Source organism: Rhizobium sp. Root483D2, assembly GCF_001426685.1.
GTDB classification, from domain to species: domain Bacteria; phylum Pseudomonadota; class Alphaproteobacteria; order Rhizobiales; family Rhizobiaceae; genus Pararhizobium; species Pararhizobium qamdonense.
In genome coordinates this window covers 57,672-114,680 of sequence record NZ_LMFB01000037.1, presented here as the reverse complement: position 1 = coordinate 114,680, position 57,009 = coordinate 57,672, and the positions used below count along the sequence as shown (strand labels likewise).

Genomic DNA, 57,009 nt, shown 5'->3' with positions numbered 1-57,009 from the left:
GCTGTCGTCCGGTGGCGACCGGCGTGCCATCGGCGTCTATGCGCTGTTGCAGACGCTCGTTCCCTTTGCAGGATTTCTGATTGCATCGCTGGTGCCGCACTTGCTATTCCGCGACCGGCGCGCGATGAGGATTTGAATGAAACCCGATATGACAGACGGACTGCATCTGGAGGCGATTTCCATCGCCCTGAACGGCCGGATGCTGCTCTCTTTGTCGGCGCGTGTCCGGCCCGGCGAGATATTGACGGTCATGGGGCCGTCGGGTTCCGGCAAATCGGCGCTGCTTGCCGCTCTCGGCGGTTTTCTCGATCCGGCTTTTACCGCAAGCGGCCGCATCCGTATCGATACCGACGACCTGACCAGCGTTGCGGCGGAAAAGCGCCGTTTCGGCATGCTGTTTCAGGATCCGCTGCTGTTTCCGCATCTCTCGGTCGGCGGCAACCTGCTGTTCGGATTGACGCCGTCCATTGTCCGGCGCGACCAGCGGCGGCGCATGGAGCAGGCATTGGCCGATGTGGAGCTTGAAGGCTTTTTCGATCGGGATCCGGCCACGCTGTCGGGCGGCCAGAAAGCCCGCGTGGCGCTGCAGCGCGTGATGCTGTCGGCGCCTCGGCTGCTTCTGCTCGACGAGCCCTTTTCCAAACTCGACAGCGGCCTGCGGCAGCAGACGCGCAATCTGATCTTTTCCCGCGCCAAATCCGCCCGGCTGCCGGTCGTTCTGGTCACCCATGACCAGGCGGATGCCGAAGCGGCAGGCGGCGAAATTCTTGTCATCGGCGAGGAGGCCGGCCGATGAGCGTCACGGCAATGAGCATGGCGGGGATCCTGCCCGACCTGCCTGTGCGGGCGATCCTGCCGCAGCTCGGCGAGGCTTTGAAGACGGCGCCCGCCGTCGTGCTTTCGGCGCCGCCAGGAGCGGGCAAGACAACGCTGGTGCCGCTATTTCTTCTCGATCAGCCCTGGCGTGGCGAGGGCAAGATCATTCTTTTGGAGCCGCGCCGGCTGGCGGCCCGCGCCGCTGCCGGGCGCATGGCCAGCCTGCTTGGCGAGCAGGTCGGCGATACCGTCGGCTATCGCATGCGGCTCGATAGCCGGATTTCGGCAAAAACCCGCATCGAGGTGGTCACCGAAGGGGTGTTTGCGCGGATGCTGCTCGATGATCCGGAATTGCCGGATGTGGCAGCGGTGCTGTTTGACGAGTTCCACGAGCGGTCGCTGGATGCGGATTTCGGATTGGCGTTGGCGCTCGATGTGCAGCAGGCGCTGCGCGACGACCTGAAGCTGATCGTCATGTCGGCGACGCTGGATGTCGATCGGGTGGCACAGCTCTTGGGCGGGGCACCCGTCATCGAGAGCCAGGGGCGCAGTTTTCCAGTGGATGTGCGCTACCGCGAGCGGGCATCGACCGAGCGTGTCGAAGACGCCGTGACGCGGGCCATTGTCGAGGCGCATCGCGAGGAAGCGGGCTCGATCCTCGCTTTCCTGCCCGGACAGGCCGAAATCACCCGTACGGCCGAGCGGCTGGCGGGCCGGTTTGGCGTAGACACCATCATCACGCCGCTGTTCGGCAATCTCGGCCAGAAGGAGCAGGACGCGGCGATCCGCCCGGCAGCGGCGGGAACCCGCAAGATCGTGCTGGCCACTTCGATCGCCGAGACATCGATCACCATCGATGGCGTGCGCATCATCATCGATAGCGGCCTGCAGCGGCTTCCGGCCTTCGAGGCATCGACGGGGATTACCCGGCTGGAAACCGTACGGGTATCGCGCGCCTCCGCCGATCAGCGGGCGGGCCGCGCCGGGCGCACGGAACCCGGGATCGCCATCCGTCTCTGGCATCAGGGTCAGACGGCAGCCCTGTCGGCATTCACCCCACCGCAGATTCTCGCAAGCGACCTGTCGGGCCTTGTGCTTGATCTCGCCCATTGGGGGGTTACGGATCCTGTCGGCCTTGCCTTTCTCGATCCGCCGCCCGCAACCACATGGCAGGAGGCAAAGGCTCTGCTGGGTCAACTGGGCGCGCTCGATCCCAATGGTGCGCTGACCGCACGGGGAAAGCAGATCCGGCAGCTGGCTTTGCCGCCCAGGCTTGCCGCCATGGCGGTTTCGGCGGCAGAGGAGGGCCAGGCCTATGAAGCCTGCCTGCTGGCCGTGGTTTTGACCGAGCAGGGGCTGGGCGGAAACAGCATCGATTTGGAAGACCGGCTGCGCCGTTTCAAATCCGAGCGCGGCGACCGTGCAGACGCCTCGCGCGGGCTCGCCCGGCGGATGGCCAAGGGCCTGAGCGGAAATGGCCAAACCGGTGAACCGGTCCAGCCGGGCATTCTCCTGATGCAGGCCTTTCCCGACCGGATCGCCCTGCAGCGAGGCGGGCGCGGGCGCTTCGTCATGGCCAATGGCCGGGGAGCGGAACTGCCGGAAACCGAGCGGCTGGCGGGTGCTGCCATGCTTGTGATCGCCGACCTTACGGGCCGCGCCGGCGGGCAGCGTATTCTGGCTGCGGCGGAGATTTCCCGTGCCAATGTCGAAGCGCATATGCCGCAGGCGATCGTCCAGGAGGACCAGATTTTTTTCGACCGGCCGAGCCGGCAGGTCCGGGCGCGGCGGGTGACGCGGCTGGGCGCCATCATTTTCGACGAGACGCCGCTCAGCAAGCCGAAGGGCGAGGCGGCGGCCCGGGCGCTTGCCGATGGCGTTCGCCAGCTGGGGCTTGCGGTCCTGCCCTTTTCCAGGGAAGCTGCGCAATTGCGCGACCGCATCGGCTTTCTGCATCGCACACTCGGCGAGCCCTGGCCTGATATGGCGGATGACAGCCTGCTGAAGCGGCTTGACGATTGGTTCGTGCCATTCCAGCGGGATACGCGCGGTATCGACGATATCAATGCAGGCAGCCTGTCGGAAGGGCTGCAATCGCTGGTGCCGCATGATGCCGCCCGTGATCTTGCAAAGCTGGCGCCGACGCATTTCGAGGCGCCGACCGGGCAGCGCCACCCAATCCGCTACGACGGCGACCAGCCGGTCCTGTCGATCCGGGTGCAGGAGCTGTTCGGGCTGAAGACGCATCCGGCAATCGGCGGCGGCCGCTTGCCGCTGCTCCTGGAACTGATCTCGCCCGGTCACAAGCCGATGCAGACGACGCGTGACCTGCCGGGCTTCTGGGCCGGGTCCTGGAGGAATGTCCGCGCCGATATGCGCGGCCGGTATCCGAAACATCCTTGGCCGGAAGACCCGGCAAACGCCATGCCGACGACACGGGCGAAACCGCGTGGTACATGAGGCTGGAGCCTCACAAAGAGTGAGGCCGGCATGGCATTGACGACAGGATACCGGATGACAACCGCCGCACTCGACGGGGAAGACGCCACCACAAGCCGGGTTTTGCGCCTGCAGACGATCGTGCGGCTGCGCTGGCTGGCCGTCGGCGGACAATCGATCGCGGTGATGATCACCGCCTTCTGGCTGCAATTTCCGCTGCCGCTAATTGCCTGCTGCTCGTTGATTGCGCTGCTTGCCTGGGTGAATGCCTATCTCACCATCCGCTACCCGCCGACACACCGGCTGCAGCCGCCGGCGGCCTTTGCATTGCTCGGCCTCGACCTTGCCCAGCTGACGGCGCTTTTGTTCATTACTGGCGGGCTTGCCAATCCGTTTGCGCCGCTGGTCTGCGTTCCCGTCATCATCTCGTCTGCCTCGCAGCCGAAATGGCATAGTATCGCGCTGGCACTCCTTGCCATTCTCGGCATTACCGGGCTCGCCTTCTCGCCCTTCCCCCTGCCCTGGTATCCCGGCGTCGTGCTTCTGGTGCCGACGGTTCTCACGGCCGGTATCTGGTTTGCCATCGTTTCGACCACCGCTTTTGCCGCCTTCTACACCTACCGTGTCTCGCTGGAGGCAAGCGAACTTTCCGAAGCTCTGACGGCGACGGAGCTGGTTCTGCAGCGGGAAAAGCATCTCTCGCAGCTCGACGGTCTTGCGGCTGCGGCCGCCCACGAGCTTGGCACGCCACTTGCCACGATCAGTGTCGTCGCCAAGGAAATGGAACGCGAACTCGGCAATGATCCGCGCTTTGGCGAAGACGTGCATCTGTTGCGCTCCCAGAGTGAGCGCTGCCGGGACATCCTGCGGCGGTTGACGACGCTGTCGTCGGAGAACGAAGCGCATATGCGCCACCTGCCGCTGTCGTCGCTGATCGAGGAGGTGATGGCGCCGCATCGCGAGTTCGGCATCCAGATCAATCTTGTCGAACGCGGCGACCGCGCCAAGGAGCCGGTCGGCAACCGCAATGCCGGCATTCTCTACGGGCTCGGCAATCTTTTGGAGAACGCGGTCGATTATGCGAAGAAGGAAGTGACCGTGACGGTCACCCACACGCCGGCGATCGTTTCGGTTGTCATAGAGGACGACGGCGACGGCTATGCGCCGGATATTCTGAGCCGCATCGGCGAGCCCTACGTGACGAAGCGCCAGAAGGATGACAGTGCCGGGGGTCTGGGCCTTGGATTGTTCATCGCCAAGACGCTGCTGGAGCGTTCGGGCGCCAAGTTGAGCTTCGAAAACGGTGGCCCGGACAAGCCCGGTGCCCGCGTCAGCGTCGAATGGCCGCGCATCCTGATGGACGCAAATCTGTCGAAATGACTTTACGGCGTTTTGAACCGGGAATATGCGAACTTACGTAGAGTGCATGAACCAAGAGACGGCACCGAGGATTGCGACATGACGGAAAAACTCCCCGAACAGGCCGGCGAAACGCCGACGGACGCCTCGCTGATCGGCACTGACACGTCCCTGTTGATCGTCGATGACGACGCGCCTTTCCTGCGCCGCCTGGCGCGCGCCATGGAAACCCGCGGCTTTGCCGTCGATATCGCCGAATCCGTTGCCGAAGGCATTGCCAAGGCGAAGACGCGACCGCCGAAATATGCGGTGGTGGACCTGAGGCTTGGCGACGGCAGCGGTCTCGACGTGATCGAGGCGATCCGCACGCGCCGCGACGACACACGCATCATCATGCTGACCGGTTATGGCAATATCGCCACCGCCGTCAACGCGGTGAAACTGGGCGCGGTCGATTACCTCGCCAAGCCTGCCGATGCCGACGATATCTTTGCCGCCCTCGTACAAAGGGCCGGCGAGCGCGCCGAACCGCCGGAAAACCCGATGTCGGCCGACCGGGTTCGCTGGGAACATATCCAGCGCGTCTACGAAATGTGCGAGCGCAATGTGTCGGAGACCGCCCGGCGGCTCAACATGCATCGCCGAACGCTGCAACGCATCCTGGCCAAGCGCGCGCCGAAGTAACGGTTACGCTCCGCTGTCGCCGTCCAGCGAGCCGGAAACGATATCGCGCATGTTCGGGCTGGTATCGCCGGCCCTGTCGGCCGACCATTCCGCCAGCATCAGGCGCTGGGCCGCGACCCGGGCAAAGTTCAGCGTGACGGATTTGCGAGTCGGCGCTGCAAGCCTGTGGTCCGGCGCATCGCGGATCATCTCCGCGTCATAGCCATCCGACAGAAGCAGCCCGCATTCCTGCGGAAAAATATCGAGCGGCACGCCACTATGCGTGGCGAAATAGAGCCGGTCGGAATGCATCCGGTAGTCCGGCCATTTGCGGTCAACCCTGAAATCCTCGATCGAGGTCTTGATTTCGACAATCCAGATATCGCCCTTTGGCGAAATGGAGATCAGATCGGCACGCCTGCCGCTGGCAAGCGTCAGCTCCGGCAAGACGGCGTGACGCATTTCATGCAGGTACCGCTGCACGCCACGGCGAACCATGAGGGCGCGCTGCGACTGCCGGCCGTCGATCAAAGGACTATCGTTGTGGATAGAGAGAATCGCCATGCATTAAACTCTGGCACAAGGCGGCTTTTGTTGCAAAAAAACACTCCGTGGAGTTTTCGGATCACCCAACCGCAATGTTGCCCCGCATTCACTTGCTTTCGGGATGTTAATCGAAAATAAACCATAATCGCTGATGGTCAAAACGACCCAGATATTCTTAACTTCATTTTAAGAGACACCCATGCGCTTCCGCAATGCAGTTCTGCTGTGCAGCCTCGCGGCTACACTCGCCTTGGCCAGTTGCTCCACGGCGCCGATCTCTCCCATCGGCGAAAAAGTAGCGACAAATCAAATCTTCTCCGATGGATACGGCCCGGTCGAAGATCACGGCTACGCCCTTCCGGCGATCCCGATCAACAAGGTAAACGAGCGTTTTCACCGCCAGATCGTCGATTACGCCACAGCTGAAAAGCCCGGCACGATCATCGTGAACACGCCGAATCGCTTCCTCTATTTCGTGCTGCCCGGTGGCAAGGCCGTGCGTTATGGCATCGGCGTCGGCAAGGCCGGCTTCGCATGGGAAGGCCGCGCCTATGTTGCCTGGAAGCAGGAATGGCCGACATGGCATCCGCCGAAGGAAATGGCCGTGCGCAAGCCGGACGTTGCCCAATATGTCGAGAACGGCATGGGCCCTGGCCTGCGCAACCCGCTCGGCGCGCGCGCCATGTACCTGTTCAACGATGAAGGCAAGGACACGCTGTTCCGGATCCACGGTTCGCCGGAATGGGCCTCTATCGGCACTGCGGCCTCGTCCGGCTGCATCCGTATGATCAACCAGGATATCATCGACCTTTATGCCCGCGTCCGTCCGGGCAAGAACACCCACGTCATCGTGCAGCAGTAATAGCTGATTTAAACGCCAGACATCGTCAAATCCCCGGCTTGTCCGGGGATTTTTGTTATGTGGACCAGGATCACACCTCCACGACACCATCTACATTAGTAATTACTGTATTTCTTGCCGGATGGTCACGTTAGACATCGATAGACATAATCTTTAGTTTCTCAAATTTAATATCCATAAAATTTATAGAATTTATTTTTTTGGCCGTCGTCGCGATGCCGGGCATGTTGCCTTGCATTGCACTTTAAGCTGAGGAGAGAATGACATGACGGCAATTAAAGGCATGACTGTACTTGCGGCCGCCGCGCTTACGTCCGCAATGTTTGCGGGCTCGGTGCTTGCATCGGATGCACTGGTCGATTCCAAATGGGTTGAGGATAACCTGGAAAACCCGAAGGTGCGGATATTCGAGGTCAGCGTCGATACCGGTGTCTATGAACGTGGTCACATTCCCGGCGCTGCACATCTCAATTGGCACACGGATCTCGTCGATCCGCAAAAGCGCGACATTGCCAGCCGCGAGGCTTTCGAGAAAACCCTCCGGGATGCGGGGGTCGATCAGGACACGACGATCGTTCTCTATGGTGACAATAACAACTGGTTTGCCGCCTGGGGCGCATGGGTCTTTGAGGTCTACGGTCTCGGCAATCAGGTAAAATTGCTCGACGGTGGCCGCAAGCTCTGGGAGGCACAAGGCCTGCCGCTGGATACAGCCTTGCCGGATCATGCCGATTCGACGCTGACGCTTGCCGACCGGGACAACTCGGTGCGGGCGCGTTTCGTTGACGTGGTCGCCGTTGCGGAAGGCAGGAACGACGCCAAGCTCATCGATATTCGCTCAGCGGATGAATATGCCGGCAAGATATTTGCGCCTGAAGGCGTCAAGGAGCTTTCGGTCCGCGCGGGCCATATTCCAAGCGCCGTCAATGTTCCCTGGGGCAGGATCGTCAAGGAAGACGGCACCTTTAAATCCGAAGACGAGATCAAGGCGATCTATGCGGAAAAAGGCATTGATGGCTCAAAGCCCGTCATCACCTATTGCCGGATCGGCGAACGGTCGAGCCACACCTGGTTCGCGCTGAAGAAAATCCTCGGCTATGACGTGCGAAATTACGATGGGTCGTGGACGGAATATGGGAATGCTGTCGGCGTTCCGGTGACCAATATTGCCGGAACGGTCTGGACCGGAAAATAGTGCTGTCTTCCAACATCAAGGAGCGGGTGGACGCGGTACAGGTCCGCCCGCACCTCGATGTCTGACCATCGGATCATCATGCCAATCCTTGCTTCCCGTAGCCTGTCGCTCCTGATCGTGGCGGCCCTCATCGCCTGGGGCGTCTGGCTGGCGCAGGACGCCGCTGGGCGCGTCCTGTCGTTTTCGCTGCTCACCGGCAGTGCCTTCGGCATCGTGTTGCAGCGGGGCCGGTTCTGCTTTCTCTGCAACCTGCGCGACTTCGTGGAAAGGCGCGACGCGGCGGGGCTTGTCGCCATTCTGTCGGCGCTGGCAGCAGGCATCGTGCTCTATCAGGTCATATTGGGCGCCTGGGTCCCTGTACCGCAACCCGACCGCCTGCCACCGGGCGCCCATATCGGGCCGGTCGGGCTGGTTCTGGCAGCGGCGGCTTTTGCGTTCGGGCTTGGAATGGCCATCTCCGGCTCCTGCCTGTCGGCCCATCTCTACCGGCTGGGCGAAGGCGCTTTCGGGTCGATCGCCGCACTTGCCGGTGCGGGTCTCGGATTTTTGCTTGGCTTTGCCACCTGGAATTTCCTCTACACTTCTACAGTCTTTAATGACCCGCCGCTCTGGCTTCCCGGCATTTTCGGCTACGCGGCCGCCTCGGGGATCAGCTTGTCAGCTCTGGGGCTCATTGCCTTTCTGGTGCTTCGCCGTGCGCAGCGCCCGGAAAACGGCCTATCCCCTCCCCAGCCTTTCGAGGCCATCTTCATCCGGCGCTGGCCACCCGTCATCACGGGCCTGCTTGTCGCCGTGATCGGCGCTATCGCCTATCTTCGCGTTGCCCCTCTCGGCGTGACCGCCGAACTCGGCAGCCTGGCGCGGACAGCCGGTCTTTCCGCAGGACTTGTTCCGGAGACACTTGTGGGTCTGGATACGGTGCGCGGTTGTCTCAGCGCGGTGAAGACGGCTGTGCTGTCACCAAACGGGGTTTTCGTCATCGGTCTCGTCCTGGCGAGCCTCAGTTCTGCGCTTGTCAGCGGCCAGTTCAGACCATCCTGGCCAAACGCCGGTGGACTCTTTGCGCGCTTTGCCGGAGGTGTTTTGATGGGATGGGGAGCGATGACCGGGCTCGGCTGCACGGTCGGCGTCCTTTTATCCGGCATCCAGGCGGGCGCCGTTTCAGGATGGGTCTTTCTGATTTTTGCCACCGCCGGGGCGCTTGCAGGCCTCACTGGCCTGCGCCGTCTCGGCGCCTGACAGAGACGGCATGTCCGGACGCGCAAGCTCCGTCCGGACATCATCAGAGTACGCCTTTGCGCGGCAGGTCAGGCCGCCTCGCTCGCCTTCAGCTCCAGGCGGCGGCGGTGGAGGACCGGTTCGGTATAGCCGTTTGGCTGCTCGCGGCCTTTCAGCACCAGTTCGAGCGCTGCCTGGAAGGCGATAGAGCCGTCGAAATTACCCGCCATCGGCGTATAGGCCGCGTCGCCGGCATTCTGACCATCGACGACTGCTGCCATGCGCTGCATCGTTTCAACGATCTGTGCTTGTGTGACAACCCCATGATGCAGCCAATTGGCCATATGCTGGGCGGAGATGCGCAGCGTGGCGCGGTCTTCCATCAGGCCGACATTGTTGATGTCGGGTACCTTGGAGCAGCCGACGCCCTGGTCGATCCAGCGGACGACATAGCCGAGTATCCCTTGCGCATTGTTATCCAGCTCGCGCTGGATTTCCTCTGCCGTCCAGTTCGGGCGCGAAGCGACCGGGACGGAAAGGATATCGCTGAGTTTTGCCCGCGCCCGGCTTTTCAGGTCCTTTTGAACGGCTGAGACATCGACCTTGTGATAGTGGGTCGCGTGCAGCGTCGCCGCCGTTGGCGAGGGAACCCAGGCGGTGTTGGCGCCGGCCTTTGGGTGGGCGATCTTCTGTTCCAGCATCGCCGCCATCAGGTCGGGCATGGCCCACATGCCCTTGCCGATCTGGGCATGGCCGGACAGGCCGCATTCCAGGCCGATATCGACATTCCAGTTTTCATAGGCCGCAATCCAGGCGGCCTGTTTCATGTCGCCCTTGCGGATCATCGGACCCGCCTCCATCGACGTGTGCATCTCGTCACCGGTACGATCGAGGAAACCCGTATTGATGAAGACGACCCGTTCCTTGGCGGCGCGGATACATTCCTTGAGGTTGACCGTCGTGCGGCGCTCCTCGTCCATGATGCCCATCTTTATCGTATTGTCAGCAATGCCGAGCGCCTGCTCGACGCGGCCGAAGATTTCCGAGGCGAAGGCAACCTCTTCCGGACCATGCATCTTCGGCTTGACGACATACATCGAACCTTCGCGCGAATTCATCCGGCGGCCGTTCGGACCGATGTCATAAAGCGCGATCAGGCCGGTGATCATAGCATCCATGATGCCTTCCGGGACCTCGTTGCCGTCGCGGTCGAGGATAGCCGGATTGGTCATCAGGTGACCGACATTGCGCACCAGCATCAGCGCGCGGCCCTTCAGCGAGATTTCGCCGCCTTCAGGCGCTTCAAAGTCCAGATCCGGATTAAGCTTGCGGGTAAAAGTCTTGCCGCTTTTGGAGACCTCTTCCTGCAAGTCGCCCCGCATCAGGCCAAGCCAGTTGCGATAGACGACGATCTTGTCTTCGGCATCGACGGCGGCAACGGAATCCTCGCAATCCATGATCGCTGTGATGGCCGATTCGAGAATGACATCGGAAATATGCGCGCCGTCATCCTTGCCCGTTGCCGTCGAGGCGTCGATGACAACATCGATATGCAGGTTGTTCTTCTTCAACAGGAGATGTGACGGCGCAGTCTTGTCACCCCGATAGCCGGCGAACTGGTTGGGATCGGCGAGCATCACCGTGCCGGATGCGGTCGAGATCGACAGGGATGCGCCCTCAACGGCAAAGGCCGTGACATCGCTCCAGCTGCCGGCCGACAGCGGCGCGCTCGCATCGAGAAACCCGCGCGCCCAGGCAATGACCTTCTGGCCGCGAACCGGATTGTAGCCCCTGCCCTTTTCGGCGCCGCCATCCTCGGCGATCGCGTCCGTGCCGTAGAGCGCATCATAAAGCGAACCCCAGCGGGCATTGGCGGCATTGAGCGCATACCGCGCGTTCATGACGGGAACGACGAGCTGGGGGCCGGCAATGGTAGCGATCTCGGGATCGACATTGTTGGTGGACACCGTGAAATCCGGGCCTTCCGGCAGGAGATAACCGATTTCCTTCAGGAAGTCCTCATAGGCAGCCATATCGACCGGAGCGCCATTCTTGCGATACCAGCCGTCGAGCTTTTCCTGCAGCGCATCGCGCCTGGCCAGCAAGTCGCGGTTCCTTGGAGCGAGGTCATGAACGATCTGCGAGAAGGCCGCAAAGAACTGGTCCACATCAACACCGGTGCCGGGCAATGCCTCTTCAACGAGGAATGCGTGCAGATCCGCATCGATTCCCAACCCATTCCTGTCTATCCGGCCCATCGGCAACTCCATGATTTAATGCTCTAATATGAGATGGCGCAGTCTCTCATGCTTTCATTCCCTGTCAATCCAGCAAGAATGCGAAGAATTATTTCCAAAACAGAACAAATTAACCATGCGCTATGCGTGGACGGCCGATGGCGATGGCGGTGAACCTCGCTTCGACCAGCTTGCGGCTGCCTTCGATTTCCGGCGCGTCGATCTCTTCGCGCATCACCAGTACCGGCTCGTCGGCGCCGTTGGCACGCGCCGAGGCGAGTGCTGCAACCTGCGCCCGCTCGCGCGCGGCTGCGAAAGCCTGATCCTGATCGAGGAACCGGCTGCTCGGGCCGGCACCGTTGACGATGAAGATACCCTCATCCGGCGCCGTGACGAAGACCGTGACGGAGGCGCGCACCTGGCCGACGATGGCGCCGACGGCATTGGCCACGCCCGCTTCGGCCGGGATCTGCGATTGCGCACCCAGCATCTCTGCGATTGCCGGATAGTAAACCGGCGCGGACGCACCGAGACCGACCAGCGGCCGATCGAGCGACAGCGAAAAGGCGACGATGCCGGGTTCGCGCTTCAGCGCCCGGTCCACGGCCAGCGACACGGCCGGATCGATGGCTGCACCGTCTTCCGCAAGGCAGGAGGCGAGAATGACTTCTGCGGACTGGCGGGTGAGCCGGGCGACGATCATGTCCGAAAGCGCCTCGGCGGAGGCTGCAATCGGCTTGCCGGAACCGTCCTTGACCCGTGCGGCCAGCTCGGCGCCCAGCCTCGCGGCCGTAGCGTTCCACTGGTCCTGGCGTCCGAGCACATGCATGGCATCCGACGGCGTGAGGCCGCAGATATGGACGAGACCGCGCGCCACCAGCCTGTCCAGGGTCGCCTTCTGCAAGGTGCTGGTCAAAAGGCTTTCCAGCGCCACCGGCACGGCACCGATCCGCTCATACAGCGCCGTTTCCTGTGGCTGGAGGCCGCTTGCCAGATGATCGGGAAGTCCGGTTCGCACGGCCAGGCGGCCATCATGGCGGCCGGCATGGGCGGTGCGCAACTGCCGCTCCAGCACGGAAATGACCGCTTCCTCATGCGCGACAGCGGCAAGGCTGAGCGGCAGGAACCGGCGCGGACCGAGATCGATCTTTGCCTGCAGCCCGCGATCGTTGATGCGGACTTCCGAATCGCCGCCGAGACCGAAGGTGCGCATCGCCACGGCCTCGACCATGGTTCGGAACCCGCCGACCACAGCGCCTTCGCCATCCAGACGCGGACGGCCCTGGTCGAGCACCGCCACATCCGTGGTGGTGCCGCCAATATCGGAGACGACGGCATTGTCGAGACCTGTCAGATGCCGCGCGCCGACCAGGCTTGCCGCTGGGCCGGACAGAATGGTTTCGATCGGCCGGAGCCGGGCTTCCGCCGCCGAGATCAGCGCGCCATCGCCGCGCACCACCATCATCGGCACATCAATGCCGCGCGCCTTTAGAAAACCCTCGCAGGCGCCGATCAAGCGGTCGATCATCGAGACCAGGCGGGCATTGAGAAGCGTCGTCAACGCCCGGCGCGGACCGCCAAGCTTGGAAGACAGCTCGTGGCTGCAGGTGACCGGCAGATGCGAGACTTCGCGGATGCGGTCGCGCACCCGCTGTTCGTGAGCCGGATTCCGCACGGCAAAATAGCCGGCGACGGCAAAGGACGCGACCTGCGTTGCAAGCTGCGGCAAGGCTTCGTCGAGCAGCGTCATATCCAGAAGCGTCTCTCCGCCATGGACATTATGTCCGCCAGGCAAGAAGATCACAGGATCGGTTCCCAGTGCCTCCTGCAGACCGTCACGCTTCAGATCATCCGGGCCAAAGCCAATCATCACCAGGCCTGCGCGACCGCCCTGGCCTTCGACAAGCGCATTGGTGGCGAGCGTCGTCGACAGTGACACCAGGCCGATGGCCGAGGCTGATACTTTGGCCTGTTCCAGCACGGCTTCGACCGCGCCGGCAATGCCGACCGAGAGATCGTTACGCGTGGTCAGCGCCTTTGCCTTGGCCACGACGCCATGGGTCTCGCTGAAAAGCACCGCGTCGGTATAGGTTCCACCGGTATCGATACCGAGGAGAAGATGGTCAGTCACGAGAGCGTCCATTCGGGCAGGACCGGAAACCCGGCTTCAAAGGATGTCAACGAGGTGATATGACATCTTGCAGCGAAAGGCTATCGCTTCGCCGACAGGGACGGCGAGGCTGCGCGACAGAGCGGAAATAAGGATGATGGCATGACCGGCTTCTCACGCATGCTCTTCCCCGTCCTCGCGATTGCAGGTGTTGCATGCCTCTCACTGCCCGTCCTTGCGCAAGATACCGATGACGAGGACTACAAGCCGGTGCTTCCGGATGTCGGCATCTACAAGGCGATGCTCGATGCCAACAAGCAGACCGGTTGGATCCAATTCCGCAATTACGACGACAAGCAGCTGATCTATTTCACAGCGCTGCAGACCATGCATTGCCGCCTCTCGGAAATCCGCTATTCCATCAATTCCGACGCGCTCGACAAGCGCTTTCCGCTGGGCACATGCAATCCGCAGATCCCCTTCAACCTGCCGGACAGCGACACCAACGAATATATCTATATTTCACTGCCGGCCGGCGAGGCAAAGACGCTCGCCATCCAGGCCGTCTGGGACGATGGCGCCGGCAGCGAGATCGTCGTCTACAAGCCCTGCGAGGGCGTTGGGGACGCGACCTGCGCGGCGATCAAGACGATCAAGCGGCCGAAGAAACAGATGCAGGAACCGGTGGCGTCTGATTCGCCGATCCGCGCCGTGCAATCGGAAACACCGGGAAAAACGTTCGTGGCGCCGCCAGCCTCATCGGCAGCCCGCCCCTAGATAGCAAGGCGGCCGCTCGTAGCGGCGGCGCATTCAGCAAGTCGCTAAAGGAGAGCCTTGAGTTCTGCGAGCTTGTCGTTGACCAGCCAGCCGTAATAATTTTCCTCCGGCCAATGCACATCGCCACCCTTGTTTCTCGCGGCCAAGGCGGCGGCGCGCTGATCGGGGTTGCCGACATTGTAAAGCGTCGAGGTAACGCCGGGATTATCGGAAATATCCATACCGGCGATCGACTTGTAGGCGTCGATCGAGTGGCGGATCGAGGCGGCCATATAGGCGAGCGACTGGTCGGGATCCATGATGGCCTTGTAGACGCCAGCGGCATCGTTTTCGTCCAGCCGTTCAAAACCGGAGACACGCGACACCATGTCGGTCAGCATCAGGGCCGTCAGCGGGTTGATCTGGCCAAGGCCAAAAGTCTGGCCAGCAAAGAAGGGCTGAAAGAACACCGCGCTGAAGCGATTGTTCGGATAGGCGGTGCCGCCGACCCTATTGCCGCGAAACTGGTTGTCCCAGACACTCTCGCGGCAGCTCCACAGCGCATAGGAGCTCTTCTTGCTCTGGCATTTGGAAAATTCTGGACGCGCCACGAACTGCGCCACCGTTTCGCCCTCATAACCGAAGCGGAAACTGTCGCCGGCATAGGCGGCTGCCTTGACGTAATAGGACTGCAGCCGGTCATAGGCATCAACGTTATACGTATGCTCGCCGACAATGGCGCCGATCATGTGGATCGGATCGATACCATAGGCGCGCGCTGTCGATTTGATCTTGCTCATCAGCTTGCCGTCATTGGCTAGCAGATTGTGGACCTTCTCGTATTTGGCGTCAAACGAGGTTCTGCCGGCCTTGGTGCGGCGCACGGATGCGCCGGGAACACTCGGCTGCTCCTGATACCGGTTGCCTTCCGGTACCACACGAATGCCGTCCGCAAGGGCCGGGCCGGTAACGGCCATGATGGCCGCGACGAGAAGCATCTGAAGAATAGGGCGCACGCTGTGTTTCCTGTGAACCTGTCTGAACGTTCCTGACGTGCCGGGACGCATGCGGCAAAATCGTGTCGGAATCATGCCCGGCACGGACAAGGCTTATCGCGTGCGGGGAATGCAAACAAGCCGGGCATCGGTTTGCGGGTGCGTCAACCCCATCCTCCGTCATCCCCGGGCTTGACGCGAGGACCTCTTTCCGCAGCCCATTTGATGGGATTTCATGTTTCGACAACGGGCCATTCGGCTTTATCGCAGATCCTCGGGTCAAGCCCGAGGATGACGGAGGGTGGGATAGAGCCAAGCAACCGCTTTTTGCGCTTCCCGGTAGCCTGACAGCAGCGTCAGTAGACATGTCCACAAGTTTGCGCGCGCCTTATAGAATGTAACGCGACAAATCCGTATTGGCGGCGAGATCGCCGACATGCTTCTGCACATAATCCGCATCGATCGTCAGTGCCTCGCCGGACTTGTCCGGAGCCGCATAGGAGATCTCGTCGAGGACCCGTTCCATCACCGTCTGCAGGCGGCGCGCGCCGATATTTTCGACGCTGGTGTTGAGCTTGACCGCGACATCGGCCAGCGCATCCAGTGCGTCCTCGGTGAAATCGAGATTGACGCCTTCGGTTTCCAGAAGCGCCTTGTACTGGCGGATCAGGCTGACTTCGGTTTCCGTCAGGATGCGGCGGAAGTCTTCCTTGGTCAGCGCCTTCAGCTCGACACGGATCGGCAGGCGGCCCTGCAGTTCCGGCAGGAGATCAGACGGCTTAGAGACATGGAAGGCGCCGGATGCGATGAACAGAATATGGTCGGTCTTCACAGGCCCATATTTGGTCGCAACCGTCGTACCTTCGACGAGCGGCAGAAGATCGCGCTGCACGCCTTCACGGGAAACACCGGCACCCATGCCGCCATCGCGAGCGGCGATCTTGTCAATCTCGTCGAGGAAGACGATGCCGTCATTTTCCGCCGAACGCACCGCTTCGCGCTGGATCTCCTCATTGTCGAGCAGCTTGTCGGATTCGTCGTTGATCAGGATGCCATAGCTCTCCTTGACCGTGGTGCGGACCTTCTTGGTGCGCTGGCCCATGGCCTTGCCGAACATTTCCGACAGGTTCAAAACGCCGATATTGGCACCCGGCATGCCGGGGATTTCGAAGCCGCCGCCGGGCGTTGCCGTATCGGCGATCTCGATGTCGATTTCCTTGTCATCGAGTTCGTTGGCACGCAGCTTCTTGCGGAAACTGTCGCGGGTGGCGGGCGAGGAGGTCGCACCGACCAAGGCATCGAGCACCCGCTCTTCGGCGTTCAGATGCGCCTTGGCCTTAACGTCGGCGCGCTTCTTTTCGCGCACCAGGCCGATCCCGACCTCGACGAGATCGCGGATGATCTGCTCGACATCGCGGCCGACATAGCCAACCTCGGTGAATTTCGTCGCTTCGACCTTGATGAAAGGGGCTCCGGCAAGTTTGGCCAGACGGCGGGAAATCTCCGTCTTGCCGACGCCGGTCGGCCCGATCATCAGGATGTTCTTCGGCATCACTTCGTCGCGCAGCTCATCGGAGAGCTGCTGGCGGCGCCAGCGGTTGCGCAAGGCGATGGCAACGGCGCGCTTGGCGTCGTGCTGGCCAATGATGAACCGGTCGAGCTCCGACACGATTTCGCGGGGTGAAAATGTGGTCATGGCAAATCCGTTTCTTCAGATTTTGTCCAGCACCATGAAATGGGCAGGACCGTAAATGGAATGGCGTGTCTCAAGGAAACGGAAGCCCGCTTTCCCATAGGCACGAATGGCTTGCGCATTCTGCGGATCGGGATCGATCACGATGCGCGATGCGCCGGCCGCAAACAGATCGGCGCAGAACTGGCGGATGATCGCGCTGCCATGACCCTTTCCGGTCAGATCAGGCTCGCCGATCGAAATATCGATGCCGAGCGTGCCCGGCGGCTGATCCTGATAGGGAAGCTCAGGCTCCAGATGCGGATCATAGCTCTGCAGATAGGCGACCGGCACACCGTCCAGCTCGACGATCAACGGGCGCGTCTCCGCGCTGGTCATTGCAGCTTCGATGCCTTGAAGCTCTTCGTCCGGATCGCCCCACCATTTCGCGACATGCGGCTCTGCGAGCCAGCGGCGAAGCAGCGGGAAATCCTCCCGGCGCACGTCGCGGAAATGATAGCGCGGATCAGGCGGCATCGAGCTTTTCGACCACGACATTGCCGTTGGTATAGACGCAGATATCGCTGGCGATCTCCATTGCCCGGCGGGCGATCTCTTCGGCCGACTTGTCGGTGTCCATCAATGCCCGCGCGGCGGCAAAGGCGTAATTACCGCCCGAGCCGATCGCGATCGTGCCGTGTTCCGGTTCAAGCACATCGCCATTGCCGGTAATGGCCAGCGTGATCGACTTGTCGGCCACCAGCATCATCGCTTCCAGATTGCGCAGATATTTGTTGGTGCGCCAATCCTTGGCCAGCTCGACGGCGGCGCGCATCAGCTGGTCGGGATATTGTTCGAGCTTGGATTCGAGCCGCTCCAGAAGCGTGAAGGCATCGGCGGTCGCGCCGGCAAAACCGGCGATGACGTCGCCCTTGCCAAGGCGGCGGACCTTGCGCGCATTGCCCTTCATCACGGTCTGGCCGAGGCTCACCTGGCCATCACCGGCCATCACCACCTGTCCGCCCTTCCGGACGGTAATAATCGTTGTCATGAAACCACCCTGCCCGGTTTCCGGGCCTTTCGAAGAGCCGCACACCGGCCCTGTTGAAACCTATGTAAGAGCGCTTTTGCCGATTGCAAATAGCCCGCCATCGCATGCTCCGGCGTTTGGAACTGCGGCCTGTTTCGCGCCTGCGAGAATCATGGCGGCAGTTCTGGATATTTCGCCCACCGCCTGATAAGGAGCGGCTCTATTACATTCGGGAGAACCTGATGGCCGACAAGCAAGTGAGCCGCACCGGAAGCGTTTCGCGCAAGACCAACGAAACCTCGGTGACCGTGTCCGTCAATATCGACGGCACCGGCACGTCGCGGATTGCGACCGGCGTCGGCTTTTTCGACCATATGCTGGAGCAGCTTTCGCGCCATTCGCTGATCGACATGGACATCGTGGCAGACGGCGACCGCCATGTGGACGATCATCACACCGTCGAGGATACCGGCATCGCCATCGGCCAGGCGCTTTCCAAGGCGCTCGGCGACCGGCGCGGCATCACCCGCTACGCCTCGCTCGACCTTGCCATGGACGAAACGATGACCCGCGCTGCCGTCGATGTTTCCGGCCGGCCGTTCCTCGTCTGGAACGTCGATTTCTCCGCCCCGAAGATCGGCACGTTCGACACCGAGCTGGTGCGCGAGTTCTTCCAGGCCTTGGCCCAGCATGGCGGCATCACGCTGCATGTGCAGAATATCTACGGCGCCAACAACCATCATATCTCCGAAACCTGCTTCAAGGCCGTTGCCCGCGTGCTGCGCACGGCAACAGAGATCGATCCGCGCCAGGCAGGCCGTGTTCCCTCCACCAAGGGAACGCTGGTCTGATCCGGCCCATAGTGAAAGTTGGCTGATATGGCCTCCTATCTGGTTCTGACGTCTCCCGGCGCTCCAAAGAGCGACGACAAGGCACGCTTCATCGCCGACAGGTTTTCCTGGATCGCCTTCGTCTTTCCGGCATTCTGGCTGCTGTTCCAGCGCCAATGGGTGGCTGGTATCGCTGTTGCCCTCCTGCAGGGGTTCATAGCCTTTGCGACACCCGAGCCAAGCGCGGCAGGGTTCCTGATCGAGCTGGCTTTGCGCCTGCTCATAGCTCTTGAAGGCCCAGCCTTTGTCGCCAGCCGCCTGCAGGCAAGGGGCTGGACGATGCAGGCGATCATCACCGCCGACGATCTGGTAACAGCCGAAATGATCTACGATCACGAGGCGGCTGAAACCACGTCTGTCGCAGCTGAAACGGCCTGGCAACCGCCGGTGCTGCCGGTGGCCGTTGCAAAGCCTGCCGATGGCCGGGCCGCTGTCGGCCTGTTTGAAAATTATGGAGAACGCTGATGCGCGTTGCGATCATCGATTACGGATCCGGCAATCTGCGCTCGGCCACCAAGGCGTTTGAGCGGGCAGTCCGCGAAGCCGGGATCACGGCTGATATCGAACTCACAGACAAGGCGGACCGCGTTGCCAGCGCCGACCGGATCGTGCTTCCGGGCGTCGGCGCCTATGCCGATTGCCGCCGCGGGCTTGATGCCGTCGATGGCATGCGCGAGGCGCTGAACGAGGCGGTCGAGATTTCCGGCCGCCCGTTTCTCGGCATCTGTGTCGGCATGCAGCTGATGTCATCGCGCGGGCTTGAAAAGACCACGACGGACGGATTTGGCTGGATCAAGGGCAACGTCGTCAAGATGGAGCCTTCCGATCCCACACTGAAGATCCCGCAGATCGGCTGGAACACGCTGACGCTGAACAAGCCGCATCCGCTGTTTGAGGGGATCAGGACGGGCAGCGACGGGTTGCATGCCTATTTCGTCCATTCCTACCATCTCGCCGTCGAAAATCCGGACGACCTGATTGCCACCACCGCCTATGGCGGCCCGTTGACGGCATTTGTTGCACGCGGCAACAAGGCCGGCGCTCAGTTCCATCCGGAAAAAAGCCAGACGCTCGGCCTCGCCCTCATCTCGAATTTTCTGCGCTGGAAACCCTGACATGATCCTTTTTCCCGCCATCGACCTCAAAGACGGCCAGTGTGTTCGCCTCAAGCTCGGCGACATGGAACAGGCAACCGTCTACAATCCAGATCCCGGCGCGCAGGCCAAGGCCTTCGAGGACCAAGGGTTCGAATGGCTTCATGTGGTCGACCTCAACGGCGCCTTTGCCGGCGAAACCGTCAACGGGGCTGCGGTCGATGCGATCCTGCAATCGACGAAGAACCCGGTGCAGCTGGGCGGCGGCATCCGCACGCTCGATCATATTGAAAACTGGCTGTCGCGCGGCCTTGCCCGCGTCATTCTCGGCACCGTCGCCGTGCGCGATCCGGCGCTGGTGATCGAGGCCTGCAAAACGTTTCCCGGCAAGGTCGCCGTCGGCATCGATGCCAAGGGAGGCAAAGTCGCCGTCGAGGGCTGGGCGGAAGCTTCCGAACTCGGCGTCATCGAACTGGCACGCAAATTCGAAGGCGCCGGCGTCTCCGCGATCATCTATACCGATATCGACCGCGACGGCATCTTGACCGGCATCAATTGGGATTCGACGCTGGAACTGGCCGATGCCGTTTCCATCCCCGTAATCGCCTCGGGCGGCCTCGCCTCGATGGACGACATCCGCCGCATGGTGCAACCGGACGCCGCCAAGCTCGAAGGCGCAATTTCCGGCCGTGCGCTTTATGACGGCCGCATCGATCCGGCGGAAGCGCTGGCTTTAATTAAATCGGTTAACTGATTCGAAGGACTCGATTTTCTGAGTTTGTCAATTCAGCCACTTGACGTTCCTTCTATGTTCTCCTACATTTACGTTTAAGTGGACAGGGGGATGTTCCCAGTCGGCGTCTGGCCTCGGTGTAACCGGGGCTTTTCGCTTTTTAGAGCTACGGGAATATTTTCAATCCATAGCCATTTGCTCTTCCGTTTGCACCTCGTCTGAATTTTTGCTCTATAATTTTAAGTGCGCGATTTCGCTGGTGCGGACGTATTTCGGCGAGGCCTATCGGACGAGCAATGAGATCGGAAATTTGAAGGCCGCAGGAATTGGCTGACTTTTCAAGAAACTGGATATCCAGACAATTCATGTGAACTCTCCCGAAATTGCCCCAATCACAAATTCTTCTGAATTCGAGTTCGATGGAAGCATCCTCTTTCTTGCCCCGCCGTTCCAGAATGCAATGCGTTGTTCTATCGGTTTGACCGTTCTCGCTCAAAAAGCGATAGAGGCGTTCCATACAGAATTGGAGAGCGATTTCGTATGGATTGCCCGGATCCGCGTAACGCCCTTTCAGCCGGTCCTTATTGATTACGGCTGCAATGACTGTGAATTCAGCGTCCTGAATTAATGCATTCATCTCTCCGATAAATTGCGCCCGCTTTTCCTGGTTTTGCAGAAACTTAAATGGCGCAAGTTGTTTTCGGATTTCGCGCTCATGGAAAACGACCGTATCGTGACCGAACCAGCGAAATTTTAGCCGCTGAAAATTTGGCACAGTGCGTGTGACATATGCTTCTTTTTCAAATATGCAGAATGCCAGAACGAATACCGGATAATTTGGAGAAATGTTGACTAGGTCATGGTCTCCACTCTCATCCACGTAAACTATGTAGTCGCTGAACAACCATGTCACCTTTCGAAAAGCACGTAAAAGTAGCAAAAGCGCCATGACTTTAAAAGCCCGCGTTATCCCCTGCCTCGACGTCAAGGACGGCCGTGTCGTCAAGGGTGTCAGTTTCCTCGATCTGATCGATGCTGGTGACCCCGTCGAATCGGCCAAGGCCTATGATGCGGCCGGTGCCGATGAACTCTGTTTCCTCGACATCACCGCGTCTTCGGACAATCGCGACACGATCTTCGACGTTGTTGCCCGCACGGCCGATCATTGCTTCATGCCGCTGACCGTTGGCGGCGGCGTGCGCAGTGTGGCCGATATCCGCAAGCTTCTACTGGCTGGTGCCGACAAGGTGTCGATCAATTCGGCTGCCGTCAGCAATCCGGATTTCGTTGCCGAAGCGGCCGACAAGTTCGGCAACCAGTGCATCGTCGTCTCGATCGATTCCAAGAAAGTGTCGCAACCCGGCGAGGACGACCGCTGGGAAATCTTCACCCATGGCGGCCGCCAGGCGACCGGTATCGATGCCGTCACCTTTGCTGAAAAGATGGTGAAGCTCGGCGCCGGTGAGCTGCTGCTCACCTCGATGGACCGCGACGGCTCGAAGGCTGGCTACGATATCGCGCTCACACGCACGATTGCCGACCGTGTGTCCGTCCCGGTCATCGCGTCCGGCGGCGTCGGCACGCTCGATCATATGGTCGAGGGCATTCGCGACGGCCATGCGACGGCGGTGCTGGCGGCCTCGATCTTCCATTTCGGCACCTATAGTATCGGCGAAACCAAGCGCTATATGGCAGAGCATGGCATTGCCATGCGGCTCGATTGAGCCTCAGGATAGAAGACAGATGAGCAATTTCAGCCTTTCCGATCTCGAAGCGATCGTTGCCTTGCGGGCCAAGGCTTCGCCGGACGAATCCTGGACCGCCAAACTGGTAGCCCATGGACAGGCAAAGGCGGCCAAGAAGCTGGGCGAAGAAGCGGTGGAAACCGTGATCGCCGCCATCAGCAACGACCCCGCCAACCTGGTCGCGGAGAGCGCCGATCTGATTTATCATCTTATGGTCGTATTGAAAATTGCTGACATTCCATTGCAGGATGTGATGAACGAACTTGAGCGGCGGACAAGCCAGTCCGGGCTCCAGGAAAAGGCAAGCCGGTAGACACGTCATGACAATCGTCGCCAAAGAGATCGCGCCGGCCGATATTCCGGATCATTTCGACAATAAGGACTATTCGCCCTACCGGTTCTTTTCCGCCGAGGAATGGTCACATTTCCGGGCCGATACGCCACTGACCTTGTCGGCCGATGAGGTCCAGCGGCTGCGGTCGCTGAACGACCCGATCGATCTGAGCGAGGTCCGGCGCATCTATCTGTCGCTGTCGCGTCTCCTGTCCACCCATGTGGAATCCTCGCAACGGCTGTTTGCCCAGCGCCAGCAGTTTCTCAGCATGTCGAACGATGCCAAGACCCCGTTCGTCATCGGCATTGCCGGTTCCGTCGCCGTCGGCAAATCCACCACGGCGCGTATTCTGGCCGAGCTCCTGTCGCGCTGGCCATCGAGCCCGAAGGTCGATCTGGTGACCACAGACGGCTTCCTCTATCCCAACGCGACATTGCTGCGGGACAATATGATGGACCGCAAGGGCTTTCCGGAAAGCTACGATATCGGCGCTCTCCTGCGCTTCCTGTCGGCGATCAAGGCTGGGCAGCCGAATGTCCAGGCGCCAACCTATTCGCACCTGACCTATGACGTGCTGCCCGACCAGTTCCAGGTCGTGGACCGGCCGGACATTCTGATTTTCGAGGGCATCAACGTCCTGCAGTCGCGCCATTTGCCGGCCGATGGCAAGATCGTGCCGATGGTCTCGGATTTCTTCGATTTCTCGATCTACATTGATGCCGAGGAAAGCCTGATCCACACCTGGTATGTCAACCGCTTCATGCGCCTGCGCCAGACGGCCTTCCGCAATCCGGAATCCTTCTTCAAGCGCTATGCGCAGGTGAGCGAGGACGAAGCGCTGGCGATCGCCGAAGGGCTTTGGCAGAACATCAACCTGAAGAACCTGCGCCAGAACATCCTGCCGACGCGGCCGCGCGCCGACCTGATCCTGCAGAAAGGCCCCAACCACCTCACCGAGACGGTGGCGCTGCGCAAGCTCTAACGCTTTAAAGGGTGACGCGGCGGAGCGTCAGGTTGATCCGGCCGCCCTTCTTCAACAGCGTCGATGTGTTCGGGTAGATCTTGTCGACGCCATGAAAGGCGAGCCGCCCCTCGCCGCCGAGAACGACAATATCGCCGCTCGACAGCTTGAACGACAGCGTTCCGCCGCTGCGCTCGGTATTGCCGACGCGAAACAGGCAGCTATCCCCAAGCGAAATCGATACGACGGGCGTTTCCAGGTCTTTTTCGTCACGATCCTGGTGCAGGCCCATACGGGCGTCGTCGGCATAGAAATTGACGAGGCAGGCCTCGGGTTCCTTGGAGGTTCCAGAGACGGTGCGCCAGATGTCCAGAAGCGCATCGGGTATTGCCGGCCAGGGCTTGCCGGTGACGGGATGCAGCGGCTGATAGCGATAGCCGCGCTCTTTGTCCGTTACCCAGCCGAGAGACCCGCAATTGGTCATCCGCACGGACATCGGCTTGCCGGTGCGCGGCATCACCGGCACGTAGAGCGGGGCATCGGCCACGATCGCGCGGATGCTTTCGACGAGGGCCTCCTGGCGCGGCCGGTCGAGAAAACCGGGAATATGCCGGATGCCCTTTGGCAGAACCTGCATCGGAAAGCCTATTCCAGCCCGAGCAGGGCAGCCGGGACGCCATAGCGTTGCTGCCAATCGGCATAGCCGACATCCGTCGGCCCGACCATATGATCGATCAGGTTCCACCGGCCGGCCTGAAAGCCCATCAGGCCATAGACCGTCAGACCATCCATCATATCGCTCTCCCCGGCAAAGCCGGTCTCCTCCGGATCGATCGCGCCGCCACCCGGCCGTTGCGGCTCGACCTGCACGAAGGCCCAGTTGGGCGTCACCCGGATGGTGGTGACGACGAATTCGACGGGTCCGCGCATCTCCGCCTCGACGGCGGGGCGCAAGGTATCCATGATGGCCGCCCGCTCCACCGAGCCCTTGGCGGGCTCGCGGAACGTCATAGCCAGCGCAGGCCCGCTGATTGCCATCATCATGACGGCAACGGCAATCGACAAAACTGCGCCGGCGGTTTTCATGATCAGGCCTGATCGAGAGCCGGAATACGCAGGACCTGGCCCGGATAGATCTTGTCCGGATGGGTCAGCATCGGCTTGTTGGCTTCGAAGATGACGGTGTTCTTCGCACCCTTGCCCTTGCCATACTGCGCTTCGGCGATCTTCCAGAGATTGTCGCCCTTCTTCACCGTGTAAAAGACCGGGTCCTTGGCTGCTGCGGGCGTGGCTGCGCCATCGGCCACCTTCAGGTCGGCCGCTTCTACCTTTGAAATCCCGAGCGTATTGCCCACCGCAACGACGGCCTTTTCAAAGGCGGACTGGTCCTTCACCACGCCCTTGAGCACGATCTTGTCGCCCTCGACCGCCACATCGACCTTGTCGGTACCGAGATCGTGGGACGCCAGTTCCTTCTTCACCGCTTCGACATCCGGCGCATCGTCATCGCCGCCGATGCCGAGCTTCTTGCCGGCATTCTTGATAAAGCTGAACAGACCCATGGCGCATCTCCTTTTGCGGGTTTCTTCAACCCTAACAGAGTGCAGTGATGCGGAAAAAACAAGGCCCGGATGAAAATTGCAGCGATCAATCGTTTTCCGGACGGCCGCGCATCTTCTTGACTTCGCCGCGTCCGGTCTTTTCCTTCAGGCGGCGTTCGATCGATCCCTTGGTCGGCTTGGTCTTGCGGCGCGGCGGCGGCGGCGGTTCGGCGGCCTTGAGTATCAGCTCCTTCAGCCGCTCGCGCGCATCCTCGCGATTACGCTCCTGGCTGCGAAAACGGCTTGCCTCGATCATCAGCACGCCGTCCTTGGAGACCTTGCGGCCGGCCAGCTTGATGGCATTGTCGCGCACCCGCTCCGGCAGGGCCGGCGAGGCGGCGATGCCATAGAACAGCTGTACCGCCGTCGAGACCTTGTTGACATTCTGGCCGCCGGGACCGCCGGCCAGCACGAATTGCTCCGTCAGCTCCCAGCCGGCGATGACAATGCGGTCGTTGATGTAGAGCGGATCGCTGGCCATGGTGTTTCATCCTTCCATCGCTCTATCTCACAGGATGGCGGACTTGAAAACGCGCGAACAGGACAGCCACGCAAAAACCCGGCACTTTCGCGCCGGGTTTCACGTGAATCATGGTCTGCAACCCTCTGCGAGGGCTTGCTTATTCGGCTGCGAGCTTCACGCCCGGCGCCGCATCGAGCACGCTGCCATCGACATGGCTCTCGAACTTGGCGAAGTTCGCAACGAACATATCAACGAGCTTGCGGGCCTGCGCGTCATAGGCGACGGCGTCGCTCCAGGTCGAGCGCGGATCGAGGATGCTGCTATCGACACCCGGGACCGCAACCGGCACGGCAAAGCCGAAATTGCTGTCGGTGCGGAAATCGGCCGAGGCAAGCGACCCGTCGAGGGCCGCCGCAAGCAGCGCACGCGTCGCCTTGATCGGCATGCGGCTTCCAATACCGAAGGCACCGCCGGTCCAGCCGGTATTGACCAGCCAGCAATTGGCGCCGTGTTCGGCGATCAGCGCCTTCAACAGATTGCCGTATTCCGATGGATGACGCGGCATGAAGGGGGCGCCAAAGCAGGTCGAGAAGGTTGCTTCCGGCTCGGTCACGCCCTTTTCAGTGCCAGCGACCTTGGCGGTGTAGCCGGAAAGGAAGTGGTACATGGCCTGATCGGGTGTCAGGCGGGCGATCGGCGGCATGACGCCGAAGGCATCGGCGGTCAGCATGATGATCGTGCCTGGATGTCCGGCCGTTCCCGATTTGCTGGCATTCGGGATGAAATCCAGCGGATAGGCGCAACGGGTATTCTCAGTCAGCGAGCCGTCGTTGAAATCCGGCTTGCGGTTTTCATCGAGCACCACATTTTCGAGCACGGTGCCGAAGCGGCGGGTGGTCGCGAAGATTTCCGGTTCGGCTTCCGCCGACAGCCGGATGGTCTTGGCATAGCAGCCGCCTTCGAAATTGAAGATGCCATGTTCGCCCCAGCCATGCTCGTCGTCGCCGATCAGCGTGCGCTTGGGATCGGCCGACAGCGTCGTCTTGCCGGTGCCGGACAGGCCGAAGAAGACGGCTGCGTCACCGTCGGGGCCAACATTGGCGGAGCAATGCATCGGCATGACGCGCTTGGCCGGCAGAAGGTAGTTAAGCATGGTGAAGACGGCCTTCTTCATCTCGCCGGCATAGGACGTGCCACCGATCAGAATGATGCCCTTGGAGAAGTTGCAGGCGATCACCGTTTCGGTGCGCGAGCCGTGGCGGGCCGGATCGGCCTTGAAGTCCGGCAGATCGATGATCGTCAGCTTCGGCGTGAAGGCGGCGAGCTCTGCTTTTTCCGGGCGGATCAGGAGATTGCGGATGAACAGGGAGTGCCAGGCAAATTCCGTGATGACGCGGGTCGCAAGCGCGTTTTCCGCATCGGCGCCGCCGATCAGGTCCTGCGCATAGAGCGACTTACCCTTGGCATGGTCGAGCATGTCCTGATGCAGCACGGCAAAATGCTCCGGCGACATCGCATTGTTATTGTCCCACCAGATTTCATCGGCGGTCGTGTCATCGCGAACGACGAACTTGTCCTTCGGCGAGCGGCCCGTGTGCTGGCCGGTCAAGGCGCGCACAGCACCGTCGGCGGTCAGCTGCGCTTCGCCGCGGCGCAGGATTTCCTCGTAGAGTTCAGCGGTGCCAAAGTTGTACCGAACCATGTCCAGGTTGGTGAAACCGATTGATTCCAGCCCAAGGGATGGGTTGCGAATGCCGAGTTCCTGCATGGTCCAGCTTTCCTCCGTGGTTTGCCGACAGAACGTTTGAGATGCGGGACCATAGAAGGAGAACGGAGAAAAGACAAGATTGCTGTCGTAAAAAATACAATGATATCAGTATATTAATCGATTTAAAAGAAAATATCGCTTTTTTAATCGGTTGAAATTAAGCTTTTCAAGTGCCGATTTTTGGCCGGAAACACCCGCTTGGCGTCATGCCCGTTGCTTTTGCATTTTACTTCGCCACAATTTGTTCCACCTTTATACTCATGAAACGCCTCTGACCGCAGCAGAGCCCCGGAAAACCGGGCCGGCCTCGGAGGCGCAGCGAAATGGTGGAGCCCTATACGATGCAGACGATCGCACTTGTCGATGACGACCGGAATATCCTGACTTCAGTGTCGATCGCACTGGAGGCGGAAGGCTACAAGGTCGAAACCTATACCGACGGTGCCTCGGCTCTCGACGGTCTTTTGGCGCGGCCGCCGCAGCTCGCAATCTTCGATATCAAGATGCCGCGCATGGACGGCATGGAGCTTCTGCGCCGCCTGCGGCAGAAATCCGATATTCCGGTGATCTTCCTTACCTCCAAGGATGAGGAGATCGACGAACTGTTCGGCCTGAAGATGGGTGCCGACGATTTCATCACAAAGCCTTTCTCGCAGCGCCTTCTGGTGGAGCGCGTCAAGGCGATCCTGCGCCGCTCGGCCAACCGGGAGGCAGCCGCCGCTGCAAGCACCGGTGCCGGCGCCGCCAGAAGTGCCGCCGACATCCAGGCCCGCTCGCTGGAGCGCGGCCAGCTGTCGATGGACCAGGAGCGCCACACCTGCACCTGGAAGAACGAGCCGGTGACGCTGACTGTCACCGAATTCCTGATTCTGCATTCCCTGGCGCAGCGCCCCGGCGTGGTGAAGAGCCGCGATTCCCTGATGGACGCCGCCTATGACGAACAGGTCTATGTCGATGACCGCACCATCGACAGCCACATCAAGCGGCTGCGCAAGAAGTTCAAGATGGTCGATAACGACTTCGACATGATCGAAACGCTGTACGGCGTCGGCTACCGCTTCCGCGAATCCGCCTGAGGCTGACTTTGGTCTGCCCGCCACGCCGGGCATTGCCCTTCGTGCAATCTGGCGTGGCCTTGGGTTGAGCTGTATGGTACGGCTCCGCGCCAGGAGAGACGCAAGCGTGATCTCCATTCCGCCCTCCGGCGGACGGCAGGCAAATCTGCCATTGCACGGCAGTTGCTGCCATTGAACGGCAGTTGTTGCCATTGACATACAGGGGCCGCGAAAGCGGGAGTTGAAGGCTTGGTCGAAGTCTTGCGCAATATCGATTTGGATGAGGGCGAAACACGGGCGGCTTCCGGCCGCAAGTGGGCGCATCCGTTCACGCTGATTCGCCGCATCTTCGGCAATGCCGTGTTTTCCAGCCTGACGCGCCGGATCCTGTTTTTCAATCTCGTCGCGCTCGTCGTCCTCGTCGGCGGCATCATGTATCTCAATCAGTTTCGCGAAGGGCTGATCGATGCGCGCGTCGAAAGCCTGTTGACGCAGGGCGAAATCATCGCCGGCGCGATCGCGGCATCTGCCTCCGTCGATACCAATTCGATCACCATCGATCCCGAAAAGCTTCTTGAACTGCAGGCGGGCCAAAGCATCACGCCGTTGCCGAGCGACGAGGATCTGGAATTCCCGATCAACCAGGAACGTGTGGCGCCGGTGCTGCGGCGGCTGATATCGCCGACCCGCACCCGTGCCCGCCTGTTTGACGCCGATGCCGACCTCCTGCTGGATTCGCGTCATCTCTATACCGGCGGCCAGGTATTGCGCTTCGACCTGCCGCCGATCGAGCCGGAGGCCGTGACGTGGTCGGAACGGCTGAACTCCTGGTTTAACCGGGTGCTGCAGCCGGGCAACCTGCCGCTCTACAAGGAGCCGCCGGGTGGCAACGGCGCGATCTATCCCGAAGTCATGAATGCGCTGACCGGCGTTCGCGGCGCCGTCGTGCGGGTCACTGAAAAGGGCGAGCTGATCGTCTCCGTCGCCGTACCCGTCCAGCGTTTCCGCGCGGTTCTCGGCGTGCTGCTTTTGTCGACGCAGGCCGGCGATATCGACAAGATCGTTCATGCCGAGCGGCTGGCCATCATCCGGGTGTTCGGGGTGGCCGCCCTCGTCAACGTCATCCTGTCGCTGCTGCTTTCCAGCACGATCGCCAACCCGCTGCGGCGCCTGTCGGCCGCCGCCATCCGGGTGCGGCGGGGCGGCGCCAAGGAGCGCGAGGAAATTCCGGATTTTTCGTCGCGCCAGGATGAAATCGGCAACCTGTCCGTTGCGCTGCGCGAAATGACCACGGCGCTTTATGACCGTATTGCCGCCATCGAGAATTTTGCCGCCGATGTCAGCCACGAACTGAAGAACCCGCTGACCTCGCTGCGCAGTGCCGTGGAGACGCTGCCGCTGGCGCGCACCGACGATTCCAAGAAGCGGCTGATGGACGTAATCCAGCATGATGTGCGCCGTCTCGACCGCTTGATCAGCGATATCTCCGATGCTTCCCGGCTCGATGCGGAGCTTGCCCGCAGCGATGCGAAGGCAGTGGACCTGGAAAAACTGCTCGGCGGCCTTGTCGATCTGTCGCGCCAGATCCGCAGCGGCAAGAAGATCGTCGAGATGAGTTTCGCCGTCGAGCGCAAGGACAATCCGAAGGCGCGCTTTGATGTCGGCGGCTATGAATTGCGCATCGGCCAGATCATCACGAACCTGATCGAGAATGCCCGTTCCTTCGTTCCGGACCAAGGCGGGCGCATCATGCTACGGCTGACCCGAACCCGAAGCCGCTGCATCATCTATGTCGAGGATAACGGGCCCGGTATCCAGGCCGAAGACATCGACCGGATTTTCGAACGCTTCTACACCGACCGTCCCGATGGTGAGGATTTTGGCCAGAACTCGGGTCTCGGTCTCTCCATCTCCCGCCAGATCGCCGAGGCCCATGGCGGTTCGCTGAAGGCCGAGAACATGATGGATGCGAGTGGCAAGATCACCGGCGCCCGCTTCATCCTGTCGCTTCCGATCGAGAACCACGCGTGACGAACCCGGCGGTCAATGTTCACGCGACCGCCGCCGTGATCGGAACCAGCGGCTTTCTGTTTGTCGGACCGTCCGGTTCGGGCAAGACGATGCTGGCGCTCTCCTGCATAGCGGCGGCACGTCATTGCGGATTGTTTGCAGCCCTCGTCTCGGACGACCAGGTGCTGATGTCCAGGCACAATGGACGCGCTATCGCCCGTCGCCCGGCCTCGATTGCCGGCCTTGCCGAAATCCGCGGTTCACGCATCATTGCTGTCGAGACCATCCCGGCGGCTGTCATCGATTTCGCCATTTTGCCGGTCAAATCGCCGTTTGAACCGCGTCTGGCGCCGGAAAACGAGCAGTTTTCTTTGCCCTCCGGCGATTTTTTACCGCTGTACCGGCTTCCCTTTGGCGAAGGCTTGAATTCCTTTGAAATTCTGCGGCTTATTTTGCCTCAAAATGCCAATTTTCAAGGACAATGATGCTTCTTAAGGCAGTAATTGCGGATTTTTAACTTGCCATTCGCCTTTTCCTTGCCAAGATGGCCGCCCTAAAGGTGGACGGAATTGCTGCATTGCGATATCTGACCATCCTTAGATTTGCAGATGCAGTTGGAGCGAAGACACCATGATCGGACTTGTGCTTGTCACACACGGCAAGCTGGCTGAAGAGTTTCGTCATGCGCTGGAGCATGTCGTTGGTCCGCAAAAGTCAATCGAGACTGTCTGCATCGGCCCCGAGGATGATATGGATCAGCGCCGGCAGGACATCCTGCATGCGGTTCTCGCCGCCGACGAAGGCAATGGCGTGATCATCCTGACCGACATGTTCGGCGGCACGCCGTCCAATCTGGCGATCTCGGTCATGCAAAGCGGCACCGTCGAAGTCATTGCCGGCGTCAATCTTCCCATGCTGATCAAACTGGCCGGCGTCCGTGGCGAAAGCGATATGGACAAGGCCCTCGTCGAAGCGTCCGAAGCAGGCAGGAAATACATCAATGTCGCAAGCCGTGTTCTCAGTGGCAAGTAACGGGACTGAGGCCATGACGCTCTCCCGCGACCTTCTGATCGTCAACAAGCGTGGCCTGCATGCCCGCGCCTCCGCCAAGTTCGTACAGACGGTCGAGGGCTATGATGCCGAAATCCATGTCTCGAAGGATGGCATGACGGTCGGCGGCACCTCTATCATGGGCCTGATGATGCTGGCCGCCAGCACCGGCTCCTCGGTTTCCGTCACCTCCAGCGGCCGCCAGGCGCAAGAAGCGCTTGATGCCCTCGACGCTCTGGTTGCCGACAAGTTCGGCGAAGAAATCTGACCTTGGCTGGGCAAGAGACATAAAGATATAAAGACTTCTTTATGTCCTGTTGCTCCTTTTCGCATTTCCTGATAATTGAGGAACAAACTTCCTGCTGACGGTGGGAAGCGCGAATTCTAAGTGCGCCCTGCCCGGCCCTGCCAAAATGTCAGGACGCCGTTCACGGCACCAGCCCGGAGTATCTCATGAGCACGACAAACGACTATCTGGTTGCGGATATCGGCCTTGCCGATTTTGGCCGCAAGGAAATCACCATCGCCGAAACCGAAATGCCGGGCCTGATCGCCTGCCGCGAGGAATTCGGCACTGCAAAGCCGCTGAAGGGCGCCCGCATCACCGGCTCGCTGCACATGACCATCCAAACGGCCGTCTTGATCGAAACGCTGACTGCACTCGGCGCCGATGTGCGCTGGGCATCCTGCAACATCTTCTCGACGCAGGACCACGCTGCAGCCGCGATCGCTGCCACCGGCGTTCCGGTCTTTGCGGTCAAGGGTGAAAGCCTGGAAGAATACTGGACCTACACGGACCAGATCTTTCAATGGGCCGATGGCGGCGTTTCCAACATGATCCTCGATGACGGTGGCGACGCCACCATGTACATCCTGCTCGGCGCCCGCGCCGAAGCCGGTGAAGATGTGCTGTCGAAGCCGGAATCGGAAGAAGAGGAAATCCTCGTCGCCCAGATCAAGAAGCGCCTGGCCGCTTCGCCGGGCTGGTTCACCAAACAGCGCGATGCCATCAAGGGCGTGACGGAAGAAACCACCACCGGCGTCAACCGTCTCTACCAGCTGCATGCCAAGGGCCTTCTGCCCTTCCCGGCCATCAACGTTAACGATTCGGTGACCAAGTCGAAGTTCGACAACAAGTATGGCTGCAAGGAATCGCTGGTTGACGGTATCCGCCGCGGCACCGACGTGATGATGGCCGGCAAGGTTGCCGTCGTCTGCGGTTACGGCGATGTCGGCAAGGGTTCTGCCGCTTCGCTTTCCGGCGCCGGCGCCCGCGTCAAGGTGACGGAAGTCGATCCGATCTGCGCCCTGCAGGCTGCCATGGACGGCTTTGAAGTCGTACAGCTCGAAGACGTCGTATCCTCCGCCGATATCTTCATCACGACGACCGGCAATAAAGACGTCATCCGCATGGACCACATGCGCGAGATGAAAGACATGGCCATCGTCGGCAATATCGGCCATTTCGACAATGAAATTCAGGTTTCCGCACTGCGCAACCTGAAATGGACCAACATCAAGCCGCAGGTCGATCTGATCGAGTTCCCCAAGGGCAACCGCATGATCCTTCTGTCGGAAGGCCGCCTGCTCAATCTCGGCAACGCAACCGGCCATCCGTCCTTCGTGATGTCGGCATCGTTCTCCAACCAGGTTCTGGCCCAGATTGAGCTGTTCACCAAGGGCGAGCAATATGACAAGGGCGTTCACATCCTGCCTAAGCATCTCGACGAGAAGGTCGCCCGTCTGCATCTGGCCAAGCTCGGCGCCAGGCTGACCGAACTTTCGGAAGAACAGGCCGGCTATATCGGTGTGACGCCGCAGGGCCCGTTCAAGTCGGAACACTACCGCTACTAGTCCTTACCCGGATAATCCACAACATATAGAGGCCGCGATCTTGACAGGAGATCGCGGCCTCTTTTTTTGCTCCGCCCTTCCCGAGGATTCCCCGAAGGCGTATGTTTTTGGCACAATGATTCGTGACGAAGATGCGGAACAGACGCGTCGCGGATGGGATGTCTTGTCGTTGAGGCGGCAAACAGACGAAGACATGCCGGACTGCAATCGGAATTGAACGAGGCCCGCGTCAGTGGGATTTCGATTTAGCACTGCGTGGCGATTTGCAACCGGACGAATGACCCTGAACGCACCCAGCCGAAAGGCCGGGGCACGCTTCAAGGTATTGAATACACATATGATCATGTGATTCGGGTTTCCCGGCACACCGGTCATGTGTGGTGCAAACGGGGAAGCACGCCATGGAAACAGGTTCTTTGAAACGCGCCGGCGGCCGGATTCCGTCTCTGCTGCGACGGTTCATGGCAAGCTCGACGCTGGTGGCTTTTGCCGGCCCTGCCTGTGCAGCGGTCGAGGGTGCGGCGACCGCCAACCTGTTCGGCTCCTCGGAAGTCGTTACCTTTTCCCTCCTCATCGGCGTAATTTCGGCAGCCATGCTGTCGGCCATCTGGCTGATCCGCCAGCGCGGCAATATGGAGGCCGACAATCGCGAGCTGAACACGGCGCTCGCCGATGCCAACCACCGGATTTCACGTTTCCAGGCCCTGATTGCCGACAAGAACCGCCGTATCGTCGTTTGGGAAGGCCAGTCGAACAAGCCGGAATTTCTAGGCCAACTGCCTGCCGAGACCGGTGCGCCGCAGGACGACCGCGACTTCCTGGCGTTTGGCCGCTGGATCAAGTCGCAATCGGCATCCGAGCTGGAAAAAGCCATCGAGTTGCTGCGCTCGCATGCCGAAAGCTTTGACCTCGTCGTCGAAACCAGCCGCAGCGAAATCATCGAAGCCCAGGGCCGCGTTTCCGGCGGACGCGCTTTCGTCCGGTTCGTGGCGCTGAACAATCTGCGCGCCGAGCTTGCGGAAGTGAAGATGGAGCGCGACCGGCTGCACGGATCGCTGTCCAATCTGCATACGCTGCTTGATGCGATCGACCTGCCTGTCTGGCAGCGCGGGCCGGATGGCGCGCTCCTCTGGGTCAACGACGCCTATGCCGAGGCGGTTGAGGCAAACGACCCCTCCGGCGCCGTCAAGGAGGCCCGCGAACTTCTAGCGACAGTGGCACGCGAAAAAATTCGGGTCATCAGCACCTATGATTCGCCGTATCGCGAAAAGGTTTCCACCGTGGTGCGCGGCAACCGGACATTCTACGATGTGGTGGATACCAAGAGCACCAGCGGAACGGCGGGCATGGCGATCAACGTTTCCGACGTCGAGGCCGTTCGCGAGGAGCTGAACCGGACGCTGAAGAGCCACGCCGAAACGCTCGATCATCTGGCAACGCCGGTGGCGATCTTCGATGGCAGCCAGCAGCTGCAATTCTACAACCAGGCGTTCCAGCGGCTATGGGACCTCGACATGGGTTTCCTCGAGCGCAAGCCGGGCAATGGCGAGATCCTCGACCGGCTGCGCGCCGCCGGCAAGCTGCCGGAGCAGCTGAACTGGAAGCAGTGGAAGGATTCAGCGCTCGCCGTCTATCAGGCGATCGAGACGCAATCCGACCTCTGGCACCTGCCCAACGGCCAGACCTTGCGCGTTTTCGCCACCGCCCGCCCGCAGGGCGGAGCAACCTGGGTGTTCGAGAACCTGACAGAAAAGGTGGATCTGGAAACCCGCTACAACACGCTGGTTCAGGTCCAGGGCGAGACGATCGACCACCTTTCGGAAGGCGTCGCCGTGTTCGGCCCCGACGGCCGCATCAAGCTGTCCAACCCGGCCTTTCGCGCATTGTGGGGCGTTACGGAGACCGAGGCCAAGCCCGGAACGCATATCCGCGCCATCGAGCAGGCCTGCGCGCCATCCTACGATCAGCCGGATGGCTGGAAACAGTTTTCGCATCTCATCACCAGCTTCGACGACGAACGGCCGTCCTGCCAGGGCATTCTGGAGCTGCGCACCGGGCTGATTCTCGATTTCGCCGTCATTCCGCTGCCCAACGCCCAGACAATGCTGACCTTCGTCAACATTACCGACAGCGCGCGGGTCGAGCGCGCATTGACGGAAAAAAACGATGCCTTGCGGATGGCCGACCATCTGAAGAATGATTTCGTTCAGCACGTCTCCTACGAGCTGCGTTCGCCGCTCACCAATATCATCGGATTTGCCGATCTCCTGAAAACGCCGGCTTTCGGATCCTTGACCGAACGGCAGGCGGAATATGTCGAGCATATCTCGACCTCGTCCTCGCTGCTTTTGACGATCGTCAACGACATCCTCGATCTGGCTACCGTCGATGCCGGGATCGTCGAGCTTGATCTGTCGGAAATCAACCTGACGGATTTCCTTGATGAAGTATCGTTGCAAATGGCCGACAGGCTTCAGGAAAGCGCCGTCACCTTGCAGATCGATACGCCGGATATGCTGGGCCTGTTCGTTGCCGATCACCAGCGGCTGAAACAGATCCTCATCAAGCTTTTGACCAATGCCGCCAATTTTGCCCCGGATGGCAGCATGGTCAGCCTGAAATGCCGCCGCGAAGGCAGCGATTTTGTTTTCAGCGTTACCGATAATGGCGCCGGTATTCCGCAGGATGTGCTCGATACCGTGTTTAAGCGCTTCGAAAGCCATGGCCAGCACGGCGGCGCGGGTCTTGGCCTGTCGATCGTTGAAAGTTTTGTCAGCCTGCATCACGGCACAGTCTCAATCCGCAGCCGCGAAGGCGAAGGTACGGAAGTGACCTGCCGCATCCCAACCGGCGACCTGCCGAAAATCGCTGCGGCGGAATAATGCAAGGGATCGAGCTCACGCTCCAGGATGAGGCAGCCACGATCGAGCTTGGCGAAGATCTGGCGCTGGCCCTGAAAGCAGGGGATTGCCTGGCGCTCTCGGGTGATCTTGGCGCCGGCAAATCCACCTTGGCCCGCGCCTTTCTGCGTGCCATGGCCGACGATGAGGCGCTGGAGGTTCCAAGCCCCACCTTCACGCTGGTGCAGACCTATGATCTGCGCATTCCGGTTTCGCATTTCGATCTCTATCGCCTCGCCGATGTTTCGGAGCTCGATGAGCTGGGGTTTGATGAGGCCCTGTCGGACGGTATCTGCCTTGTGGAATGGCCCGAAAATGCGCTGGCGGCATTGCCGAAATCACGGCTAACCGCCACGTTTTCGCATCTCGGTGATGGGCGTACCGTCACGATCGCCGGCGAAGCCGCCGCCCTTAGCCGGATCGAACGCAGCCTTGCCATCCGCGCCTTTCTCAGGGAGCGCGGATATGGCCATGCCAAACGTCGGCATCTGAGCGGAGACGCGTCGGCGCGCGCCTATGAACGCATTCTCGTTGCGGGCGAGCCGGTCCGCATCCTGATGGACTCGGCACGTCATACGCCGGGGCCCATTCTTCAGGACGGCAAATATTACCAGCAGCTGGCGCATTTGGCCGAGGACGTCATCCCCTTCGTCGCCATCGACAGCGATATCCGGACTAAGGGATTTTGCGCACCGGAGATCTATGAAAGCGATCTTGATGCCGGCATCCTGCTGATCGAAGACCTCGGCAGCGACGGTATTCTGGATGCGGACGGGCGGCCGATCGCTGAGCGCTACCTGGAAAGCGTGCGTGTCCTTGCCCATCTGCATGCGCAGCCGGTGACGCGGGACATATCGCTCGGAACCATCACCCACCACATCCCTGATTTCGACCGCAGGGCGATGAAGATCGAGACCAGCCTGCTGCTCGACTGGTATCTGCCCTGGAAGCGCGGCGAAAAAGCATCTGACACCGAGCGCACCGGCTATTTCGCCGTCTGGGACCAGCTGATCGATCTCATGGCGTCCTCGGAAAAGAAGCTGCTGCTCCGGGACTTCCATTCACCCAATATCATCTGGCGCGGCGAGCGTTCCGGCTTCGAGCGCATCGGCATTATCGATTTCCAGGATTCGATGATCGGGCCGACCGCCTATGACGTCGCCTCGATCACGCAGGATGCCCGCGTCACGATCGAACCGGACCTGCGCGACATAATGCTGTCGCTCTACTGCGCGGAACGCAATGCGCTCGGCGCGTTTGACGAGACGCTGTTCCGGCGCGACTGGCACCTGATGTCGGCACAGCGCAATTGCAAGCTTGTTGGCATTTGGGTGCGGCTGATGCAGCGCGACGGAAAGCCCTTCTATATGAAGCATATGCCGCGCACATTTTCCTATCTTGAGGTGGCGCTTCAACACGAAGCGCTCGCACCCTTGCGCGATTGGTGCATAAAGGCTGGAATCCTTTAGGCCGAATCAGCGGCCAAGGCTTCAGTGGAATCCGTGCTGCTATGCCCATCATCAAAAATGCCATGGTGCTCGCTGCGGGACTTGGAACCCGCTTGCGCCCCATCACCGACACCATGCCGAAACCGCTGGTTCCGATCGCGGGAAAGCCGATGATCGACTATGTGCTCGATCTCCTTGAGGCTGCAGGGGTGACCACCGCTGCGGTCAACGTCCATCATTTCGCCGATCAGATGGAAGCGCATCTGGCCGATCGAAGCCGGCCAAGCATCGTGATTTCCGACGAACGCGCTGCGCTGATGAATTCCGGTGGTGGCCTGGTCAAGGGATTGAAACTGTTACCGAAGGGACCGGTCCTCGTCATGAATGCCGATCTGTTCTGGGTTGGCGAAAAGCCGGGTTCTCCGTCCAATCTCGACAGGCTCGCATCCTTCTTCGACCCCGGCACCATGGACATGGCGCTCTTGTGCGTGCGCAACGAAGACACGACCGGCCATAATGGCAAGCTGGATTTCTCGCTTGATCCGCAAGGACGCCTGTCGCGCTACAAGGACGGCATGGACAATCCCGTCGTCTATGCCGGCGCCATCGCCCTCCACAGCCGCCTTTTTGCGGACGCGCCGGAGGGTGCCTTCAACCTGAACATCTATTTCGATCGGGCAATCGCAAGGAACAGGCTTTTCGGCATCATTCTCGAAGGCCACTGGCTGACGGTTGGAACGCCGGAAGCAATTGGCCAGGCCGAAGACGCCATCCAGCAGTTTTCAACAGGAGCCGGATGACGTGACGGACCCTGTCTCCAACGTCTTCACCATTCCACCCGGCCTTCCCTTCCTGAAGACGCTGGTGGAAAAGCTGTGTTCCGGCGATCTGGTCCCGGGTTTTCGCTATGACACGGCCGATCCACTATCGCTGGCCAGCGTGACCATTTTCGTGCCGACGCGGCGCTCGGCCCGCGTGCTGCGCTCCGAACTGGTCGATTGCCTGGGCGGCCGCTCGGCGATCCTGCCGATGATCCGGGCACTGGGCGAAACCGATGATGACAGCGGCTTTTTTGACGCCGAAATCCCGGCGATCCTCGATCTCGCGCCGCCCTTGCCCAACATCGCCCGGCTGATCGAGCTTGGCTGCCTTATCCTGGCCTGGCGAAACCAGCTGCCGAAGGCTGTGCTCGATGTGCATGCGGAAAGCCCGCTGATTGCTCCAGCAAGCCCCGCCGATGCCATCTGGCTGGCGCGCAATCTTTCCGAGATCATCGACGCGATGGAAACGGAAGAGCTGGACTGGGACGCGCTCGACAAGCTCGATGATGCCGACCATGCGCTCTGGTGGCAGCTGACGCTGGCCTTCCTGAAAATTGCCAGCACCTATTGGCCGGCGCGGCTGGAGGAGCTGAAGCAATCCTCGCCCGCCCGCCACCGCAACGCCATTCTGGAAGCCGAGGCCCAACGCATTGCCAGCGGCAAGGTGACCGGCCCGATCATCATTGCCGGCTCCACCGGTTCCATTCCGGCAACCGCCAAGCTGATCGCCACAGTCCAGAAACTGCCAAACGGCACGATCGTCCTGCCCGGTCTCGACCAGACGATGAGCGATGCCGAATGGATGATGATCGCCCCGGAAACGGCAATGCTGAGCGGCCGGCCGGACGCGGCAAGCCGCAGCCATCCGCAATACGGGTTCTTCCGCTTGCTGAAGCGCATGGACGTTTCCCGCCAGGATGTTGCGGTGCTCGGCGCCTCGCAGCCCGATCTCGATTACCGGGCAGAGCTGATGTCACACGCTCTTTTGCCGGTGCAGGCGACCAGCAGCTGGACGGCCCTGCGCGGCGACGTCGATCCAATCCGCCTGACCGCCGCCTTTGCCGATGCGGCCCTGATCGAAACGGCCAACGAGCGTGAGGAGGCTACGGCCATCGCGATCGCGCTTCGCCTCGCGCTGCATGATAACGACGAAAGCCAGGCGGCGCTGATCACGCCCGATCGCGACCTTGCCCGCCGGGTGGCGGCGGAACTGATGCGCTTCGGCATCGAGGCCGACGATTCCGCCGGAACGCCGCTTTCGTCCACCGGACCGGGCAGCCTGACGCGCCTGCTGCTTGAGGCTTCGTTGCGGCCGGGCGATCCCGTGTCGATCGTGGCGCTGCTCAAACATCCGCTCGCCCGTTTCGGCCTGTCCTCCGAGGCGATGGGTGCGGCGGCCACGACGCTGGAGCTGATGGCGCTGCGCGGCGGCACCGGCAGCGCCGATATTTCCGAGCTTGAAGCTCTTCTCGACCAGACGCTGCAGCATGAAATCGGCAAGAAACACCTGCCGGAATGGCGCGGCCAGATCGACGATGGTGCGATCGAGCAGGCCCGCGATCTCGCCCGGCGTATTGCTGCGGCAGCCGAGCCTCTGGCGGGCACGCTGGTGCGCCACCACCGAAGCGGACGGGGGCTGACCGCAGCCCTGCCGCTGTCGCAATGGGCAGAGAAGACCGGAACTGCGCTGGAGGCGGTTGCTATCGACGAGCATGGCAGCCTCGCCGGTCTGTGGTCTGATGAAGCCGGCGAAGCATTGGCGACGCAGCTGCGCTCGGTTATCGATACAGAAGGCCAGCTGACGGCGGACGGGCCGCAATGGAGCGATATTGTCGAAGCCTTGTCCGCGAGCGAATCGATCAAGCCGCGCTCGATGCGTCATCCGCGCGTGTTCATTTTCGGCGCGCTCGAATCGCGCCTGCAAAGCGTCGATCTCGTCGTTCTCGGCGGTATGAACGAGGGTACCTGGCCTGGCCAGACCGCCAACGATCCCTTCCTGTCGCGAACCATGAAGACGACGATGGGGCTTGAACCGCCGGAGCGGCGCATCGGCCAGCTCGCCCATGATTTTCAAATGGCGTGCGGCACGCGCAAACTCATCTTGACCCGCGCCATGCGCAAGGGCGCAACCCCAACGGTTGCTTCCCGCTGGCTACAGCGGCTTCTGGCCGTCGGCGGCAAGCCCTTTGCGGCGGCTTTGCGGGATAACGGGCGCGATTATCAGCAATGGGCGGGTATGCTGGATCAGGGCGTCACCCAGCCGCTGGCCAAGAGGCCGGAACCGAAGCCATCGGCGGAACATCAGCCGCGCAGCTATTCGTTTAGCGAAGTGAGCCGGCTACGGCGGGACCCCTATGCCGTCTACGCGCGGCGTATCCTGCGCCTGCAGCCGATCGATCCCTTCAACCGCGATCCCGGCGCTGCCGAGCGCGGCACGCTGTATCACAAGATTGTCGAGCGTTTTGTGCGCGCCGGGCTGGACGCGGCCTCGCCACAGGCACAGACGGAAATGAGCCGGATTCTCAACGAAGCTTTCGACGAACAGGCGCTGCCTGCCCATATCGATATCGTTTGGCGACCGCGCTTTGCTGCAGTCGGCAAGGCCTTTATCAATTGGGAAATCAGCCGAAAGGGCGATATCCGCCAGAGCTTTACCGAACTCTACGCATCCATGGAGCTCGGGGTTTCCGGCATCAAGCTGACCGGCATCGCCGACCGGATCGATATTCTCGGCAACGGAAGCGCCGTGATCGTCGATTACAAGACGGGATCAAACCCTTCGATCAACGAGGCTCGCGCGCTGCTCGATCCGCAGCTGGCATTGGAGGCGGCAGCACTCAAGGCCGGGGCTTTTCAGAAAGCGGGGACAAGACAGCCGCAGTCGCTCGTCTATGTGCGGTTGAAACCCGGCGAACGCTTTGCCGTGCAGGAGGTCAACAATGAGCTGGCCAAGGCGCGCGCCAATGTCGAGACCAAGTCGGCTGAACAATTAGCCGAGGATTCGTTGAAAGAGCTGACGGGACTTCTCGCTGCCCTGATGAGCGGCAAATACGGTTTTGCCTCGCGGCTGATCGTGCAGAAGGAACGCGATTACGGCGGCGAATATGACCATCTGGCCCGCGTTGCGGAATGGGCGACGGCCGAAGCCGAGGATGATGTCCATGAAGGATGACGATTTCGGCCCACTGGAGCCGACGCCGCAGGCTTGGCTGGACTGGACTTCGGCCAAACAGGCGCTCGCCTCCGACCCCGCCCGCTCCGCCTGGGTTTCTGCCAATGCTGGCTCCGGCAAGACGCATGTGCTGACACAGCGCGTTATCCGGCTTCTGCTGTCCGGTTGCCGGCCCTCGGCGATCCTGTGCCTCACATATACGAAGGCGGCTGCATCAGAAATGTCCAACCGCGTGTTCGAGCGGCTGGCCGAATGGGTAACGCTGGACGACGACGCCCTGGATGCCCGGATCGCCGCGATCGAGGGCGAGAGACCTGATCTGTTGAAACGTCAGGAGGCCCGCCGGCTGTTTGCGCGCGCGCTGGAAACACCCGGCGGCTTGAAGATCCAGACGATCCACGCCTTCTGCGAGGCGCTCCTGCATCAGTTTCCGCTGGAGGCCAATGTTGCCGGCCACTTCTCGGTGCTGGACGACCGGGCCTCGGCCACGCTTCTGGCCGATGCCCGGCGCGCATTGCTGACGGCCACCGCAAGCGAGGATGACCGCGAACTGACCGAGGCCTTTGCGACGGTGCTCGACCTTGCCGACGATACCGGCCTTGAAAAACTGCTCTCGGCCATTGTTGCGCAGCGCACGCCGATCCAGGTATTTCTCGATGACGCTGCCAACAAGAGGGGCATCGATCCAACGCTTCGCCTGGCCCTGAGCCTCGGGCCAGATGAGACCGCACACACTGCGTTAGCCGGATTCTGGCCTTTGAAGGGTTTGAACGGAGCAGCACTCGAACGCTATATCAGCATGGCGCTTTCAGCCGGAGGGGCCAAGGTTACGGATTTTGCCGATGGCCTGCGCGCAGTGTCCAAGCTCACAGACCCGCTGCAGCGCTACACAGCACTGAACGGATTGTTTTTCACCCAAGCGGGCAAGCCGAAAGCCGATTCGGCCTTTCTGTCCAAGGGCATGCGCGACAAGGCGCCGGATCTGGAAGATATGGTCAACGCGGCCCGCGATCATATTACCACCGCCACCGACCGGCTCAACTTGATATCGATGTTCGAGGCCACCAAGGCAGCCCTGGTGCTCGCCGACCGGTTGAATAGCGACTATGAGGATATCAAGAAAAGCCGCAGCCAGCTGGATTTCGACGACCTGATCAACCGCACCGCAACGCTCCTTTCACGGGGCGATGTCAGCCGCTGGGTTCACTACAAGCTCGACCAGGGCATCGATCATATTCTCGTCGATGAGGCGCAGGACACGAGCCCGGTGCAATGGACGATCATCCAGTCGCTGGCCGAGGATTTCTTCTCCGGCGAAACGGCGCGCGGCGGCAACCGGACGATGTTTGCCGTCGGCGACGAGAAACAGTCGATTTATTCGTTTCAGGGCGCCCGGCCCGAGCGCTTTTCCAACGAGAGCATCGAGACCGAGAGGCGGGTTCGCGATGGCGGCAAGGCCTTCAGCCCGATCCGGCTGCAGCTCTCCTTCCGCTCCACCGAGGATGTGCTTTCGGCCGTCGACACCGTGTTCGAAAATCCGCTTCATGCGCGTGGCCTTAGCGCCCGCAATGACGCCGTGGTGCACGCATCCAACCGCATCGGCCATCCCGGTGTCGTCGAGGTCTGGGATGCGATTGCGCCAGCCGACAGCATCCAGGAAGACGACTGGACGGCAGCCTTTGACGCAACGCGGGAAGACGCACCCGCCAATATCCTGGCGCAGCGCATTGCCGCCACGCTCGCCCATTGGATCGGCCACGAAACGGTAATCGAAAAGGGCGTCAAGCGGCCCATGCAGCCGGGCGACGTCATCGTGCTCGTGCGCAAACGCGACGCTTTCGTCAACGCGCTGACCCGGGCCCTGAAGACACGGCAGAACATCCCCGTTGCCGGTGCCGACCGGCTGGTTTTGACCAACCATATCGCCGTGCAGGACCTGATGGCGCTTGGCCGCTTCGTGCTGTTGCCACCGGACGACCTGTCGCTGGCTGCGGTATTGAAGAGCCCGCTGTTCAATCTGGGCGAAGACGATATCGCCGCATTGGCGGTGGGCCGGCCGCCCGCCGTCAGCGTCTGGAAAAATCTTCTGAATTCCGGCGCGGACGAGACGAGCCGTTATCATCCCGTCCTGCGCAAGCTGCAGCGCTACAAATCGCTGTCGCGCACCCTGCCCGTGCATGATTTTTACGCGCAGATTCTTGGCCAAGATGGTGGACGCGCCGCCTATCTTGGACGGCTCGGCACCGAGGTCAGCGATATCCTCGACGAATTCCTGACCTTTGCGCTCGACCATGAAAAGAACGGTCTGCCCGGCCTGCAGGCCTTTATTTCCGGGCTGGAAATGGAAGCGCCGACGGTCAAGCGCGAACAGGACAAGGAACGCAACGAGGTCCGCATCATGACGGTCCATGCCGCCAAGGGACTGGAAGCGCCCGTGGTCTTCCTTGTCGATGGCGGTGGCAAGGCGTTCAATTCCCAGCATGTGTCAGGCCTGCGCATGATCAAGCAGGATGACCACCAGGGCGCCATGGCCCTGCCTGTCTGGCGTCCGCCGGGCGCTGCATCGAACCTGCTGGTGGATGGGGATACGGACCGCTTGAAGACGGCGGCCGAGGAAGAATACCGGCGGCTGCTCTATGTCGGGATGACGCGAGCCGCCGACCGGCTGATCGTCTGCGGCTATCAGGGCAAACGCGCCAATCCGGAAAGCTGGCATGCCATGGTCACGGCCAGCCTTTCGGCCGATGAACGCGGCCGCAGTGCGCCGATGACGTTTTCAGCCGGCGGCCAGGAATGGACCGGCTATCGCTGGCAGGTGTCCACGTCCGGCCGCGAGCTTCAGACGCTCGAACAGGACATGCAGCCTTCCGAGCTTCAACGCGGCGGCCTGCCACCGGCGCTCCTGCAACCCCTGCCGCCGCAAAAGCATCTGCCACGGCCGCTCAGCCCTTCCGGCGCGGGCGCTGTGATCGATGAGGACGAGAACGGAGCCATGACAGGTTCCGCCCTGTTCTCGCAAAAGCCCAGCGCCGACACATCCCTGCTGCGCGGCGCGATCCTGCATCGCTTCCTGCAGGTACTGCCATCGATCGCACTGGGCGAACGCCAGGCTGCGGCCGAGCGTTATCTGCTTCGTTCCGTTCCACGCTGGCCGATCGCCCAACGGCAGGCGTTGACCGAATCGGTCCTGAAGGTGATCGAGCATCCCGAACTTTCAACGCTGTTTTCCGAAGGCAGCCGCGCTGAAGTGTCCGTCATGGGGACGCTCAAGCTGGGGCCCAAGGACTTTGCGGTCTCCGGCCGGATCGACCGGCTGGCCGTCTCGGAAAAAACCGTCCTTATTGCCGATTTCAAGACCAACCGCGAAATCCCTCCCTCTGCAGAGGCGGTTCCCTTTGTCTACAGGGCGCAGCTCGCCATCTACCGCGCGCTGCTGCAGCCGCTTTATCCGGATCACACCATCCAATGTGTCCTGATCTACACCGGCGGCCCTACCGTGCTCACCCTGCCGGCGGCGATGCTGGATGCAAGCCTTGTGGAGCTCGCGACAAAGTGAGATAGGAATGGGATTGAAAAGCTGACGCTCAACCATCACATGATGGACAACCGTTCGAAGAACGCCGATTTCGAAACCAAGGAGCAGCCTATGGCTACCGTAAAAGTCGATACTTCCAATTTTCAGGACGAAGTCCTGAACTCCGTCGAGCCTGTCATCGTGGATTTCTGGGCCGAATGGTGTGGCCCGTGCAAGATGATCGCTCCGAGCCTGGAAGAAATTTCCGTTGAAATGGCCGGCAAGGTCAAGGTTGCCAAGGTCAACATCGACGAGAACCCGGAAATCGCCGCCCAGTATGGCGTGCGTTCCATTCCGACCCTCGCCATGTTCAAGGCCGGCGAAGTTGCCGATATCAAGGTCGGTGCTGCACCAAAGACAGCCCTGACCTCCTGGATTTCCAACGCCGCTGCGTAAATGAATTCCGGATGGAATCAAAAAGCCCGGGAGACCGGGCTTTTTTCGTTTCTGCAGGCTCATTTCCCGCTTTGGGCTTTCTCCAGCAAGGGCACATGCGGAGCGGCGGTTTGCGGCAAAAGGCCGATCAGACGCGGATCGTCATGGATCTCGACCATGAGCTTGTAGGGCTTGAAGCCCAGGTGCCGATAAAAGCCGAGCGCTGAGGGATGATCGAAGGTGCAGGTGTGCAGCCAGAACCGCTCGATCGGATGGGCGAAGGCTTTGGTGATCGCCTGGTTCATCAGGAAACGGCCCGTGCCCTTGCCGATCGCACCCTTGACGATGCCGAAATAGACGACCTCGCATTCGCCGGCGGTGCGAAAATCCAGTTCGAGCAGGCCGATATCACGGTCACCATCGCCCAGCGTGTAAGTTTCCATCAGCGGATTGGCGAGAATGCCGCGCACCTCGTCATCGCCGACGCCCAGCATCGATCCCCATAGCCAGTCCTCGCCGACATCGCGAAACAGGCGCCGGTAGATATCGAGGTTCTGCGGACCGAGCCGCACCAGCGTCAGGGGCAATTCAGGTGCGTTGGCCGCGCCTGTTGGCCGTTCCCGCATTTCCAGGAACGTCACCACATTGGCGACCTTGCCAGCCGGGACAGGGGAATAGCCATCTGGCAGTTCGGGATGATCGTCTTGCATTGATTTTCTCTGTTCAGACATATGAATGGGGCGCTGCAGCGCCGTTATTTCGGCGGCGTGCCGTTATCGGAAAGAACATCGCCGACCAGATAGAGCGAACCGCCGATCAGGATACGCGGGGCGACGGGATCGTCGTCGAACATGGCCGTGATGGCGGCAAGAGCTTCGGCCACCGTAGACATCGCGCCGGCCTCGAAACCTGCCGAAGCGGCATCGTCGGCCAGCGCGACCGCATCTATTCCAGCGTCGGAGCCGCGAATCGGCACGGTAAACACCTGTTCGGCCAGGCCCTTGAACGCCTGAAAATAGCCGACGGGGTCTTTTGTGTTGATCATGCCGATGATCATGAACAGCGGCCGCGGGTCACGCTCTTCGAGATTGGCCATGGTTTCGGCGATGACCTGGCCGGCGCCTGGATTATGCCCGCCATCGACCCAGATTTCCGATCCCACTGGTGCCAGACGTGCCAGATTGCCTTCCGTCAGCCGCTGCAGGCGTCCCGGCCATTCGACGGTAACCAGCCCCTTGTCTATGACGGCATCGGATATATCGAACCCGGCAGCCTTGACGGCGCGGATCGCGGCGGCAGCATTGGCATATTGATGGCGGCCAGGCAGGCGCGGCACCGGCAGATCGGCAAGGCCGAACTCATCCTGATAGACCAGACGGCCGAACTCCTCATAGGCCATGAAATCCTGGCCATAGACCGAGAGTGGGCATTTCAGCCGTTCGGCAATGGAGATCAGCACGTCGCGTGCGGTATCTTCTTCCTGGTGACCGATGACCACCGGGCAGCCGCGCTTCATGATCCCGGCCTTTTCGGCGGCAATCAGTTCGACGCGATCGCCAAGATAGGCCTGGTGATCGAGCGAGATCGGCATGATGACCGAAACGGCAGGGTTCTTGATGACATTCGTCGCATCGAAGCGTCCACCAAGACCGACTTCAATGATGACGGCATCGGCGGGATGCTCGGCAAACAGCACGAAAGTGACGGCTGTCAGGATTTCAAACACCGTGATCATCTGCCCGGCATTGGCTTCGCCCACGCGGCGCACAGCGTCCGCCAGAACAGCATCGCCGACCAGCGCGCCGCGCCCGCCCTTTTGACCGATGCGGTAACGTTCGTGCCAATTGACCAGATGCGGCGATGTGTGGACGTGAACGCTGAGACCCGCAGCCTCCAGGATGGCGCGGGAAAAGGCGGTGACCGAGCCCTTGCCGTTGGTGCCCGCCACATGAATGACCGGCGGCAGCCTGTCCTGCGGATTGCCGAGGACATCGAGAAGCCGGGTAATCCGGTCAAGCGAGAGGTCGAAGCCCTTCGGGTGAAGCGCCAGCAGCTTGTCGATTTCCTGCCCGGCCTCGGACACGTGCACCTGCGTCATCACCGCTCCTCCAACTGCCGCTGGAGCTCCGGGCGCTCATGCAAGCGCGCTCAAGACGCGCCAACGGACGTGATTTCATTGCGAACGGGCGACCGGACGGTTCCGGCCACCCCTCATCTTGTTAATGTTCAGGCGCTGGCAGCCATCGGAACAGCGGCGATGGCCGTCGAGCCATTCAGCTTGGCGGCATCGACCGGCTTCTTCATCAGGATCTTCAGGACGCGGGCCAGCGTATCGGGAATATCATGACGCTTGATGACCATGTCGATCATGCCGTGTTCCATCAGGTATTCCGAGGTCTGGAACCCTTCCGGCAGCTTTTCGCGAATGGTCTGCTCGATGACGCGCTTGCCGGCAAAGCAGATTTCCGCGCCAGGTTCAGCCAGATGCAGGTCGCCCAGCATGGCATAGGACGCGGTGACGCCGCCGGTCGTCGGGTTTGTCAGCACGACGATATAGGGAAGGCCGGCTTCTTTGAGCATCTGAACCGCAACTGTGGTGCGCGGCAGCTGCATCAACGACAGGATGCCTTCCTGCATGCGTGCGCCGCCTGACGCGGGGAAGATCACCAGCGGGCATTTTTCAGCAATCGCTTTTTCAAACGCCTTGATGATGGCCTCACCGGCAGCGATGCCAAGCGAGCCGCCCATGAAGTTGAATTCATGCACGACGCCGACCAGCTTGACGCCACGGCAGCGGCCGACACCGGCAACGATCGTGTCTTCGAGATCGGTCTTGATGCGGCTGTCGCGCAGGCGATCGACATATTTCTTCGAATCACGGAATTTCAACGGGTCCTGCGCCACCTTCGGCTGCGGCAGGGCCTCGTAGACGCCGTCATCGAACAGGTCCTTCAACCGCGCCTTGGCCGGCATTTTCATGTGGAAGCCGGAGGCGGGGATGACCCATTTGTTTTCCTCGAGATCGCGGTGAAACACCATCTCGCCGGTTTCCGGGCATTTGATCCAGAGATTTTCCGGAACTTCGCGGCGGCCCAGCATCGAATTGATCTTCGGCCGAACGTAATTTGTGATCCAGTTCAAATCCAAACTCCTGAAGTGTCAAAACCGGTCGTGCCCCACAATGTGGGCATTTATTCGGCCGCGGCAAGCTTTGCGGAACGAACGCCGGCTGCAAGGCCACGAACCAGCGTTTCCACGCCCGGTACCGTCGCCCCTGTTGATTTTCCGTCCTCTGTCAGGCTGGACGCCACCTGGTTGACGATGGCTGTGCCAACAACGACGCCGTCCGCCGATGCGCCGATGGCGCGGGCATGTTCGGCCGTCTTGACACCGAAGCCGACGCAGACCGGAAGTTTCGTATGGCCCTTGATCCGCTGCACGGCGCCGCCGATGATAGCGGGATCGGGCAGAGCCGAGCCGGTAATACCGTTCATCGACACATAATAGACGAAACCGGAGGTGTTTTCGAGAACCTTCGGCAAACGCTTGTCGTCCGTGGTCGGCGTCGCCAGGCGAATGAAGTTGATATCCTTCTTCAACGCCGGAATGCACAGCTCGTCATCCATTTCCGGCGGCAGATCGACGACGATCAGGCCATCGATACCGGCTGCGAGGGCATCATCGAGGAATTGCTCGACGCCATGGATATAGATCGGGTTGTAGTAACCCATCAAAACGATCGGCGTGTCCTGGTCTTCCTCGCGGAAGCGTCGGGCGATTTCGAGCGTCTTGATCAGCGTCTGGCCGCCTTTCAGTGCGCGCTGTCCTGCAAGCTGGATCGCCAGGCCATCGGCCATCGGATCGGAAAAGGGCATTCCCAGCTCGATAATATCGGACCCTGCCGATGGCAGTGCCTTCATGATCGCCAGCGAGGTTTCGAAATCCGGATCGCCTGCCATGAAATAGGTGACCATTGCCGGCCGGCCCTCAGTGGCCAGATCGGCAAATCGTTTGTCCATGCGTGCAGTCATGCTGTTACAGCCCCATTCCAAGCAGTTTGCCGACGGTGAAGATATCCTTGTCGCCACGGCCCGACAGGTTCATCAGGATGATTTCATCCTTGCCCATCGTCGGCGCCCGCTTGATCACCTCGGCGATCGCATGGCTCGGCTCCAGCGCCGGAATGATGCCCTCGAGGCGCGTCAAAAGCTGGAAGGCCTCCAGCGCCTCATGGTCCATGATCGGCACGTAGTCCACACGGCCGATATCGGCGAGCCAGGAATGTTCGGGGCCGATGCCGGGATAATCGAGACCGGCCGAAATCGAATGACCCTCCTTGATCTGGCCGTCGCCGTCCTGCAGCAGATAGGTCCGGTTTCCATGAAGCACGCCCGGCGAGCCCGCTGTGATCGACGCGCAATGCTCGTCGCCTTCCAGCCCCTTGCCGCCAGCTTCAACGCCGACGATCTTGACGGTGTCGTCGTCCAGGAACGGGTGGAAGATGCCGATCGCATTCGATCCGCCACCGACGGCAGCAATGACCAGATCCGGCAGGCGGCCTTCGGCCTCCAGCATCTGCTGCTTGGCTTCGATGCCGATCACAGACTGGAAGTCGCGGACCATCTCAGGATAGGGATGCGGACCGGCAGCGGTGCCGATCAGGTAATAGGTGTCATCGACATTGGTGACCCAGTCGCGCAGGGCTTCGTTCATCGCGTCCTTCAGCGTACCCGAACCCGCGGTGACCGGCTTGACCTCGGCACCGAGCAGCTTCATGCGGAACACGTTCGGCGCCTGACGCTCGACATCGGTTGCGCCCATATAGACGACGCAGGGAAGACCGAAGCGGGCGGCAACAGTGGCGGAGGCCACGCCATGCTGGCCGGCACCGGTTTCGGCGATGATGCGGGTCTTGCCCATGCGCTTGGCGAGCAGGATCTGGCCAATGCAATTGTTGATCTTGTGCGAGCCGGTATGGTTCAGCTCTTCGCGCTTGAAATAGATCTTGGCGCCGCCCAGATGCTCGGTCAGGCGTTCGGCGAAATAAAGCGGGCTCGGGCGGCCGATATAATGGGCGCCGAGATGCTTCAGTTCCGCCTGGAATTCCGGATCGGTCTTGGCCTTATCCCACTCGGCCTGCAGGTCGAGGATAAGCGGCATCAGGGTTTCGGCGACGAAACGGCCGCCGAAAATGCCGAAGCGGCCATCCTCATCAGGTCCGGTCTTGAACGAATTCAGGTTTGGTGTCTCGTTCACTTGCTTCTCCCTGCCAATGCTTTGGCTCCGGCCGCGTCCGCGCGGGTGACGGCATCGAAAAACTCTTCCATGCGGCCCAGATCCTTGATCCCCGGCGCGCTTTCGACGCCGGAGGACGTGTCGATCGCCTTGGCGCCCGTCAGCGCCAGGGCTTCACCGATATTCTGCGCATTCAAACCTCCGGAAAGCATGTAATCCACGCTTTCGTCAAGCGTATCCAGAAGCGTCCAGTCGAAAGACACGCCGTTGCCTCCCGGCAGATCCGAGCCTTTTGGCGGCTTGGCATCAAACAGGAAGCGGTCGGCTATTCCTATATAGGGTTCGATCCGCCTGAGATCATCAGCATCGCGAATGGACAATGCCTTGATGACGGGCAATCCATAGACGGCCTTGACGTTCAAGACCCGCTCTGGGCTCTCGTTCCCATGAAGCTGGAGAATATCCGGCGACAGTGCAGAGACGATCTCGTCGAGATCATCATTGCCGGCATCGACGGTAACGGCGACGATCTTGGCCTTGCCGCGAATGCGCTCCGCCAGCCGGCCCGCATCGTCGGGCTCGATATTGCGGGGGCTCTTGGGAAAGAAGATGAAACCCGTATAGCCAGCGCCCAGCGCCACGGCCCGATCCACGGCCTCGGCAGTCTTCAGCCCGCAAATTTTAACTTCCGTTTTCATGCACAGCGCACTGACATGAAATGGGCCCGGAGTCGAGCTTAAAACCAACATATCCGGGCTTGCAGAACACTCCGATGACAGGTGCGCCAATCTGATATCCTATATCGATACACAGGATACCGCCCATGAGAACCTCGATCGACATTACCGAGCTTCAAGTTCAGGCACTGGACGACATTGCCAAGGCGGAGAAATTATCGCGCGCAGATGTGATCCGGGCGGCAATCGATGACTGCGTCAAACGCAGGCAGCGCGTCGATATCAACGGCGCCTTCGGGCTTTGGGGCGAAAGCGGCGTGGACAGCCTATTCTATCAGGAGAACGTGCGCGGCGAATGGTGAAGACGCTGTTCGATATATCCACCCCCAATAGCACTGTGCGGACACGCGGCGGCTAGCTTTCGCTCTATAAGAGTGCCGTCAGCAATATGAGGGTTTTGCAGCCGGTTCGCCCTTCGTGCGCGTGCCCTATGCGTTATAGACCCGTTGCAAGGCTCCTAAGGCTTCCTATATCCCAAGCAGACATAACGGAGAATACTATGCGCCTTCTGCTTGCCATCATCCTGCCCTGGCTTCAGTTTTTCACCATCGGCCGGCCCATTGCGGGCATTATCTGCCTTATTCTGCAGGTGACACTGGTCGGCTGGATTCCGGCTGCGATCTGGTCGGTCTATGCACTGAGCCAGTACAAGACCGACGAGAAGATCAGGCATGCGCTGGGCAATCAGTACCGGCGTTGAGCCGTTTAACCTCGATGGGCCTTAATAAGCCCAGCGGGCTCAATCGAAGTCGATTGCGTGCAGCATGGTGCCATTGCGCTTGAGCCAGCGCTTGGCATCGTCCATTGCAGGGCAAAGCTCTTCGCACAGGTCCCAGAAATCCGGCCCGTGGTTCATTTCGCGTAAGTGCGAAACCTCATGGGCGGCAAGATAATCGATCACCTTTGGCGGCGCCATGACGATGCGCCAGGAAAAGCTCAAGGCGCCATCGGCAGCACAGGATCCCCAGCGGCTTCGCGTATCCTTGAAACTCAGCGACTTCACCTTGCGGCCGACCATGCGCGCATAGATCGATACCAGCTGTTCCAGGTCCTTGCGCGCCTCCTTCTTCAGGAAATCCGCAATCCGCCGGCGCAGATGCTCCTCGGCGCCGCTCACCCGCAAGACCGGTTCGTCATCGATAACAACCGCTTCCGTCAGGCCGCGCAGCTTGCCCGTGCGTTCGATCCGGTGCGCGACACCGCGCAAAAGAATGGTGCCGCCCTCCTCCAACACGCTCTCGCCGGAAAACCGGGCTAGCTTGGTCATCAGCCATCCCTGGTGACGATCGAGAAAGGCGTTGATCTCGCGTTCGGGCAATCCGGCCGGAATGGTCATCTTCAAGGCACGGCCACCGGGCTCGATGCGGAGCGTCATCCGCGTTGCCCGCGCATTCTGGCGAATGGTCAACGGCATGACCTTGCCCGCAACGTCGATCGTCCGCTTCACCGGAGGCGGCGGAGATTTGGGCTGACGCGGCTTTCGAAGCAGGGAGAACATGACTGTCTTGATAACCGATTCGTTTGACGGGTGCATGATCCCGATCAGATGAGACCACATCAAAAAGAAAAACCGGCACCTTTTGGGATGCCGGTTTTGGATGTGTTACCGATGGCAAGATCAGTTGGCCGGGAAGCCCGGGACCGAGCCGGAACCGCCGGAATTGCGATCGCGCATGAAGCGGTCGAAATCTTCCTGGTCCTTGGCGCGGCGAAGTTCGCGGACATATTCGTCGAAATGTTCACGCATCTCGTCGAGCTTGCGGCGTTCTTCGTCGAGGCGGGACAGTTCGGCATCACGCCAGTCGTCGAAGGCAACATTGCCGGTGCCGAAGTTTGGGCGGCCATAACGCTGGCCCTTGCGCTTGAAGGACGAGAAGAAACCGTCAACGGTGCTGTTGGCGTCCTTCTTGAAGCTCTTCAGCCGTTCGCCGAAAATAATATAGGCAAGCATGGCGAGCCCAAGCGGCCAGAAAATCACGAAACCGAGCACCATCATGGCAATGGTCGCTGGCGTCCAGTCCGGACGGATCAATGCAGATTGGTTCATGTTTAGAAGTCCTCGCTAAAAGTGGGCCTCTCCTTCGGGCCCGCTTATTACGAGATGGGAATACGCCTGCCGGTCTGCAAGACAATTGTCCGCAAAATCCGGCAAGCCTCTGATATCGATCGATGAAATCGATATATTTTCCGGTCAGCCCGTCTTGCCGCCCTTGATCACCTGACGCACCGGCTTGGCGTTGCGGGCATGTTCGCGGTGGAAAGCGGCGATGCGCGGCGCGATTTCGCGGCGAAAACGAGAGCCGTTGAAAACACCGTAATGGCCGACATCCGGCTGCATATAGTGCAGGCGCATGTTCTCCGGGATATTGGTGCAGATCGTCTGTGCGGCTTGCGTCTGGCCGACGCCGGAAATATCGTCGTTCTCGCCTTCCACCGTCAACAGCGCCACCTTGCGGATCGCCGTCGTATCCACCCGCTGGCCGCGATGCATCATCTCGCCCTTCGGAAGAGCATGCTGCATGAAGACGACCTCGACGGTCTGCAGATAGAATTCCGCCGTCAGATCCATCACCGCCATATATTCATCATAGAAATCGCGGTGCTTTTCGGCGGCGTCGCCATCATTCTTGACGAGATGCTCGAAGAAATCCTTGGTCGCCGTCAGATGGCGGTCAAGGTTCATCGACATGAAGCCTGAGAGCTGCAGGAAGCCTGGATAGACCGGGCGCATGAAGCCGGCTTGCGGAAAGGGCACCGGCATCACGACATTATCGCGGAACCAGCTGAGCGGCTTTTCCTTGGCAAGCTGGTTGACCGCTGTTGGGTTAATGCGCGTGTCGATCGGACCACCCATCAGCGTCATCGACGACGGCGACAGCGTATCGTCATTGGCTTCCATCAGCGCGACGGCGGCCAGAACCGGCACTGCCGGCTGACAGACGGCGATGACATGCGTGTCGGGGCCGAGGAAATGCAGCATCTGGATGACGTAATCAATGTAGTCATCGAGGTCGAACGTGCCTTCGGTCAAGGGAACCGTGCGGGCATCGATCCAATCGGTGATGTAGATATCGGACTGCGGCAGCAGCGCTTCGACGGTGCCGCGCAACAGCGTTGCGTAGTGACCGGACATCGGGGCAACGATCAGCACTTTCGGATCGGAAGCCCTGCCCTTCGGAACAGCGCGTTCGAAATGAATGAGATTGCAAAAGGGCTGACGCCAGACGGTCCGTTCGCGCACCTTGACTGCGTCGCCATCGATCACCGTTTCGGGCAGTCCGAATTCCGGTTTGCCGTAGCGGCGGGTCGTGCGCTCGAAAACTTCGAGGCCGGCAGCGGCGGCCCTGCCCATATAGGTGTGCGAAATCGGGTTCAGCGGATTGGCATAGGCGAGCCGCATGGCGTCTGCCGCCGCGCGCCAGGGCGCCATCATCGCGTGGTTGAGTTCGTAAAGCTGGTAGAACATCGGCAGCGTTCTCCTTGTTACCGTAAACGACAACGCCGCTCCATCAGGATGCAACTTTGCATTTTGTTTTTCGTGTCCGCAAGCAACGCCGACACTAGCACCTTTTTTGTGCGACGCAATAAATATGCCGCAAAGCTTCTCTGACAAGGCCTGACAAGCCTGCCACAGAGGCCTTGACAGTCGGTAAAGGGTTTCGATGCCGCCGATGTTAAGCGGAAATCTTGACCACAGCCTTGATCAGCCCGGTCTTTTCATGCGCCCAGCGCGGCAGGTCGCTGATCACCGCATCCAGCGTGGTGCGGTGCGTGATCAGCGACGAGACCGGCACATGGCCTGCGCGAATGGAGGCTGCCACATGCTCGAAATCCTGCCGTGTCGCATTGCGGCTGCCGACCAGCATCATTTCGCGCTTGTGGAATTCGGGATCGGCGAAGCGGATGTCGTCCTTCACGACGCTGACGAAGACCAGGCAACCCCCATGCGCGACGAAGGAAAAGGATTTCTCCATCGAGCCGCCGAAGCCGGTGGCATCGAAGACCACGTCGAACCCGTCGCCGCCCGTAGCAGATAGCACAGCATCGAAGGCGCCATCCCCTGCCAGAATTCCATCGGCAAAACCAAGCCGTTCGGCCGCCATCTGCAAACGTTCGGCACTGGCATCGAGCAGCGTTACCTGATGGCCGGCAATGCGCGAGAACAGCGCCGTGCCAAGTCCGATCGGTCCGGCGCCGATGACGAGCGCCCGTGAGCCGGCCGGCGCCAGCGAGCGGCGAACCGCATGGGCGCCAATCGCCAGGAACTCCACCGTTGCAGCAGCCTCCAGCGAAAGATCGCCGGCTGGATAGAGATTTGTCTCAGGCACGAGGATTTCCTCGCAGAGCGCGCCGTCCGTGTGCACGCCCAGAACCTTGATTGCCGTGCAGCAGTTCGGCTTGCCCTTCAGGCAGGCGACGCAGGTGCCGCAGGACAGATAGGGATTGACGATGACGGGCGTGCCCGGCGTCAGGGATACACCTTCACCGGGCTCAATCACCGTCGCCGAGATTTCGTGGCCCATGACGCGGGGATATTCGAGATAGGGATGCTTGCCCTCGAAGATATGATAGTCGGTGCCGCAGATGCCGACATGGCTGACCGCAAGGCGCGCCCAGCCTTTTGGCGGCGAACCCGGCGCCGGTCTGTCGATCATATCCAGGCGCCCGGGCTCCGGGCAGATGGCCGCTTTCATGGCAGGCATTCCTTGCAGTCTCAGGTCAGATGGATGGTAACGGCAACCGCCTGGAATCGAACCGCTGGTTGCCGCAGGGATCAGCGCGAGCCGCGGCGGCGCAGCTGGTCGAAATAGACGATGACGATGATCAGCACGCCGGTGATGATGCGCTGCACGAACGCGTTGACGTTCAGCAGATTGGCGCCGTTGTTGATGGTTGCGAGGATGAAGGCGCCGAGCAGCGGCCCATGCACTGACCCCACCGCGCCAAACAGGCTGGTGCCGCCGATCACCGATGAGGCGATTGCCTGCAACTCCCAGCCCTCGGCCTGCGTGGCATTGCCGATGCCGATGCGCGAGGCGAGAAGCAGGCCGACAAAAGCAGCACAGGTGGAAGACAGGATATAGGCGAGATAGATCGTGCGATTGACATTGACGCCGGAGAGACGCGCGGCCTCGCTGTTGGAGCCGACTGCAAAGAGATAGCGGCCCCAGCGGCTGAGGTGCAGGAAGATATAGGCCGGGATCGCGACGACGATCACCATCCAGAACAGGCTGGGAATGCCTAGGAAATCGGCGCGCGAGAAATTGGTGAAGGACTCGTCGCTGATCGAT

Annotated in this window: 54 protein-coding genes (2 of these 54 running past the window's edge); 30 read left to right on the top strand and 24 right to left on the bottom strand. The window is 60.8% G+C overall.

Annotated features, from left to right (window positions below):
• From ASD32_RS22995 to ASD32_RS22975, 5 genes are all read left to right on the top strand, one after another.
• Positions 1 to 136, top strand: the 3' portion of a protein-coding gene (locus ASD32_RS22995; RefSeq protein WP_060640353.1) for a hypothetical protein. It extends 1,592 nt beyond the left edge of the window; 136 of the gene's 1,728 nt are visible here — the last part of the coding sequence; its start codon lies beyond the left edge, outside the window; the stop codon is at positions 134 to 136.
• A gap of 12 nt (positions 137 to 148) precedes the next feature.
• Complete coding sequence (locus ASD32_RS22990) at positions 149 to 796, top strand: ATP-binding cassette domain-containing protein (RefSeq protein ID WP_082546896.1); 648 nt, start codon at positions 149 to 151, stop codon at positions 794 to 796.
• 11 nt (positions 797 to 807) lie between these two features.
• Positions 808 to 3,276, top strand: coding sequence for an ATP-dependent helicase HrpB (hrpB, locus tag ASD32_RS22985; RefSeq protein ID WP_060640371.1), 2,469 nt, complete (start codon positions 808 to 810; stop codon positions 3,274 to 3,276).
• 54 nt (positions 3,277 to 3,330) lie between these two features.
• Positions 3,331 to 4,635: an ActS/PrrB/RegB family redox-sensitive histidine kinase gene (locus ASD32_RS22980; RefSeq protein WP_060640351.1), complete on the top strand. Its 1,305-nt coding sequence runs from the start codon at positions 3,331 to 3,333 to the stop codon at positions 4,633 to 4,635.
• A gap of 78 nt (positions 4,636 to 4,713) precedes the next feature.
• A complete protein-coding gene (locus ASD32_RS22975; RefSeq protein WP_060640350.1) occupies positions 4,714 to 5,298 on the top strand; it encodes an ActR/PrrA/RegA family redox response regulator transcription factor in 585 nt (194 codons plus the stop codon).
• Between the two features lie 3 nt (positions 5,299 to 5,301).
• On the opposite strand, the gene ASD32_RS22970 is transcribed toward ASD32_RS22975, so the two are convergent.
• Positions 5,302 to 5,841: an MmcB family DNA repair protein gene (locus tag ASD32_RS22970; RefSeq protein ID WP_060640349.1), complete on the bottom strand. Its 540-nt coding sequence runs from the start codon at positions 5,839 to 5,841 to the stop codon at positions 5,302 to 5,304.
• Positions 5,842 to 6,022: 181 nt separating this feature from the next.
• On the opposite strand from ASD32_RS22970, the gene ASD32_RS22965 reads away from it, so the two are divergent.
• From ASD32_RS22965 to ASD32_RS22955, 3 genes are all read left to right on the top strand, one after another.
• On the top strand, positions 6,023 to 6,685 hold the full coding sequence (locus ASD32_RS22965) for a L,D-transpeptidase (RefSeq protein ID WP_060640348.1): 663 nt from the start codon (positions 6,023 to 6,025) through the stop codon (positions 6,683 to 6,685).
• 319 nt (positions 6,686 to 7,004) lie between these two features.
• Positions 7,005 to 7,880, top strand: a complete 876-nt coding sequence (locus tag ASD32_RS22960; RefSeq protein WP_060640370.1) for a sulfurtransferase — start codon at positions 7,005 to 7,007, stop codon at positions 7,878 to 7,880.
• 78 nt (positions 7,881 to 7,958) lie between these two features.
• On the top strand, positions 7,959 to 9,119 hold the full coding sequence (locus ASD32_RS22955) for a YeeE/YedE family protein (RefSeq protein WP_060640369.1): 1,161 nt from the start codon (positions 7,959 to 7,961) through the stop codon (positions 9,117 to 9,119).
• A 68-nt stretch (positions 9,120 to 9,187) separates the two neighbouring features.
• Here ASD32_RS22955 and ASD32_RS22950 read toward each other — a convergent pair whose 3' ends face one another.
• Positions 9,188 to 11,356: a malate synthase G gene (locus ASD32_RS22950; protein ID WP_060640368.1), complete on the bottom strand. Its 2,169-nt coding sequence runs from the start codon at positions 11,354 to 11,356 to the stop codon at positions 9,188 to 9,190.
• 109 nt (positions 11,357 to 11,465) lie between these two features.
• The gene (locus ASD32_RS22945) at positions 11,466 to 13,466 is read right to left on the bottom strand and encodes a hydantoinase/oxoprolinase family protein (RefSeq protein ID WP_060640367.1); all 2,001 of its coding nucleotides are present in this window, start codon (positions 13,464 to 13,466) and stop codon (positions 11,466 to 11,468) included.
• Positions 13,467 to 13,607: 141 nt separating this feature from the next.
• On the opposite strand from ASD32_RS22945, the gene ASD32_RS22940 reads away from it, so the two are divergent.
• Positions 13,608 to 14,222 (top strand): hypothetical protein, encoded by a 615-nt coding sequence (locus tag ASD32_RS22940; protein ID WP_060640347.1) that lies wholly within the window; start codon positions 13,608 to 13,610, stop codon positions 14,220 to 14,222.
• A 44-nt stretch (positions 14,223 to 14,266) separates the two neighbouring features.
• Here ASD32_RS22940 and ASD32_RS22935 read toward each other — a convergent pair whose 3' ends face one another.
• From ASD32_RS22935 to hslV, 4 genes are all read right to left on the bottom strand, one after another.
• Positions 14,267 to 15,178 (bottom strand): DUF1402 family protein, encoded by a 912-nt coding sequence (locus tag ASD32_RS22935; RefSeq protein WP_244490244.1) that lies wholly within the window; start codon positions 15,176 to 15,178, stop codon positions 14,267 to 14,269.
• 406 nt (positions 15,179 to 15,584) lie between these two features.
• A complete protein-coding gene (gene hslU / locus ASD32_RS22930) occupies positions 15,585 to 16,892 on the bottom strand; it encodes an ATP-dependent protease ATPase subunit HslU (RefSeq protein ID WP_060640345.1) in 1,308 nt (435 codons plus the stop codon).
• Between the two features lie 15 nt (positions 16,893 to 16,907).
• The gene (locus ASD32_RS22925; protein WP_060640344.1) at positions 16,908 to 17,405 is read right to left on the bottom strand and encodes a GNAT family N-acetyltransferase; all 498 of its coding nucleotides are present in this window, start codon (positions 17,403 to 17,405) and stop codon (positions 16,908 to 16,910) included.
• Positions 17,395 to 17,919, bottom strand: coding sequence for an ATP-dependent protease subunit HslV (gene hslV / locus ASD32_RS22920; RefSeq protein WP_060640343.1), 525 nt, complete (start codon positions 17,917 to 17,919; stop codon positions 17,395 to 17,397). The genes ASD32_RS22925 and hslV overlap by 11 nt, the downstream gene beginning before the upstream one ends.
• A gap of 221 nt (positions 17,920 to 18,140) precedes the next feature.
• Between hslV and hisB the strand changes: the two genes are divergently transcribed.
• From hisB to hisA, 4 genes are read left to right on the top strand one after another with little or no spacing between them, the layout of a single operon-like run.
• A complete protein-coding gene (gene hisB, locus ASD32_RS22915) occupies positions 18,141 to 18,749 on the top strand; it encodes an imidazoleglycerol-phosphate dehydratase HisB (RefSeq protein WP_060640342.1) in 609 nt (202 codons plus the stop codon).
• A gap of 27 nt (positions 18,750 to 18,776) precedes the next feature.
• Positions 18,777 to 19,253: a DUF2628 domain-containing protein gene (locus ASD32_RS22910; protein WP_060640341.1), complete on the top strand. Its 477-nt coding sequence runs from the start codon at positions 18,777 to 18,779 to the stop codon at positions 19,251 to 19,253.
• Entirely contained in the window at positions 19,253 to 19,903 is a 651-nt protein-coding gene (gene hisH / locus ASD32_RS22905; protein WP_060640340.1) for an imidazole glycerol phosphate synthase subunit HisH, read from the top strand. The genes ASD32_RS22910 and hisH overlap by 1 nt, the downstream gene beginning before the upstream one ends.
• 1 nt (position 19,904) lies before the next feature.
• Positions 19,905 to 20,636 carry a 1-(5-phosphoribosyl)-5-[(5-phosphoribosylamino)methylideneamino]imidazole-4-carboxamide isomerase gene (gene hisA / locus ASD32_RS22900; protein WP_060640339.1) on the top strand — a complete coding sequence of 244 codons (732 nt, stop codon included), beginning with the start codon at positions 19,905 to 19,907 and terminating at the stop codon, positions 20,634 to 20,636.
• Between the two features lie 145 nt (positions 20,637 to 20,781).
• Here hisA and ASD32_RS22895 read toward each other — a convergent pair whose 3' ends face one another.
• Positions 20,782 to 21,519, bottom strand: a complete 738-nt coding sequence (locus tag ASD32_RS22895) for a DUF3800 domain-containing protein (RefSeq protein WP_244490240.1) — start codon at positions 21,517 to 21,519, stop codon at positions 20,782 to 20,784.
• A 43-nt stretch (positions 21,520 to 21,562) separates the two neighbouring features.
• Here ASD32_RS22895 and hisF point away from each other — a divergent pair, with 43 nt between their 5' ends.
• Genes hisF through coaA form a run of 3 tightly spaced genes read left to right on the top strand, consistent with a single transcriptional unit; the run spans position 21,563 to position 23,676 of the window.
• Positions 21,563 to 22,339, top strand: coding sequence for an imidazole glycerol phosphate synthase subunit HisF (gene hisF / locus ASD32_RS22890; RefSeq protein WP_060640337.1), 777 nt, complete (start codon positions 21,563 to 21,565; stop codon positions 22,337 to 22,339).
• Between the two features lie 19 nt (positions 22,340 to 22,358).
• Complete coding sequence (locus ASD32_RS22885; protein ID WP_060640336.1) at positions 22,359 to 22,673, top strand: phosphoribosyl-ATP diphosphatase; 315 nt, start codon at positions 22,359 to 22,361, stop codon at positions 22,671 to 22,673.
• A gap of 7 nt (positions 22,674 to 22,680) precedes the next feature.
• Positions 22,681 to 23,676 (top strand): type I pantothenate kinase, encoded by a 996-nt coding sequence (gene coaA / locus ASD32_RS22880; protein ID WP_060640335.1) that lies wholly within the window; start codon positions 22,681 to 22,683, stop codon positions 23,674 to 23,676.
• A gap of 4 nt (positions 23,677 to 23,680) precedes the next feature.
• Here the strand turns inward: coaA and ASD32_RS22875 are convergent, their stop codons facing one another.
• The 5 genes from ASD32_RS22875 to ASD32_RS22855 all read right to left on the bottom strand — a co-directional run bounded on the left by ASD32_RS22875 (position 23,681) and on the right by ASD32_RS22855 (position 27,487).
• Entirely contained in the window at positions 23,681 to 24,292 is a 612-nt protein-coding gene (locus ASD32_RS22875; RefSeq protein WP_060640334.1) for an alpha-ketoglutarate-dependent dioxygenase AlkB, read from the bottom strand.
• Positions 24,293 to 24,300: 8 nt separating this feature from the next.
• Positions 24,301 to 24,741, bottom strand: a complete 441-nt coding sequence (locus ASD32_RS22870) for a hypothetical protein (RefSeq protein WP_060640333.1) — start codon at positions 24,739 to 24,741, stop codon at positions 24,301 to 24,303.
• A gap of 2 nt (positions 24,742 to 24,743) precedes the next feature.
• On the bottom strand, positions 24,744 to 25,217 hold the full coding sequence (lysM, locus tag ASD32_RS22865) for a peptidoglycan-binding protein LysM (RefSeq protein WP_060640332.1): 474 nt from the start codon (positions 25,215 to 25,217) through the stop codon (positions 24,744 to 24,746).
• Between the two features lie 85 nt (positions 25,218 to 25,302).
• Entirely contained in the window at positions 25,303 to 25,737 is a 435-nt protein-coding gene (gene arfB / locus ASD32_RS22860) for an alternative ribosome rescue aminoacyl-tRNA hydrolase ArfB (protein WP_060640331.1), read from the bottom strand.
• A gap of 139 nt (positions 25,738 to 25,876) precedes the next feature.
• Positions 25,877 to 27,487 (bottom strand): phosphoenolpyruvate carboxykinase, encoded by a 1,611-nt coding sequence (locus ASD32_RS22855; RefSeq protein ID WP_060640330.1) that lies wholly within the window; start codon positions 27,485 to 27,487, stop codon positions 25,877 to 25,879.
• A gap of 341 nt (positions 27,488 to 27,828) precedes the next feature.
• Here ASD32_RS22855 and ASD32_RS22850 point away from each other — a divergent pair, with 341 nt between their 5' ends.
• From ASD32_RS22850 to trxA, 12 genes are all read left to right on the top strand, one after another.
• Positions 27,829 to 28,563, top strand: a complete 735-nt coding sequence (locus ASD32_RS22850) for a response regulator transcription factor (protein WP_200953636.1) — start codon at positions 27,829 to 27,831, stop codon at positions 28,561 to 28,563.
• 228 nt (positions 28,564 to 28,791) lie between these two features.
• Positions 28,792 to 30,573, top strand: a complete 1,782-nt coding sequence (locus ASD32_RS22845) for a sensor histidine kinase (RefSeq protein ID WP_060640328.1) — start codon at positions 28,792 to 28,794, stop codon at positions 30,571 to 30,573.
• Positions 30,570 to 31,037 carry a serine kinase gene (locus ASD32_RS22840; RefSeq protein WP_060640327.1) on the top strand — a complete coding sequence of 156 codons (468 nt, stop codon included), beginning with the start codon at positions 30,570 to 30,572 and terminating at the stop codon, positions 31,035 to 31,037. Before ASD32_RS22845 ends, ASD32_RS22840 begins: the two co-directional genes overlap by 4 nt.
• A gap of 145 nt (positions 31,038 to 31,182) precedes the next feature.
• Positions 31,183 to 31,584 carry a PTS sugar transporter subunit IIA gene (locus tag ASD32_RS22835; protein ID WP_037096714.1) on the top strand — a complete coding sequence of 134 codons (402 nt, stop codon included), beginning with the start codon at positions 31,183 to 31,185 and terminating at the stop codon, positions 31,582 to 31,584.
• Between the two features lie 13 nt (positions 31,585 to 31,597).
• On the top strand, positions 31,598 to 31,870 hold the full coding sequence (locus tag ASD32_RS22830; RefSeq protein ID WP_060640326.1) for an HPr family phosphocarrier protein: 273 nt from the start codon (positions 31,598 to 31,600) through the stop codon (positions 31,868 to 31,870).
• Positions 31,871 to 32,055: 185 nt separating this feature from the next.
• Positions 32,056 to 33,456, top strand: coding sequence for an adenosylhomocysteinase (gene ahcY / locus ASD32_RS22825; RefSeq protein WP_060640325.1), 1,401 nt, complete (start codon positions 32,056 to 32,058; stop codon positions 33,454 to 33,456).
• 401 nt (positions 33,457 to 33,857) lie between these two features.
• Positions 33,858 to 36,338, top strand: coding sequence for a PAS domain-containing sensor histidine kinase (locus ASD32_RS22820; RefSeq protein ID WP_060640324.1), 2,481 nt, complete (start codon positions 33,858 to 33,860; stop codon positions 36,336 to 36,338).
• On the top strand, positions 36,338 to 37,825 hold the full coding sequence (tsaE, locus tag ASD32_RS22815; protein ID WP_060640323.1) for a tRNA (adenosine(37)-N6)-threonylcarbamoyltransferase complex ATPase subunit type 1 TsaE: 1,488 nt from the start codon (positions 36,338 to 36,340) through the stop codon (positions 37,823 to 37,825). Before ASD32_RS22820 ends, tsaE begins: the two co-directional genes overlap by 1 nt.
• Positions 37,826 to 37,866: 41 nt before the next feature.
• Entirely contained in the window at positions 37,867 to 38,604 is a 738-nt protein-coding gene (locus ASD32_RS22810; RefSeq protein ID WP_060640322.1) for a nucleotidyltransferase family protein, read from the top strand.
• A gap of 1 nt (position 38,605) precedes the next feature.
• On the top strand, positions 38,606 to 41,797 hold the full coding sequence (addB, locus tag ASD32_RS22805; protein ID WP_060640321.1) for a double-strand break repair protein AddB: 3,192 nt from the start codon (positions 38,606 to 38,608) through the stop codon (positions 41,795 to 41,797).
• A complete protein-coding gene (gene addA / locus ASD32_RS22800) occupies positions 41,787 to 45,353 on the top strand; it encodes a double-strand break repair helicase AddA (RefSeq protein ID WP_060640320.1) in 3,567 nt (1,188 codons plus the stop codon). The genes addB and addA overlap by 11 nt, the downstream gene beginning before the upstream one ends.
• A 90-nt stretch (positions 45,354 to 45,443) precedes the next feature.
• Positions 45,444 to 45,767, top strand: a complete 324-nt coding sequence (gene trxA / locus ASD32_RS22795) for a thioredoxin (RefSeq protein WP_060640366.1) — start codon at positions 45,444 to 45,446, stop codon at positions 45,765 to 45,767.
• A gap of 59 nt (positions 45,768 to 45,826) precedes the next feature.
• On the opposite strand, the gene ASD32_RS22790 is transcribed toward trxA, so the two are convergent.
• The 6 genes from ASD32_RS22790 to ASD32_RS22765 form a co-directional block, all read right to left on the bottom strand.
• Positions 45,827 to 46,456, bottom strand: coding sequence for a GNAT family N-acetyltransferase (locus ASD32_RS22790; protein WP_060640319.1), 630 nt, complete (start codon positions 46,454 to 46,456; stop codon positions 45,827 to 45,829).
• A gap of 44 nt (positions 46,457 to 46,500) precedes the next feature.
• Positions 46,501 to 47,844 carry a folylpolyglutamate synthase/dihydrofolate synthase family protein gene (locus ASD32_RS22785; protein ID WP_060640318.1) on the bottom strand — a complete coding sequence of 448 codons (1,344 nt, stop codon included), beginning with the start codon at positions 47,842 to 47,844 and terminating at the stop codon, positions 46,501 to 46,503.
• A 128-nt stretch (positions 47,845 to 47,972) separates the two neighbouring features.
• Positions 47,973 to 48,887 (bottom strand): acetyl-CoA carboxylase, carboxyltransferase subunit beta, encoded by a 915-nt coding sequence (gene accD / locus ASD32_RS22780; RefSeq protein WP_060640317.1) that lies wholly within the window; start codon positions 48,885 to 48,887, stop codon positions 47,973 to 47,975.
• Between the two features lie 50 nt (positions 48,888 to 48,937).
• Positions 48,938 to 49,777, bottom strand: coding sequence for a tryptophan synthase subunit alpha (trpA, locus tag ASD32_RS22775; protein WP_060640316.1), 840 nt, complete (start codon positions 49,775 to 49,777; stop codon positions 48,938 to 48,940).
• A 4-nt stretch (positions 49,778 to 49,781) separates the two neighbouring features.
• Complete coding sequence (trpB, locus tag ASD32_RS22770; protein ID WP_060640315.1) at positions 49,782 to 51,002, bottom strand: tryptophan synthase subunit beta; 1,221 nt, start codon at positions 51,000 to 51,002, stop codon at positions 49,782 to 49,784.
• Positions 50,999 to 51,679: a phosphoribosylanthranilate isomerase gene (locus ASD32_RS22765; protein WP_060640314.1), complete on the bottom strand. Its 681-nt coding sequence runs from the start codon at positions 51,677 to 51,679 to the stop codon at positions 50,999 to 51,001. Before ASD32_RS22765 ends, trpB begins: the two co-directional genes overlap by 4 nt.
• Before the next feature lie 125 nt (positions 51,680 to 51,804).
• Between ASD32_RS22765 and ASD32_RS22760 the strand changes: the two genes are divergently transcribed.
• Complete coding sequence (locus ASD32_RS22760; RefSeq protein WP_060640313.1) at positions 51,805 to 52,020, top strand: ribbon-helix-helix protein, CopG family; 216 nt, start codon at positions 51,805 to 51,807, stop codon at positions 52,018 to 52,020.
• Between the two features lie 197 nt (positions 52,021 to 52,217).
• Entirely contained in the window at positions 52,218 to 52,418 is a 201-nt protein-coding gene (locus ASD32_RS22755; RefSeq protein ID WP_060640312.1) for a YqaE/Pmp3 family membrane protein, read from the top strand.
• 39 nt (positions 52,419 to 52,457) lie between these two features.
• Here ASD32_RS22755 and ASD32_RS22750 read toward each other — a convergent pair whose 3' ends face one another.
• From ASD32_RS22750 to ASD32_RS22730, 5 genes are all read right to left on the bottom strand, one after another.
• Entirely contained in the window at positions 52,458 to 53,216 is a 759-nt protein-coding gene (locus ASD32_RS22750) for a M48 family metallopeptidase (protein WP_060640365.1), read from the bottom strand.
• Between the two features lie 120 nt (positions 53,217 to 53,336).
• The gene (locus ASD32_RS22745; RefSeq protein ID WP_060640311.1) at positions 53,337 to 53,765 is read right to left on the bottom strand and encodes a DUF2852 domain-containing protein; all 429 of its coding nucleotides are present in this window, start codon (positions 53,763 to 53,765) and stop codon (positions 53,337 to 53,339) included.
• 144 nt (positions 53,766 to 53,909) lie between these two features.
• The gene (phaZ, locus tag ASD32_RS22740; protein WP_060640310.1) at positions 53,910 to 55,184 is read right to left on the bottom strand and encodes a polyhydroxyalkanoate depolymerase; all 1,275 of its coding nucleotides are present in this window, start codon (positions 55,182 to 55,184) and stop codon (positions 53,910 to 53,912) included.
• A gap of 208 nt (positions 55,185 to 55,392) precedes the next feature.
• Positions 55,393 to 56,412: a zinc-binding alcohol dehydrogenase family protein gene (locus ASD32_RS22735; protein WP_060640364.1), complete on the bottom strand. Its 1,020-nt coding sequence runs from the start codon at positions 56,410 to 56,412 to the stop codon at positions 55,393 to 55,395.
• A gap of 80 nt (positions 56,413 to 56,492) precedes the next feature.
• Positions 56,493 to 57,009: the 3' portion of an ABC transporter permease gene (locus ASD32_RS22730; protein ID WP_060640309.1), read on the bottom strand. 458 nt of this gene lie beyond the right edge of the window; the window shows 517 of its 975 coding nt (coding positions 459–975); the start codon falls outside the window, past its right edge; its stop codon occupies positions 56,493 to 56,495.

Bases quoted from the DNA above. Each gene is read 5' to 3' on its own strand.
- ASD32_RS22910 (WP_060640341.1), top strand. From the start codon at position 18,777: ATGGCCTCCTATCTGGTTCTGACGTCTCCCGGCGCTCCAAAGAGCGAC.
- ASD32_RS22785 (WP_060640318.1), bottom strand. From the start codon at position 47,844: ATGACGCAGGTGCACGTGTCCGAGGCCGGGCAGGAAATCGACAAGCTG.
- hslV (WP_060640343.1), bottom strand. From the start codon at position 17,919: ATGACAACGATTATTACCGTCCGGAAGGGCGGACAGGTGGTGATGGCC.
- trxA (WP_060640366.1), top strand. From the start codon at position 45,444: ATGGCTACCGTAAAAGTCGATACTTCCAATTTTCAGGACGAAGTCCTG.
- hisB (WP_060640342.1), top strand. From the start codon at position 18,141: ATGGCCGACAAGCAAGTGAGCCGCACCGGAAGCGTTTCGCGCAAGACC.
- ASD32_RS22975 (WP_060640350.1), top strand. From the start codon at position 4,714: ATGACGGAAAAACTCCCCGAACAGGCCGGCGAAACGCCGACGGACGCC.
- hisF (WP_060640337.1), top strand. From the start codon at position 21,563: ATGACTTTAAAAGCCCGCGTTATCCCCTGCCTCGACGTCAAGGACGGC.
- ASD32_RS22765 (WP_060640314.1), bottom strand. From the start codon at position 51,679: ATGAAAACGGAAGTTAAAATTTGCGGGCTGAAGACTGCCGAGGCCGTG.
- ahcY (WP_060640325.1), top strand. From the start codon at position 32,056: ATGAGCACGACAAACGACTATCTGGTTGCGGATATCGGCCTTGCCGAT.
- ASD32_RS22965 (WP_060640348.1), top strand. From the start codon at position 6,023: ATGCGCTTCCGCAATGCAGTTCTGCTGTGCAGCCTCGCGGCTACACTC.
- coaA (WP_060640335.1), top strand. From the start codon at position 22,681: ATGACAATCGTCGCCAAAGAGATCGCGCCGGCCGATATTCCGGATCAT.
- ASD32_RS22735 (WP_060640364.1), bottom strand. From the start codon at position 56,412: ATGAAAGCGGCCATCTGCCCGGAGCCCGGGCGCCTGGATATGATCGAC.
- ASD32_RS22760 (WP_060640313.1), top strand. From the start codon at position 51,805: ATGAGAACCTCGATCGACATTACCGAGCTTCAAGTTCAGGCACTGGAC.
- addA (WP_060640320.1), top strand. From the start codon at position 41,787: ATGAAGGATGACGATTTCGGCCCACTGGAGCCGACGCCGCAGGCTTGG.
- ASD32_RS22810 (WP_060640322.1), top strand. From the start codon at position 37,867: ATGCCCATCATCAAAAATGCCATGGTGCTCGCTGCGGGACTTGGAACC.
- hslU (WP_060640345.1), bottom strand. From the start codon at position 16,892: ATGACCACATTTTCACCCCGCGAAATCGTGTCGGAGCTCGACCGGTTC.
- ASD32_RS22755 (WP_060640312.1), top strand. From the start codon at position 52,218: ATGCGCCTTCTGCTTGCCATCATCCTGCCCTGGCTTCAGTTTTTCACC.
- ASD32_RS22925 (WP_060640344.1), bottom strand. From the start codon at position 17,405: ATGCCGCCTGATCCGCGCTATCATTTCCGCGACGTGCGCCGGGAGGAT.
- ASD32_RS22950 (WP_060640368.1), bottom strand. From the start codon at position 11,356: ATGGGCCGGATAGACAGGAATGGGTTGGGAATCGATGCGGATCTGCAC.
- ASD32_RS22935 (WP_244490244.1), bottom strand. From the start codon at position 15,178: ATGGCCGTTACCGGCCCGGCCCTTGCGGACGGCATTCGTGTGGTACCG.
- arfB (WP_060640331.1), bottom strand. From the start codon at position 25,737: ATGGCCAGCGATCCGCTCTACATCAACGACCGCATTGTCATCGCCGGC.
- ASD32_RS22960 (WP_060640370.1), top strand. From the start codon at position 7,005: ATGTTTGCGGGCTCGGTGCTTGCATCGGATGCACTGGTCGATTCCAAA.
- hisH (WP_060640340.1), top strand. From the start codon at position 19,253: ATGCGCGTTGCGATCATCGATTACGGATCCGGCAATCTGCGCTCGGCC.
- ASD32_RS22850 (WP_200953636.1), top strand. From the start codon at position 27,829: ATGCAGACGATCGCACTTGTCGATGACGACCGGAATATCCTGACTTCA.
- tsaE (WP_060640323.1), top strand. From the start codon at position 36,338: ATGCAAGGGATCGAGCTCACGCTCCAGGATGAGGCAGCCACGATCGAG.
- ASD32_RS22955 (WP_060640369.1), top strand. From the start codon at position 7,959: ATGCCAATCCTTGCTTCCCGTAGCCTGTCGCTCCTGATCGTGGCGGCC.
- ASD32_RS22745 (WP_060640311.1), bottom strand. From the start codon at position 53,765: ATGAACCAATCTGCATTGATCCGTCCGGACTGGACGCCAGCGACCATT.
- ASD32_RS22870 (WP_060640333.1), bottom strand. From the start codon at position 24,741: ATGAAAACCGCCGGCGCAGTTTTGTCGATTGCCGTTGCCGTCATGATG.
- phaZ (WP_060640310.1), bottom strand. From the start codon at position 55,184: ATGTTCTACCAGCTTTACGAACTCAACCACGCGATGATGGCGCCCTGG.
- ASD32_RS22855 (WP_060640330.1), bottom strand. From the start codon at position 27,487: ATGCAGGAACTCGGCATTCGCAACCCATCCCTTGGGCTGGAATCAATC.
- ASD32_RS22980 (WP_060640351.1), top strand. From the start codon at position 3,331: ATGACAACCGCCGCACTCGACGGGGAAGACGCCACCACAAGCCGGGTT.
- ASD32_RS22830 (WP_060640326.1), top strand. From the start codon at position 31,598: ATGACGCTCTCCCGCGACCTTCTGATCGTCAACAAGCGTGGCCTGCAT.
- ASD32_RS22790 (WP_060640319.1), bottom strand. From the start codon at position 46,456: ATGCAAGACGATCATCCCGAACTGCCAGATGGCTATTCCCCTGTCCCG.
- hisA (WP_060640339.1), top strand. From the start codon at position 19,905: ATGATCCTTTTTCCCGCCATCGACCTCAAAGACGGCCAGTGTGTTCGC.
- ASD32_RS22885 (WP_060640336.1), top strand. From the start codon at position 22,359: ATGAGCAATTTCAGCCTTTCCGATCTCGAAGCGATCGTTGCCTTGCGG.
- ASD32_RS22940 (WP_060640347.1), top strand. From the start codon at position 13,608: ATGACCGGCTTCTCACGCATGCTCTTCCCCGTCCTCGCGATTGCAGGT.
- ASD32_RS22875 (WP_060640334.1), bottom strand. From the start codon at position 24,292: ATGCAGGTTCTGCCAAAGGGCATCCGGCATATTCCCGGTTTTCTCGAC.
- ASD32_RS22750 (WP_060640365.1), bottom strand. From the start codon at position 53,216: ATGTTCTCCCTGCTTCGAAAGCCGCGTCAGCCCAAATCTCCGCCGCCT.
- ASD32_RS22835 (WP_037096714.1), top strand. From the start codon at position 31,183: ATGATCGGACTTGTGCTTGTCACACACGGCAAGCTGGCTGAAGAGTTT.
- ASD32_RS22970 (WP_060640349.1), bottom strand. From the start codon at position 5,841: ATGGCGATTCTCTCTATCCACAACGATAGTCCTTTGATCGACGGCCGG.
- ASD32_RS22820 (WP_060640324.1), top strand. From the start codon at position 33,858: ATGGAAACAGGTTCTTTGAAACGCGCCGGCGGCCGGATTCCGTCTCTG.
- hrpB (WP_060640371.1), top strand. From the start codon at position 808: ATGAGCATGGCGGGGATCCTGCCCGACCTGCCTGTGCGGGCGATCCTG.
- lysM (WP_060640332.1), bottom strand. From the start codon at position 25,217: ATGGGTCTGTTCAGCTTTATCAAGAATGCCGGCAAGAAGCTCGGCATC.
- ASD32_RS22990 (WP_082546896.1), top strand. From the start codon at position 149: ATGACAGACGGACTGCATCTGGAGGCGATTTCCATCGCCCTGAACGGC.
- trpA (WP_060640316.1), bottom strand. From the start codon at position 49,777: ATGACTGCACGCATGGACAAACGATTTGCCGATCTGGCCACTGAGGGC.